Here is a 57,671-nt window from a genome sequence, read left to right as displayed (position 1 = left end):
TTAAACTAATAAGTGATTATGTTAGAAAAAACTATTCAAATATTGTATTTTTATCTATTCAAGAATTAGGGGAAAGCATGGGCGTAAGTAATTCAAGCATAACTAGATATTGCAAAGAACTTGGATATGAAGGATATGCAGAATTTCAAAAAGCAATTCAAACTTTAGTTCAAAAAGATATTACCCCTATGAGAGAAATAAAAAAATCCATTGAAGATTTAAAAGATGAAGAAAATATATTACAAAAGACAATAGAACTAAATACAATTAGCCTTCAAAATATGTATTCAGAGAGTCTGAAAATAGCTTTTCAAAGAGCAGTTGAGTTAGTAAGTGGAGGTAAAAGAATATATATAGCTGGAACTAGATCAACTTTTACAGTAGCCTATTATCTTTACTTTATGCTTGTTAGATTTATGGATAATATTATATTACTTTCTCCAGGACAGATGGATGTATACGATAGAATATATGATATAGATAAGGATGATGTTCTTATAGCTATTAGTTTTTCAAGATATACAAAGTTTACGTCTCAAGTAACGGACTTTTTCAAAAATAAAGGATGTCAAATAATTGCTGTAACAGATAGCTATAGTTCACCTATTGCTGTTAAGGGAAATTGTGTATTAATTTTACAAAATAGTTCAAGTACTTATTCATATGTAGCGGCTATGACCGCATTAAATGCACTTGTTACTGCTGTAGGAGCTAAGGATAAAGAAAGGTCACTTGTTAAGATGAAGGAAAAAGAAGAAAATTGTTTTGAAAATGATATATATATTTAAATGTAAATAAATAAAATAATGAGTTAAGTCACATATTTAGGAGAGATTATGTGGAATAAAAGTTTGCTTGTTTCAATAAGATATTTTTGTATTTTAGCAATAATAGCAATAATAGTCATGAATAAAATAAATTTAACAACTTCAATAATAATATTTATATTTATATTTTTGATAAATAATCAAATAAGATTTTTTTCACTAGATAAGAATATTTATAAAAGTCTATCTTTTATATTGGAAATTATATTTACAGTGATTGCTTATAAATGGATTGGCGGATATCTTATAATGTATTTAATTTTAGCAGCTATAGATAGCAACACATTGTTTAAGAAACCTGTAAAACATATATTTAATATAGGCATAATTTTAGAAGGAATAATACTTTTATTTAATGAAAGTTTAGAATTTAAATTTATAAATATAGTTTTATTAATGGTCTTTATTGGAATATTATATTTAATACAGGATGAAAATGATAAGAAGATTGAAGCTCAAAAACTTTATGATAGACTTAGAATATCAGAAGAAAAGCTTAAAAATGCTAATAGAGATTTGGAGCTATACGCAAGTTCAATAGAGGAATTAACTTTATTAAGGGAAAGAAATAGACTATCACGAGAAATGCATGATAGCGTTGGACATGCATTATCAACAATTGTTATACAGCTTGGTGCTATTGAAAGAATAGTAGAGAAAGATCAACAAGTTGCAAAGGAAGTAACAAAGGAGCTTAGAAAATTTACTCAAAATAGTTTAAATGAAGTTAGAATGGCTGTAAGAGAAATAAAACCTAAAGAATTTGAGGACTATGAAGGAATTTTGATAATTGAAGAACTTATAAAGAATTTTAAAAAGCTCACAGGAGTAGAGGTTAGACTTGCTTTCACAAAAGAAAAGTGGCCTTTAAATGCAGATCAATCCTTTGTAATCTATAGAATAATTCAAGAATTTCTAGCTAACAGTGTAAGACATGGAAAAGCTACAGTTATTCAAATTTTTATGGCATTTGATGATTACAAATTAGTAGTTACATTAAAAGATAATGGAACAGGAAGAGATAGCTTAATAGAAGGTATTGGACTTAAGAGTATGAGAGAAAGAGTAGTAGAAATTGGAGGAAGCTTTGACTATAAAACAAAGCTTGGAGAAGGATTTCTAGTGAGAATAGAGTTAGATAAAGTTGAAAAGCTTAAAATTTATTCCCAGGAGGAACACTATGAAAAAGATCAAGGTAATGCTAGTAGATGATGAAAAGCTTATTAGATCAGGGATGAGCATGATACTTAACACATTTGAGGATGTTGAAGTGATAAGTACTGCTTCGGATGGAGAAGAAGCTTTATCAGAATGTAGAAAAAATGAACCAGATGTTATACTTATGGATATTAGAATGCCAAAATGTGATGGAGTTTTAGGCACAAAGCTAATAAAAAAACAATTTGAAAATGTAAAGATTTTAATTTTAACTACTTTTAATGATATGGAGTATATTCATGACGCATTAAAATATGGGGCATCTGGATACCTTTTAAAAGATAGTGATTATGATTTGATTTATGAAGGAATAAAGGGCTGCTTTAAAGGGAATGTGGTTATTCACCCAGAAGTAGCGTCTAAAATTATTAATGAGAATCTAAATTACAATAAAAAAAGTAATTTAGAGGATATAAAACTTAATTATGATTTAAACGATAAGGAGATAAACATAATTAAAGAAGTAGCCAATGGACTATCTAATAAGGAAATTGCAGAAAAGTTGTTTTTATCAGAAGGAACCATTAAGAACAATATAAGTAACATACTAAATAAGCTTTCTCTTAGGGATAGAACTCAACTTACCATATTTGCATTTAAAAATAATATAGCTGAGTAAAATAAGAGCATACATGAAGGGATTGAATTAAATAAAACATAAGTGCATTAAAAGGACTAACTAAATTAGTGTAGCTTAATTTAAGTGGTAATCCAATCAGCGAGTCTGACAAAGAATTATTAAAGAATTCTTTGAACTGTAAAATAGATTGTAAAATAAATTGGTTTTAAAAAACAATTTAAACCCAATACTTTTTCATAAAGTATTGGGTTTTATTTCATTTGTGTGGATAACATTGGTTATCCTTATTTTATCTGGTATAATAAAAGTATATTTTAAGATGTCATATTAGATATTAATCCTAAAATTTGGTCAATTATAATATAGCTATAAAGAGAAGATAATTGTCATTCAATTGGTTGGACTCCTAGTTAAATGTATGGTCATGGGAGGTTTAATGATGAAAACAATAAAAATGATTTTAATATGTTTTTTTCCAATGCCTTTACTTTATTTATTAAATGTTCTTATATTTAATAAATATCCTGTATTTTTTCCATGTTTTTTGGGATCTTGCACATATATTCCTAGCATAACTAAAATAAATTCTTGTAGCAAAGTAATGGATAATTTATTGGAGAAACATAAAAAAGAATTATCTAATGAAGATTTAATGAATTTACTATTAGTTTTTATATTAACGTGTTTATTTATAATTTTAATACACATAATTGAAAGAAAGGTATTTGTGAATGCTAATAACCTTGAATTGGGATATCCTTTTTGGGGTACTGCAATTATTTTTCAAGTTATGGGATATTTAAAAATTCCTAAAAGATTTTTTTAAAAAGACAGGGGCTGCGGCACTAAGAATAAATCATACAATATATTATGTTAACTTTAAACTTACAAAACAGTATATTGTATGTAAATTCCTTAATGCAACAGCCATTTAATTTATACTACTACTCTAATTCAATATATATTCTTTTATTGATTTTTCCTTTACTTTTATAAGATGCTATTTTTATTCTTCCAACTTCCTCAGTGTTTTTTACATGAGTTCCGCCATCTGCCTGAAGATCTAGTCCTTCAATGTTTACGGTTCTTATTTCGTTGATGCCTTCTGGAAGAAGATTTATTTTTGTTCTTATTAGATCTGGAATTTTAAAAGCCTCTTCCCTTTGAAGAATATTTACACTGATGTTTCTTCTACATTCTACTTCTTTGTTAATTTTCTTTTCAATTTCATCTATTAATTCTTTATCAAAGTTTTCAAATTCAAAATCCAGTCTTCCCTTAAGACAATCCATATCTCCACCAGTTACTTGAGCTTTATAGTCTCTCCATACAACACCGCATAAAATATGCATAGCAGTATGAGTTCTCATTAATTTATATCTGTGATCCCAATCTATTTTACCTATACAAGTTTCATTAAGTTCAGGAAGTTCTCCATCAATATAATGATATACATCCTGCCCTTTTTTATTAATTTTTGTAACAACATATGTATCTGATTTTGTTTCTAATGTTCCAGTATCACAGGGTTGACCACCACCGCCTATATAAAATGCGGTTTTATCCAAGATAACGGCATGTTCCTCCTCATCTACTTTAATAACTTTACATTCAAATTCCTTTACATAGCTATCTTTTTGAAATATTAATTCAGTCATTTTTTGTCCTCCTTTAAAACTTAAATTTTTGGATGAAATTATTTTTAAATAATAAATAACTAGAATAGATAATAAATAATAAATTCTGTACTCTGAAAAGTACAGTGCATTCTTTATCAGATTGGATAAAAATTTATAACCATAGCTTTAAGAGTAGTTTTTCCGCAGCTTTTATAGGTATGGGGAGTTGCTGATGAAAAGCAAATGGAATCTTCTACACCTAAAGAATAGTTTTCATCGTTTATTGACAATATAAGTTCTCCTTCTAAAACAGTAATATATTCTTGGGATTTTTCTGAATGACCAACAGAAGTATAGGTTGAACCAGAATCCAGCTTAAGTAAAAATAATTCAAAATTTCTATTAGGGGTATTGCCATAGTAGCAATAAACACGATAGGTTCCATCTTCACTAATTTGTTCTTTAGTATCTTCCTTTTTTACAATAGAAGTGGGATTTTCATGTTTATCAATTAATACAGTGTATGGAACATTTAATCCTTTGGCAATTTTCCAGATGGTATTGATTGTTGGATTAGTGTCACCTTTTTCAATTTGAGAAATCATAACCTTACTTACTTCAGATAACTCTGCTAATTGACCTAAACTTAAATTTCTTTCTAATCTTAATCGCTTAAGATTTTCTGCAATTACTGAATTTAAATTCATATATAAAACCTCCTGTTAGTAACCAAATGATGAAATATATTTTATGTAATACGGACTTTTACTAGATTGCTTAGTTAATCTATGTATAGTGGGTATCTTGTTATCATTTGTGTAATATATAATTTACGAATGTTAAATATATTATACACAAACAATATAATAATTACAAGAGTCATTTTATTTTATATGCCTAAAGTGACTTAAGTCATTTTTGTAGTTACTCCTAGGACTTGGAAGGTACCCTTAATTTTTCTAAAATATAATTAGAGAGATTAAGGGGGATAATTTTATGAATGGCATAATTGTAAAGAATATAACTAAAAGATTTGATGATAAGTTAGTTTTAGATAATATATCCTTTGAAATAAAGGAAGGAGATGTATTTGGATTAATAGGACCTAATGGAGCAGGAAAATCTACATTAATAAGTATTATGACTGGCCTTATTAAAAGCAATAGTGGAGAAGTAACTATTGGAGGATATTCCATGTCAAAAGATCCTCTAAAAGCAAAAGGGCTTATAGGTTTAGTTCCACAGGAGTTAGCTTTAATGGAGACATTGTCTGCTTATGATAATCTTGAGTATTTTGGAGCTTTCTATGGATTAGGGGGAAAGCTTTTAAAAGAAAGAATTGAAGAGGCACTTATAATAACAGGATTAAATGAAAAGAAAAAAGTAAAAGTTAAAAAGTTTTCTGGAGGAATGAAAAGGAGATTAAATTTAGCAGTAGCAATAATGCATAGACCTAAAATCCTTATATTAGATGAGCCTACTGTAGGAGTAGATCCTCAATCTAGAAATTATATATTCGAATTTATTAAAAAGGTTAACAAAGAGGACAATACCACAGTACTATATACTTCGCATTATATGGAAGAAGTTGAACAGCTATGTAACAATATATTTATTTTAGATGAGGGAAAAGAAATTGCCTCTGGTTCAAAGGGAATGATTAAGTCTATGGCAAATATGCATGGTACTATTAAAATAGTTTTAGACCAAAATGATGAGGAATTTGTTTTGAAGATAAAAGCTTTGCCAGGAGTTAAAGACTGTTTTATTAAAGAGGATACCATTTCAATTTATATAAATGAGGAAAGTTTTAATTTAGAAGAATTACTAATGCTATCAGCTAGGGAGCATAAAAAAATAAAGAAATTTAATGTAGAAGAAGCTTCATTAGAGGAAGTATTCCTTTCCCTAACAGGAAAAAAATTAAGGGATTAGGGGGAAGAAAAATGAGAGTAAAAGCTACTATAAAGGTTATTGTTAAAGGAGTAATATCTCAATGGAAACAAGTATTATTGATGTTTGCTATTTTTCCTTTGATAATGTCTTTAATTATGAGTAATTTTCAAAAGGATGTGTTTAGACCAGAGGTAACTATAAATAAGATCAATATTAGTATCGTTGATAAAGATAATAGTAAAACTTCTTATAATTTTAAGGAACTATTCAATGAAAAAGGATTAAGAGAAATATTTAATGTTACTAGTAAGTCTGAATATGAAATAGTTATACCAAAAGGTTATGAGAGTAATTTAATTAATAGAAAAGAAAGTACTATAGAAGTTAATGAAAAGAAAAGAGTATCAAGAAATAATGAATTAATTATAAAAAGTGTTATAGAACAATATGGGAAAAGTCTTACAGAAACTATGATTATATCAAAAAAAATAAAAGATATGAGTATAGAGGATAAAGATAAATTATTTAATGAAATTATTAATAATATAAATAAAAACTTATCCAAAACCTCTATAAAAGAAAATATAATTCAGGGACAAAGAGTTCTTACAGCCTTTGAAAATCAATCTGCTACTATGATGACACTAATGGTATTTTCCATTATTTTAAGTTGTATTGCAGGATATAATATGGACAAAGAAAATGGAAGTAACAAAAGATTATTATCTACACCTATGACAAAATATAATTTTTTTAATTTAGATGTGTTATTATTTTTTATTACAAGTTTAATATATGCATTAGTATATATTTTAGCCTTCAGAATACCAGGATTAGCTTTTAAGGGAGTAAGTGTGTTAAATATGACAGCTATAGTAATATGTCAAAGCTTATTAATCGCCAGTACATCAGGAATTATCATAGCGTTTTTTGGAAAGAAGACTGCTACTACAGTAGCTATACTTCTTATGTATACTCATATTATATTTGGTGGTGGTTTTATTCCAGTAAAAGATATAGATAATAAGGTGTTTTTAACTATTTCAAAGTGTTCCCCAGGAAATATTATTTCTGAAGCCTACAGAAATTGTATACTTTTCAATTCTTTTAATACTATTAGCAGATATTTAATCATTATGATAGTGGTATCTGTAATACTATATTCATTAAGTATACTAAAAATAAAAATGGGATGGGAGGATTAATTAATGAAGTTTTTATATATGGTATTGGTTAACTGTAAAAGATATTTTAAAGATATAAAAAGTATTGCTGCAATGTTCATGCTCCCTATTATAGTAGTATTCTTAATTAATAGTATTTCAGGCCCTAATAAATCTAATCAGACAAATTTAAATTTAAAAGTTGCAGTAATTAACTTAGATAAGGGAAACTTAGGAACAAAGTTAGTGGAAAGAATAAAGACTACTAGTGTATACAGTAATAAAGAAAAGGCACTAAAAGATTTAAAAAACTATAACTTAATAGCTTTATATGAAATACCAGAAAATTTTACTGAGGAGATAAATAACAATAGAAAACCTAGTATAAATTCTTACAAGTTGGAGGAAGGAAATGCTACACAAATATTTGAAATTCAAATAGAACAGAAGATAAATGAGTTATTTAAGGGGGAAATATTAAAGAAGAATAACATTATAAAGAATGAAAGTGATCTGAAAGAAAACTTTGTAAAGGTCCAATATAATATGGAGAAAAAAGTAATGCCCGCTGGAGATTTTACGCCTATTGTATTAATAATGTTTTTCTTAATTTCATTTTCAAGCAATATAACAGCGGATTTATTAAATCTTAGAAAAGAAAGGATATTAGAAAGATTTTGTTCTACTAGTAATAAAGGTTATCAAATTATAGGAAGCATATATCTTTCTATGATAATAGCACAAATTGTGATGTATACTGCTTCATTTATCACAATGAAAGTATTATTTAAAATTCAGTTTCATAACTTTGGTATACTCATATTAAATATTGCTTTGATGAGTATGGTATCTATAAGTTTAGCTATAATGGTTAATAGAATTTTTAAAGAACAAGGAATAGGAGTTGTAGTTGTAAATTTAATATCATTAATAATGTTTTTCTTATATTGTGCAGGAGATATGGCACAAAGTTCAACTCAAATTTCTAAGGTATTTATAACTTTAAGCAAGTTTACTCCTTTTTATTGGTCACTACAAAGTATAGAAAAATCAGTGATTTATCCGAATGTTTTTGTATTAATATTGATAGCCTTAACTTTCTTTAGTGCAGGAAGTATAAAGTATTCTAATTTTGCTAAGGAGTGAAGGGGGAGTTTTAAAATGAAAAAAATATTTAGATCAAATTTTTATGGAATGATGATTATTATACTAGGAATTGTATTTTCTTTTACTATTGGTATAGTAATGGTTAGAAATAATTTTTCTGTATATTTATCTACTATAATAGGACAAATTGTATTGTTTTTAGTTCCAGCAGTTATCTATTTTGGTATGACAAAGCTTAAAGTAAAAGAAACATTAAGATTTAATAAAATTAACGTAAAAGATGTATTTTTTATTATTCTTATAGCAATAACAGTTCAACCACTTGTTATGGGGTTATCAGGATTATCAGCTTTTATAATGCCTAATACTTTTGGACAGGTTATCAGTAATCCAGTGGTAAATTCATCTTTATGGATCACAGTATTGGTTATAGGAATAGTTCCAGCCTTATTAGAAGAAATAACTTTTAGAGGTATTGTTTTATCTGGTTATAATGATGTTAGCATAAGAAAAGGGGCTGTATCTACAGCCGTATATTTTGCAATTATGCATTATGATTTACAAAGATTTTTATATACTTTTGTTTTAGGTTTTATATTTGTGTATCTTGTAAGAATAACAAACTCTATTTTTTCATCTATGTTATGTCATGGATTAGTTAATTCAATACAGATGATTTATTTAAAGGCAATTTTAAGTGTTTCAAAGAATGGTAAAGCTGCAGCAGGTGCCTCACAATCACTTAGAAATATGCCAGTGGGACAAAGAATAGGCATAATAGTAACTTTTGTTGTTTTTATAATTGTAGGTGCAGTGTTAACTTATTTATTAGTTAAAAAATTAAAGAAAAATCATATAGGAGAAATGATGAAAATAGATACAGCAGAAGAAGTTTTAGCTTGCAAAGAAGAGAAGGAAGAAAAAATAATAAATTGGCCATTCATTGTTACTATCATAATTTATATTGCTTTAATTTGTTATACATTTAAAGTTTTGAAAAACTAATGAAAGGACTTAGGTTTAAATGTTTGAAGAGGATTATATTATTAGACTTATAAAAGGTGGGGCAAAAATGGCAGTAGCTCTTTTTGCAGGAAAAGATGCTGTGAAAAGTGATATTGATATAGAGAATTATAATATGACACTTTCAGAAGATGAATTGTTAGAGTTTATGATAAAAAAATATATAAGTGAAGGAAAAATTAACGAAGCGGAAAATATTTTATTTGAAGTTATAGAATTTCGGAAAACTAAAAAAAACTTAGAAACCGCAGTATTCTTCTATAAAGAACTTAGTAAGTGGGATGAGGCTAAACTTATAAAATGTAATTTTTCAAAACTTGAGATTGAACGAGGGCTAAAAGATGTAAGAAAGTTATATGAAAAAGACTAGTTATTTATATTTAGATAGTAATATAATGTTTTAAATTCTAAAATAATCGTTTTGCAACATTTTAAAGAGTAAATCTAAAGAAGGTTTATTCTTTATTATTTTTTGCATTAAATTAAATAAATGAGACATTTCATTACAAAATCTTAACAATATTGTCACTGAGCTGTAACAATTCATTAGTAACATAAACATAGCAATTAAATTAAGGAGAGATTTCTATATAAAAGAGGTCTTATTGCATTAATAATATAATAGCCTTTTTAGGCGGAAATGAGGATAAATTTTTATGAAATTCAAAGAAAAAAGTACATGTAAAAAATCTATAAGTACAAAGGTTTTATATACTGTTGGTTCAGTGGTAGCTCTTATTGCAGTTTCATCATTAATTAATAATATTATGATGTTTAAAGAGGCTATTACTCAATATGTAGCTCAAGGATATAATTATACTGAAGTTATTAAACAATTAATATCAGTTCAATTGCTTCCAGGGGTATTTGAATCAATAGCTATGTATGGAGGAATGTCAGTTGTTTTATTTGCTGCTGGTGTAATTAATGAAAAAGTTTCTAAAAGCTTAGTAATTTTATCTGAGGCTGAAGTTGATAAAGATGTGATTGAAGAGGGTGCTCTAGATGGTGATGTTATTGATGTAGAAAATATAGATAAATTACCAGAAAATCTAGAGGAACTAAAAGAAGTAGAAACTGTTGAAAAAGTTAATGAAGTTTCAACTACTGAAATTGTAAATAATTAATATATTAAAATATTTGGTTTTTATGTTAGCAATGGCTAATATGAAAATAGATACAGGCTATCCCCTTTTAAAATAAAGTAGGGGACAGTTATGGACTTTTACGCTTCTAGGGAAGTGTTTTAATGAAAGTTCTTAACTGTCTCCTAAATTTTTTTGGAAAATGGTTGTAAATATATAGAAAAAGAGTTAATATATAATATATAGGGGACGGATTAACATATATAATTACTTTTGTAAAAAGATTTGGGAACGGTACCAATAAAATCTGGAGGAAGATTAATGGATATAAAAGATATAGCAAAATTGTCCAAAGTAAGTGTTAGCACAGTATCTAGAGTTATTAATGATCATCCTGATGTAAAAGATGAGACAAGGAAAAAAATATTAAAAATAATAAAAGAAAATAATTATATACCTAATAATAGTGCTAGAATTCTTAAAAAGAATAATTCCAAAAGTATAGGTATATTAGTAAAAGGAGTATATAATCCATTTTTTTCAGAGATGGTTAAAATTATGAGTGACAAAATAAAACAAGCTGATTATACTATGATACTTCAATATTATGATCAAAAAAGTAAAGAAGATGTAAATGCTTTAATAACATTTATAAAAGAAAAAAAACTACAGGGAGTTATATGTTTAGGTGGAGATTTTACAGATATAAGTGATGATAGTTTTAAGGGTTTGGATGTATCTGTAGTACTTACTTCAGTAACTAATATTTCAAAAACAGCTTTTAATAAATTTTCGTCTATAGGAATTCAGGATGAAAAAGCAGCTTATGAAGCTACTGAATATCTTATTAAAAATGGACATAAAAAAATATTATTAATAATAGGAAGTTATGACGATATAGGAGTTGGAAAGCTTAGGATAAGAGGTTACAGACAAGCTTTAAGCAATTATAGGATTTGTTATGATGGAGAACTTGTAACTGTTGGAGATTATGGTTTTGAGAGAGCCTATGAGACAACCATGGAAATATTAAAAGTGAGAAAAGATATTACAGCTATATTTGCAATTTCAGACATAATGGCAATAGGAGCTGCTAAGGCTGTTGTTAATAGTGGATATAAAATAGGAGAAGATATTTCAATTATGGGTTTTGATGGCATGGATATAGGAAAGTACTACAATCCATCTATTACTACTATGTATCAACCTAAAGCTAAAATGGCTCATATGAGTGTAGAATTATTGCTATCACTAATGAACAAAGATGGGAAGAATAAACACATTATATTAGATACTAAATTGGTGGAGGGAGAATCCTGTAAACCAGTTTAATATATATTTTTAATTATATTGGAAACGGTTCCAATATGTAAAATTTAAATAAATTGAAAGGTGTGATTTCATGAAAAGGAGAAAAATTTTAGCGTTAACATTAGCACTAACAAGTATGTTAACATTTACTATGACAGGTTGTGGAAAGTCTAGTGACGTTGCAAGTAGTGGAAAGGCTGACAAAACAGAAGTGAACATATTTCAATTTAAGGTTGAAGTAGCAAAAGAATTTGAAAATGCTGCTGCAGAATATATGAAGGAAAAACCAGATGTAAAAATAAACATAGAAACTGTTGGTGGAGGAGAAGATTATGGTGCAGCTTTAAAGGCTAAGTTTCAATCAGGAAAAGAACCAACTGTATTTAATGTTGGTGGACCACAGGATGTAGAGGATTGGAAAGCTAAGTTAGAAGATTTAACAAAAGAACCTTGGGTAGAAAAGGCATTTCCAGGTATGCTTGATGGAGTTACAATGGATGGAAAAGTATATGGTATGCCATACAGTGTAGAAGGATATGGACTAATATATAATAAAGAGATTTTTAAAGCTGCTGGCATAGATGGTTCAAAGATAAATAGTTATGCAAAATTAGAAGAGGCCGTTAAAAAATTAGATGCAAAAATTAAATCAGGAGAATTAAAGAAAGCCTTCCCTAAATTAGAAGCTGTATTTCAATTCCCAGCAAAGGAAAAATGGGTTACAGGACTGCATACTGCTAATGCTGCAATAGGACAAGAGTTTAAAAATTCCGTAGAGGCATATAAATCAAAAACTTTACAATTTAAATATGCTGATGGATATCAAAAACTTGTAGACCTTCAAGCTAACTACTCACCTAACGGAAAGTCAAAAGAAAAATTAAATGCTATTGATTATTCAACACAAGTAGATCAGGGAATAAGTATTGAAAAAGTTGCTATTATTCAGCAGGGTAACTGGATTTATGGAGGAGTTAAAGCCATAGAGGAAAAAGTTGCAGATAATTTAGATATATTACCAATGTCAATTAAGGGTGGTAAAGAAGATTGTATACCAGTTGGAATACCAATGCATTGGGCTATAAATAAGAATCAAAATGATAAAGCAAAAGCAGCAGCAAAAGACTTCTTAAATTGGCTATATACTTCAGATAAAGGAAAGGATTTTGTAGTTAATAAATTTTTCTTTATACCTGCATTAAAAGGATATGAAAATTACCAACCTCAAGATTCATTAGGAAAAGCAATACAAAGATATGTAGAAGCAGGAAAAACAACACCTTGGGTATTTATGGGTTATCCAACAGCTTGGGGTGAAAATACAGTAGGTGTAAATATTCAAAAATACTTATCAGGTAAAATGACTTGGGAAGACTTAGTAAAAGATTCAAAGGCACAGTGGGAAAAGAGCAGAAAAAAGTAAGTGCTCAAAGGTGGAGGTTGGGAGCCTTCACCTTTTGTTTTAAGGAGGTGTAAAAATGAATAAGGATTCGAAAAAATGGTTTGTTATATTTGTAGCACCTGTACTATTTGCTTTTACAGTTGTAGTTTTAATACCTGTTATAATGGGAATAATATATTCTTTTACTTCATGGAATGGAATAGGAAACGAAGCGCAATGGTTGGGGATTTCTAACTATGTAGATATTATAAAAAACGATAAAGTTTTCTTTACATCTTTTTTATTTACTGTCAAATTTGCCATCGTATCAGTTATAACAATAAATGTTATTGGATTTTTACTAGCCTTATTAGTAACTAGAGGATTAAAAATTTCAAACTTTTTAAGAGGAACCTTCTTTTTACCGAATCTTATTGGAGGATTAATATTAGGATTTATATGGCAATTTATATTTACTAAAGGTTTTGATTTTTTAGGTGCTACTTTGAAAATAGACTTTTTAAGAGGATGGTTAGCAGATCCTAATACAGGTTTTTGGGGACTTGTAATCCTTATGTCATGGCAAATGTCAGGATATATGATGGTAATATATATATCTGCATTACAAAACATACCAGATGATGTAATAGAAGCGGCTAAGATAGATGGGGCAAGTAGTGGACAAATATTAAGAAATATAATAATTCCTTTAGTATCTCCAGCATTTACAGTAGGAATATTTTTGACTTTGTCTAATTCATTTAAACTATATGACCAAAATCTTTCACTTACAGCAGGAGGACCATATAATTCTACAGAGATGTTAGCTATGAATATATATAATGCTGCGTTTAAGTATAATAAATTTGGAGTAGCTCAAGCTAAGGCTGTAATATTTTTAATTATAGTAGCAACTATTACGTTAACTCAAATGTATTACAGTAAGAAAAAGGAGGTTGAAATGTAATGAAAAATAAAAATAAAGTTTGGACAGCCATAGTATCCATAATATTAGGCATAATATTCATTTCTCCTTTTTACTTAGTGCTTGTAAATTCTTTTAAAACTCAAAAAGGACTATTTACAGATGTAATAGGGCTGCCAGGGGAAAGTTTTACTCTTGAAAATTATGTAAATGCTTTTAAGCAGCTAGATTTTATAAAATCATTTACCAATTCTCTTTTAATAACAGTATTTTCTGTAGTAATTATAATAATATTTACGTCTATGGCAGCTTGGATGCTTGTAAGAACCAAAAGTAAAGTAAGTACATTTATATTTTTAATGTTTTCGGCTTCTATGCTTATACCATTTCAATCTGTTATGCTGCCATTGGTTAGAATAGCTGGGAAGGCTAATCTTTTAAATCCTGTAGGATTAGTGTTTATGTATTTAGGCTTTGGTACATCATTATCTGTAATTTTATATCACGGATTTATGAAGAGTATACCAATAGAAATTGAAGAAGCAGCAGCAATAGATGGGTGTAATAAATTTCAAATCTTTTGGATTATAGTATTTCCACTGTTAAAGCCTATAACAGTAACTGTAGCTATATTAAATTCCATGTGGATTTGGAATGACTTTTTATTACCGCAGTTAGTAATTAATAGGCCTGAGTGGCAAACAATACCTTTAAAAATGTTTTATTTCTTTGGAGAATATTCAAAGAGATGGAATTTAGCTTTAGCAGGTTTAGTTATAGCTATGATACCTATTGTGATATTCTATTTGGTTATGCAAAAGCACATAATAAAAGGTATTGTACAAGGATCAGTTAAGTAGGAGGGGAAAGGGACTTATGAGAATAAAGAAGTTTTGTTTCGGGACCGTTATCAATACTGAAGCTGTAGTGTTAAATATAGAGAAAAGTAATAAAGGTGAAATGCCTTATTTACAAATACGGGATGAAAATGAACTTACCTATGAACTTGAAAAAAGTGATATTATATATGGATTAGGTGAAAATGTTAGAGGTATAAATAAAAGAGGATGGATATACGAAAGCTTTTGTAGCGATGAATTTGATCATAGTGAAGATAGAAAATCACTTTATGCAGCTCATAATTTTTTAATCATACAGGGAAGAGAAACTTTTGGAGTATTTATTGATTGCCCGGGAAAAGTAATTTTTGATTTAGGATATACAAAGAAAGATTCAATGAGCATAACGATACCAGAAAATGATTTTAATGTTTATATTATTGATGGAAACAGTTTAAAAGAAATAGCTAAAAACTTTAGAAAACTTATAGGGAAAAGTTATATTGCACCTAAATGGGCCTTTGGTTATCAGCAAAGTAGATGGGGATATAAGAGTAAAGAAGATATTTTAAATGTAGTAAAAGGTTTTAAAGACAATGATATACCAATAGATTGGGTTTGTTTGGACATTGATTATATGGAAAGATTTAAAGATTTCACTATAAATAAAGAAACATATGATGACTTTGAAAACTTTGTAAAGGATTTAAAGTCCCAGGGGGTAAGATTAATCCCTATAATTGATGCAGGAGTAAAGATAGAAAAGGGATATGAGGTTTATGAGGAAGGGGTAGAAAAGGGATATTTTTGTGTAAATGAAAATAATGAACCTTTTATAGCAGCGGTATGGCCTGGTAAAGTACACTTCCCGGATTTTTTAAATAAAGAGGCAAGAGTTTGGTTTGGCAGAAAATATAAATATTTAACCGACAAAGGAATAGAGGGTTTTTGGAATGATATGAATGAGCCTGCTATTTTTTATACTGAGAAATCTTTAAAGAAGGCTTTAGATAAGGCCTATGAATCAAAAGATAAAAATTTAGATGTATATAGCTTCTTTGATTTAAAGGATAGTTTTTTAGAAATTGGCAATAGGCTAGAGGATTATGAAAGCTTTTATCATAAGATGGATGGAAAACTTATAAGACATGATAAAGTACACAATCTATACGGTTATAATATGACCAAGTCCGCCGCAGAAGCTTTTGAGGAAATTGATTCTAATAAAAGATTTTTAATATTTTCTAGAGCATCTACTATAGGGGCACATAGATATGGAGGAATATGGACAGGAGATAACAAGTCTTGGTGGAGTCATTTGGAAATGAATATAAAGATGATGCCAAACTTAAATCTTTGTGGGTTCCTTTATTCGGGAGCGGATACAGTAGGTTTTGGATGTGATTGTACAGAGGATTTAGCAATTAGATGGAATGAATTTAGTATATTCACTCCTCTTTACAGAAATCATTCTACAAAGGGAACTAGAAATCAAGAACCTTATAATTTTAGTCAAAATACCATAGATATTTTAAGAATCATTATAGAAAATAGATATGCATTTATACCATATATATATAGCGAATATATGAAGGCTTGCAAGAATGATGAATGTTATTTTAAGCCTATTACTTTTGAATATGAGGATGAAACTTTAGTAGAGGATCAGCTTTTGGTGGGAGATTCTTTAATGATTGCTCCAGTTTATAAACAAAATGCATCAGGAAGATATGTTTATTTACCAGAGGAAATGCTCCTTTGGAATATGGTATCTTATAAAGACAGAAGTTTTAAAGTTTTATCTAAGGGGCATCACTATATAGATGTTGAATTAGAGGCTACTCCTATTTTTATAAGGAAAAATAAAATTTTAGTACTAGGAAAACACAGCAATTGTGTGGATAACTTGAATAATGAAGAGCTAGATTTAATAGCCTTTGTAGATAATAAAGCATGCTATAACTATTATGATGATGACGGAATTACAAAGAAATATGATAATCAGGATTTCCAATTTAAAATTTCTATTCAAAAGAAAGATAATAATTATGAAATAGGGGTTGATGCTTTAGAAAATTGCCCTGTTAAGAAATTAAATTTAACTATAATCGATAGTCAGGGGAATGAAGTTAAAAAGAAATATAATATATAAAGTAAGGGACGGTTATCAAATTTTAAGTTTTTACACAAAAGTTTAAGGGGAAGATTGATAACCGTCCCCTTAAATTTTTAAGTATTAATTCATTGATAAAGGATCATCATTATTTTCAGTATCATCTTTAGTTTGTACTATGTTAGAAACTTGGTCATGGTAAGCAAATTTAACACCAATTAAGTATATTAGTAATCCAAGTATTAAGAAATAAGGGATAATATATGTTAGGGTAATAAATGAAGAAGGCATAGAATTATAAAGGGTTAGAGTTCCAAAGAATATAAATACTATTCCTGCCATCCATTTTATATATTTTTCAGGGATGTGTTTACACATCCATGCTCCCCCTATAATACCTATACCATCTGCAATCATCATACCAGCAGTGGTTCCCATAAGAATATTAAGTGGCTGATTACTTTCAGCAGAAATTGTTATAGTCATAAGTTGAGTCTTGTCACCCATTTCTGCTATAAAGAAGGCTATAGCTACTGTGACAATTGGGCCGAAGGAACTCTTTTTTTCATCATCTTCATCAATTTTATCTCCTCTTAAAGTCCACAGACCAAAAATTAAGAAAGATATAGCCGCTACAATTTTAACAGTATCCATTGGTATGAAGTTACCTAAATAACTGCCTACTGCCACTGCAAGAGCATGATTTAAAACTGTTGCAATAAAAACTCCTATTAGTACCTGTTTAGCCTTATATTTACTAGCCATAGCCATAGCAAGTAATTGCGTCTTATCACCCATTTCTGCTACAACTACAAGGAATAAGGCTTTAATAAATGCTGTCATTTTTCTACCTCCTAAAATTATTTTAAAAAAATAAAGACTTTTAACACAACGACAACTCATTATGTTGAAAATCTTTTTTAGTGTTTTTTACACTAAAAAAGACCTTCAACACAATGAAAAAATCATTGTGCTAAAAGTCTCACTTGACAAAATAAGTCACGATAAAGCCAGGCACAAAGGCCAGTATGTTGACTTTATCACTCATATATATAAATATGAGCAGCTACTCCCTTTTAACGGTTTTTATGAGTAATTTACTTACTTTAAATGTTAACATATAAAGTATTAATAATCAATAAGTTTTAGATAAGGATTTTAGAGCAAATTCAATAAATGTCCTTTAAGGTTGTGGGAAAATGGGAGATGTTCTTTTAGTGAATAACCATCCCCTTTACATTTTTACAACAAGACGTGTTGCAATAGGTGAAAATTTATCCTTATTCCATTGTAAAATAGATTCTACATAGCCTAAAGTATCGGAATTGTAAATTCCTATGATTCTTTGATCTGCAAGAAGGGTAAAAATTTCAGAACCATTTAAACTCAAAGGGGATAAATATGAAAGAGAAAGCACTCCTCCAGTTTCTGGCTCTTTTAGTTTGCCATTTGAATCATAAATTTTAGATAGATATTCTTTATCTCGTATAGCTGTAAGATCTATTATACCTTCTAGCTTTTTGCCGGTGGATTTAACCCGTACCTTATAATAATCCTCATATACTGCACTATAGTCATTTTCATCATTAAATTTATCAAAATCAAAAATAAGTTTTTCTATATTGTTTTTAAAGGAATAAATATAATTGAAATAATAGTTGGCACTACCACCAGAAGCTATAGATAAGAATACTTGAGGAGTTTTATCATCAGTGAATCTTCCAATAAATAAATTTGGATCAAATCCGGAATTTTCCTTTGGTTTAACTATTATATTAGTTCCTGTTTTTTTGTTTTCCACAGTAAGAGTTAAATCATCGATAAAACCATTTTCGCCATAAGGTTTTTTACCTGTAAGTGTTAAAGTTTCATCAAGTCCATCGCCGTTTACGTCAGCAACCTTAGTTTGGAGAATATACATTTTATCTGAAGGGTTAGTTAATTCTTGTGGTATTCTAAAAAACATATAAACACCTTAAAGTATTATTATTACATTATTATATTAAAAAAATTGAAAAAAGGTACAATAATATTCTTGGCTTCAGTTTACAAAATAATTTGGGATAGTTACAAAAGTTAATAACTATCCCTTATATGTATAAAAGTATTTATAAATTTATATGTTAGCAGCTACAATAATCAGTGCAGCTTTCGCAACTAGTATTTGATGAGTTGAATATTTTTTCACCTTTTGAGTCAAGGCCCTTAATATCTTCCATAATTTCATTTAATAATTTGAATATACTAGAAGATAATTCCTCAGCTTGATTATAAAAATTATTAGCAGTTTCCAAATTATTGTCTTTAATAGAATCCATTGTTCTCTTACCAAGTTTATGAAAATCTAAATGTATTTCTCCAAGCTTTTTCCAACTTTCAGTAATCTTTGGATTATCTACACTGATTGAATAATAGAAATGTCCAAAGGCACATTTAGTTCCATCTAATTGAATAGGGTGTGCTTCCATATCATCTACAGATTTTTTTAAGTTAGCTAGCCAGTCTTTATGGGATGTTATTGCTTTTTCTAGATAAGCAAGGACCTCTTTGTTACTTAATGAGTGTGAGCTGTTTTTTAAATGAGATAACATGCCTTTAACTATTTGAGATAACTCAGCATCAATTCTAGAAATTTTTCTTGCTTCTTCTGAACTTTCAACGGAACTTTTGTATATGTCTTCCGTCATGCTATTTAGTTTTTCAGCATCTACAGTTGATATTTCCATTGCTTTATTAATTTCATTTACTGAAACATTAATGCCGCTTAGAGAGTTATTTAGTACTTTTATATCCTCAACAGTATGACCTAGTAGGTTAACATTTTTTTCTATAGTAACTTTAACAGTATCAATTTTCTCACTCATTCTATTTGTTTCTGAAATTGTTTTATCCATACTAGTCTTACCGTCGCCAGCAGCTTTATGTATATTTGACATTATAGATTTCATACCATCAAGGTTTACTTTAGTGTCATCTGCAAGTTTTCTGATTTCATCGGCAACTACTGCAAAGCCTTTACCATGTTCCCCTGCTCTAGCAGCTTCTATAGAAGCATTAAGAGCTAATAGATTTGTTTTTTCCGCTATTGAATCTACAATGCTTACAATATCATTAACTTTATTAGCCATTTCCACTAAATAATCTATATTGCTGCTCATTACATTTGCATTGTTTACAACGTTTTCTTTAATTACACCAAGTTCTTCTACTTGATTTAGTCCTTCAACGTTACTTTTCATAAGGTCTGAGGATGAATTTGAAATGGTGTTAAGAGTATTTGTTGCAACATTAATAGTTTCATTAACTCCATTCATACTAGCAGTAGTTTCTTCAACAATAGCCAAGTTAGATTGACTAACTTCAGCCATGTCTTTAGCAAAATCAGTTAGTGAGCTTGATATATGACCCATTTCAGAATCAAAGTTACTTATATCCGCACCTATTTGAATAATTTTTTTTGCAGACTGGGCTAAATTTTCTTCACTAGCAAAAAGTTTTTCAAAACAATCAGCTATTTTAATATGAATACCATATTTAATATCAGGTTTTTTTGTTAATTGACCATTTATACGGTTATTAACATAATCTATAATTTGTTCAGCCTCATAACAAGGTGTTTTTTTTGATTTAAATAGCATAAGTTTACTCCTCCTTAAATTATATGGTTTTAAAACCAATGTCATTTAGTAAATTATACCATACGTTCAGAGGGAGTTCTAGTTGAAAAAATCACTTTTATGAAGAATAACATAATATTTTAGGGTATTTAAGTAATGTTTTAGATATATATGTTGGATGGAATTAATAATTTGCAGATTTTTAGACAAGTGTTATACTGAAAGTGTGGTGGAAATTAATCCATTTACGCGATTTTTAAACAATTCAACCCATTTTATTTATATATAATATGGGTTGAAAGTATGCTCATTACATAGTAAAATCTACATTGGATTATTTAGATTATAAGGAAAGTGAGTGAAATTTTGGTGAATTTTGAACTTAGGACAAAGGGAATAATACTTGTAATTATAGGAGCAATGTTATGGGGAGTATCAGGTACTGTTGCTCAATATTTATTTCAGGAAAAAGGATTTAGCACAGAGTGGCTTGTTGTGATTCGGTTATTAGTGTCAGGAATAATATTATTAGTATATTCTTTAATGAAAGGTGATAAGAATGTATGGAAAATATGGCGAACTAAACATGACGCATTTAGCCTTATGCTTTATGGTGTTGTAGGAATGATAGGGGTGCAGTATGCATATTTTGCAGCTATTAAATATGGAAATGCAGCAACAGCAACCATACTTCAATATTTATCACCAGTGATAATTACTTGCTATTTAACTATTTTGGCTAAGAAATTACCAAATATGAAGGAGCTAACTGCAATTGTTTTAGCTATATTAGGTACATTCCTTATTATTACAAAAGGTAATATTAACAGTATATGTATTTCTAAGGAAACATTGTTTTGGGGAATTATTTCTGCTTTTGCAGCAGCTTTCTATACATTGTATCCGCGTCATCTACTTGCCAGATGGGGATCAATACTGATAGCCGGATGGGGCATGCTTATTGGTGGAATAGCTTTTAGTTTTGTCCATCAACCTTGGAATTTTACAGGTGAATGGTGTGTTGGTTCTATGGTTGCTGTTATATTTGTAGTTATATTTGGAACTTTAGTTGCTTTTTGTTGCTATCTCCAAAGCTTAAAATATATAAAACCAACAGAAGCAAGTGTACTATCTTCCATGGAACCTTTATCGGCAGCATTACTATCTGTTGTATGGTTACAAGTTCCCCTTGGAATAGCACAATGGATAGGAACAGCATGTATTATATCTACAGTTATAATTTTATCTATGGCAAAAGGAAATAATCAGGATAAGGACAAGCATTTAAAGGAGAAGTATTTAATAGATAAGGAAGCATAGATATAGTGAAAAGTAAAGGATAATCTTTTTATTACGTCGTTATGAAAAATTTCAAATTGAGTAAGTTTACAAATTACCGGTCATTTATGGCAGTAAAAGAATATGGAATGATTAATAAACAGAGAGAATTTTTCATTAGCAAAAGTCCTCTCTGTATTTTATATAGAAAATAGATATTTATTTATAGCAATATACCTTACATAATCGGTTGCCTAATCTACTTAGTATTTCATTGGTGATTGTGTTTGCATGACTAGCAATGTCATAGGCGGTTATTTCTGCGTCACCAGATTTTCCAAGAATAACTGCAATGTCATTTTGTTTAACAGAGGGTATATTTGAAACATTAATTATGGTTTGATCCATACACATACGTCCAATTATAGGTGCCATTTCTCCATTAATAAGCACGTTACCATTTCCATTAGATAAACTGCGTGGAATGCCATCTCCATAGCCAATAGATACAATAGCGATTTTCATATCTTTAGGAGCTGTAAATTCTAAGCCGTATCCTACAGCCTCCCCTTGTAAAAGTTCTTTGACGATGGAAACTCTTGCTTTGATTGAAAGAATTGGTTGTAAATCAATTGCAGACTTTGTACGGTCTTCTGCGGTACTTAATACACCATACAATATTATTCCAACTCTTGCGTAATCACAACTCAATTCAGGATAATTTAGTAAACCATAGCTGCTTTGAATATGTTTTTTTGGACATGAGTAACCAAGTGCTTCTAATTGTTCAATGGTTTCATAAAAGCATTGAATTTGATGATACGTAAAATCTACATCAGATTTATCCAAACTATCAGATACACATAAATGAGAAAAAATACCCTGGATACTTAAATTGTCACATTCAAACATCTTTGTAATGTGGGATATATTTTCAGGACGTTCGCCCAAACGGTGCATACCCGTATCAATTTTGATGTGTACCTTTATGATTTTCCCATACTCATTGAGAAGTTTAGCATACTTATAATCTACAACTGTTTGCGATAATTCATATTCTTTTAATAAGTAAAATTGAGATGGATGTGTATAGCCTAAAATTAGAATTTCACCTTTTACATTATTTTGGCGTAATGTGACACCTTCAGTTACAGAAGCTACACAAAAGGCTTTAATTCCAAGTTTATTTAATTCTTGTGATATTTTTATGGATCCATGTCCATATGCATCAGCTTTAACTGCTGGCATAAGTTCACAGCCTGTTGGTAGTAATTTTTTTAAAGCTTCAACATTGTGGCGTAAAGCATTTAAGTCAAGTTCCATCCATGCTCTACCTTTATAGAAATTAGATTTTTTATTAAGTGTCATTATAAATGCCCCCATTATAGAAAAAATAATAGAAAATATACATACAACAATGTAGTGAATAACGCTGTTGTGAATTAGTAAAAAACTTAATCCAGTTACTTTTGCTATTCCACGCACAACAATGATAAACAATGGATGAATTATGTATATGCATGCAGAAATTGTGCGTAATACTGGTAATGACCTTCCATTTTGGTTAAGAAGTATTTGGAATAGAAAAAACATACATGGAAGTAGGAAAATATACATGCTGTCATGTCTTTGGAGCCCCATATTATGTAGTACGAGCCCCTCTATGGTCATTAGAAATATAGTAATTAAAAAGCTTATAGTGGCAAATTTCTTTTGACAACAACCACTTTTTGCAATTATATAGCCCATAAAAAGAAATATTGGAGCATAAAAAATACCATTTCTTGTATAGGAGCTAAAAGTAAAAAGAAAATCATATATGGATTGTATCCAAGAAATTTGTGACACAATACCATAGTAGCTATCACCAAATAAGGCAATAATGTATAGGATACTTGAAATAATCAATACAGTTTTTAAAGAATATTTGCGGCATAACAGGCAGATGATTAAGATACCTATTATAGAAGCAGGCAAGTACCATAGGTGGTAAAAGGTTCCGTCAAATAAAAGATCTTTTATAACAATGCTAAAGAAATTTTTACCTGTAAAATGGCCTGCATAAAAATTAACAGGTAAATATAGCAAAATGGCTATACCATATAGTGTACAGGTTTTCTTGATAAATCTATGAACTGCAGACCAATCACCATTTTTTTTTGCCATGTATCTAGGAAGTAAAAAATATCCTGTTGTCATTAAAAAGAATGGTACAGCTATACGGGCAAAGATACGAACAATGATAAAATCTAATGTTTTATTAATTGAAGATAATGGAGAAGTATGTATAGCAACAATTAGCAAAGCTGCAATTATTCTAAAATGGTCTATTCCCGCATAGCAGTTTCTTTTATTCACTCTTATTTCTCCAGGTTGTTACAATAAAGCCGTCCATATTGTTGCCTGAAATCTGATAAGTAGTATTATTTGGTATATCTATTGTTGTTTCATTACAAGCTGCTGCTTTTACATAGGATATTTCTACTGTACAATTTTCAAGAGGATAAATTAGAGGTTGCTTTTTATATGGATACTGTTTAAGTAATTCTACATATTCTTCAAGTGACAGTTTTTTTTCTGTCATTATTGTAGAATGAGGAAAACCAACATAGCGAAAATGCCAAGGTTCATGGGAAATGCCAGTTATTTTTTCTTTGCTTTTTTGATATCTTTCAATAAAACCAAATAGGGGAGACTTTTCTCGGAATTTCTGGCAAATACCTTTATATGGGAAATATGGTCTTATAAAATCAATATTTGGTCTGTTTTCTGCAAGATCAATAGCAAGACCAGTTTGATGTTCACTGTGGTTAGGAAGAGCAACAAACTTTTCTGTAAATTCCTTACCGTTTTCCATCAAAGAATTTTCATAGATTTCTTTTTGCTCATGGAGCGAGCGAAAGCCACTGACAGCAACAATTTGTTTTGTGCAAAAAAGAGCATCCATACATTGCTTTAGTATAGTTTTGACCCTTGTTTCCATAAGAATAGAATTTTTTTCACCATTTATAGAAGCAAGGTTTTGTGCTGGTATATTCATGCGTATAGGATATTGCTTATTTACCAGAATAAGGCTGCCACGGTATATATCCTTATTATGAAGTTTTAAAGTTTTCATTGGATCACCGCCAACTGGATAAGTTGTTTTACAATGTCTTCAAAAGATAGTCCAATACTTTTTAGCATATTTGGATAACGGCTGTGAGAGGTAAAGCCAGGTATTGTATTTACTTCATTAAACACAATATCACCATCTGGTGTTAAGAACATATCTACTCTTGCAAATCCGCTGCACCCCAATGCTTTATAAATTGTAATAGCTGCTTTTTTAATTTCCTCTGCTTTTTCTTGAGGAATTCTAGCTGGAACATGAATACTAGAAGTTTTCAAAGTGTATTTTTCTGTATAGTCAAAGAAACCTTGTGATAATTCTATTTCATCTACATTACCAACAATGAGCTCATCCGTACCTAAAATGGCACATCCTACTTCAAAACCGTTTATAGTTTCTTCAACTATTACTCGATCATCATGCTTGAAGGCTTCTTCAATTGCTTCTGGAAGGCCACTTCTATTACAGACTTTTGTTATACCAAAAGATGAACCAGCTTTTACAGGTTTTACAAATAGAGGATAGTGAAGATTTTCTGCTTGTGTTAATGCAATGGTAGCCCCCATTTGTTTGCTAATAACAAAGGAACATGGTATCTTTATGCCAGCAGCATTGACAATTCTGTGTGCCATATCTTTGTCCATACACAGTGCGGAACATAAGGTATTGCAACCTACTACAGGAATACCCGCTAGTTCTAAAACTCCCTGAACCGTACCATCTTCCCCATTTTTTCCATGAAGCACAGGGAAAGCAGCATCTAAGGATTTGGTTTCTACTTTTTTTCCTCTAAAAATCACGATACCATGCAATTCTTTACTAGGAGAAACCATAACTGGTATACAGGTTTCTTCTGAAGACCATGTATCACTTAAGATATTGTCAATTTCTCCTTCATATAAGTACCATTCACCTTTTTTAGTAATGCCAATTAAAATAGGAGTATATAAATTTTTGTCCATGTGGGTAATTACTGCATGAGCTGATTGAAGTGATACTTCATATTCAGTAGAGCATCCTCCAAATAATACAGCCACGTTTTTTTTACGGCATGAACATTGTTGATCCATTTCGTTTTTGCTTTCCTTTTGAGCATCATATGATGTTGTAAGTTGATTTGTATTCATTTTTAATCAAATCCTTTCTATTTTAATAAATTACCTTCTGTAAGTGAAAATATTTCTTATTTTTACTATAATTATAAAGTTTCAAACTTACAGAAAGGTGATTTTTATCTTACTATTTAGTAAGGTAGATATATAAGAACTAAAATACATTTAATAGAGCAAACCTTTGATATATCTATAAGATGATTATATCGAAGACATATTAATACTTACTTAACATTTACTTATGGAAGTATTAAGGAAAAATAAAGAAATGGTAAAGAAATGATTAGAATTTTATTAACGCTAAAATTTATCTATAATAAAAGGCCATCACCGTGAAGAATAACGGCGTGGCCTGTATGGGGAGAGAAGAACTATTTATTAAACTTATTATTGATTTGTACTCTATAATTTAAAATTGTCTAGAAACTTTTTAGAAACGGTAGATAGATATCTATCTTTTACTGTGATAATTGCGTTTTGAGTATAAAGTGAAGGCTCATTGATTATTTTATATTTTAAATTTGTATCTTTTACAAGATTCAATGCAGATAAGGGAACGATAGCTATACCAAGTCCTGCTTCAGCCCATAAAAGGTTTACTGGCAAATAATCATTTAGGCAAAAGATATCAGGTTCAAAGCCTATATCTAAACAAGCAGATGTAAAAATTTTCTCAAGTCTACGAGTTATTATTATAGGTTTATCCCTCAAATCTTTTATGACAATTGAATTAGTATCATTTGAAAGGTCATAATTTAATGAGTACAAGGCAATCATAGGTTCCATATCACAATATAAAACATCTAATCCTTGAGTACTAATAGGAGTCCTAATTATGCCTACTTCTATTATTCCATTAAACAACAGTTCAAGAATATCAAAGGTGCTTCCTTCATACAATTCATATTTTATATGGGGATTTTCTTTGTTAAAACTGATTAACTTACCATTTAAAAGTGTACTATCAAATATCGGAGTTAAACCAATCTTAAGAGTTCCTGCTAGGCCATTATTATAATCAGCAATTTCCTTATGAACTGATTCAGTAAGTTCTGTTATATGTTTTGCTTTTCTATAGAGTATTTTACCTGCATCTGTAAGAGTCATTTTTCTTGAACCACGATGCATAAGCTTGGCGCCAAGTTCTTCCTCTAGCAGCTTTAAATGATTGCTAAGTGCAGGTTGTGCTATATGAAGTTTTTTTGAAGCAGCTGTAATATTTCCTTCCTCAACAATAGTTGTGAAAAAGGTAAGTCCTTTTATATCCATAATTTCACCTTCTAAACTATATAAAATTTTATATAGTATGTATCATAATTTCGTATTTTTATTATATTATCATCTATGATATAATTCAATAAATTAAAATAAATAAGGCGAATAAAGGGACGGAGGATTAAATTATGAAAGGCGACATGACCGAAGGAAATACGTCGAAAATATTAATAACTTTTGCTATTCCAATGGTATTTGGAAATATATTTCAGCAACTTTATAATACAACAGATGCTATAATAGTTGGAAGATTTATTGGGAAAAATGCTTTAGCATCAGTAGGGGTTGCTAACCCTATCATGTCAATTGCAATTTTCTTTATATTTGGTATTTGTATTGGCACATCTGTACTTATGGCTCAGCTTTTTGGAGGGGCAAAATATGAAGATTTAAAAAAGGAAATTTCCACAGCTCTAATTGCAGGAACAGTTTTTACTATAGTAGTATCTATACTTTGTATGTTCCTATCTAGATGGTTCCTTATAATAACTGGTACTCCTGAGGAAATTTTAAATGATGCAGATATATTTTTAAAGATAATATTTGGGGGACTAATCTTTTCCTTTTTATATAACTTTTATTCCTCGGTTCTTAGAGCTATAGGAGACTCAAAAACTCCTCTAATTTTTTTACTTATTTCCTGTATATTAAATGCTATTTTATGTGTTGTTTTTGTTGTAGTTTTTGGACTTGGTGTGGCTGGATCTGCTATTGCAACAGTAATTGCTCAGGGAGTATCATCTGCACTTTGTATATTATATGTTTATAATAAGATTCCTTTAATCAGGTTAACTCCAAAGGAATTAGTTATAGACAAGCCTTTATTAAGGCAAACTATACAATATAGTTGGGCCACTGCATTACAGCAAACTTGTTTGTATATTGGACGATTATTGGTTCAAGGAGTAGTTAATCCATTTGGAACTAATGCCATAGCTGCATACAATTCTGTTACAAGAGTTGATGCTTTTATGCTATCTCCTGCAGACGCTTTTGCTGCTTCCGTTGCTACTTATTCTGCTCAAAATAAGGGAGCGGGAAAGTGGAATAGAATAATTGAAGGATTCAAGAAGAGTAATATAATAATGACTGCATATAGTGTAGTTACCTCATTTATTGTTTTTTTAGGTGCAGAAGGAATTATGAAGTTGTTTGTGCCAGGTTCCGAAACAGAGGTTATATCAATAGGAATATCCTACTTAAAATTAATGTCTATTTTCTATGTGCTTTCAGGATTCTGCAACATTTTCCAAGGGTTATTCAGAGGGGTTGGCAAACTTCGTATAACACTTAATGCAACTTTCATGCAAATCGTTGTAAGGGTTGTACTTTCATATATGCTTGCACCATATGTAGGAATTTTAAGTGTATGTTATGCTATTGCTGTTGGATGGATTTTAATGATTATCTATGAAGGGCTGGCATGTAAGAAATACTTTAGCAAAAATTTAAAGTTGAATTTATCATCAGATTGCACTACAGAATAATTTTATATTTATAGGAACAGTTAATGACTTTTAAGCTTTTAGCAAAACTTCTATGGAAAAGTTCATAACTGTTCCTAAGTTTTTAGAATAGAAATTATAGTTGGTTCTAGTTGATAACTGTCTTTTCTATACTTATAATAGAGATAATAGTATGAAAAACTAAAATAACAATTGATGTGGACTAGAAAAAGATAATATATTAGGGGTGTAGTATGATTGAAATAAATGGTAAGTATAATAGGGCAATTGTTTATACAGATAATATTGAGGATGGTGCAACTAAACAGATTGAAACTTTATGTAATGAAGAATTTACAAAAGGAAGTAAAATACGAATAATGCCAGATGTACATTGTGGAGTTGGGTGTACTATAGGAACCACAATGACAATTGATGATAAGGTTGTTCCTAATCTTGTAGGTGTTGATATAGGATGTGGAATGGAAGTTATAAAAATTGAAAATAAGCGTATTGAGCCTCAAAAGCTTGATAAACTAATTTATGAAAAAATTCCATGTGGTTTTAAAATAAGAGACAAGGAACATAAATTTATTGATGAAATTGATTTAAATGAACTTAAATGTAAGGAAAAAATAAATATTTCTAGAGCTAGAAAAAGTATTGGAACTTTAGGTGGAGGAAATCATTTTATAGAAGCTAATAAGGATAATGATGGAAGTATATATATTGTTATTCACTCAGGTAGTCGTAATTTAGGACATGAAGTTGCAAGTCTTTATCAAAAAGAAGCCCATAAATCATTTAATGGTAATAACAAAGATTTAGCTTATGTATCTGGTGAACTTTTTAAAGATTATATTCATGATATGAGAATTGTACAAAGATTTGCTGACCTGAACCGTAAAGCTATGCTCCATGAAATAATTAAGGGGATGAAGCTTAAGGTTAGTGAAGAGTTTACTACTATTCATAATTACATTGATACAGAAAATATGATTTTAAGAAAAGGTGCAGTTTCAGCAAGAGAAGGGGAAAAACTTTTAATTCCTATAAACATGCGTGATGGTAGTATTATTTGTATTGGAAAAGGAAATGAGGATTGGAATTTTTCAGCCCCTCACGGTGCTGGTAGAATTATGAGTAGATCCCAAGCTAAAAATTCATTTACATTGAATCAATATAAAAAGACCATGCAGGGGATTTTTACAACATCAGTAAATAAAGAAACTCTTGACGAATGTCCGCTTGCATATAAGCCAATGGAAGAAATAATGGATAACATTAAGGATACTGTAGAGATAGTCCAAAAGATAACACCAATATATAACTTTAAGGCTGCTGAATAGAGGAAAAGGCAGATAATAATTGGAAGTTAATAGGTGGTTAACAATAAATACCCATGCACTTAAAAGAATTAAGTTCATGGGTATTTTTGTGGCAATCTTATTATTGTAAATTAGTAAATAGAGATACTGAAGTGATTCTTAGATTTAGATAGAGTTTACTTAATATGAATGCTTACTCCAGATACGTCTCTTAAAATTTTAATATTAATAAGCTTATACCAATGGTAATAGCTGCAACTAAACTTAATACTATTGAAAAATTCATGGATTTATCCTGTAGTTTCATATAAAGTCTTATACTATCTTCCTTGCCTTTTTTTGTTGAACCAATATATGAATAATATCTATCAGTAATACTATGCTTTAGATTACCCATTGCAGAAGAAGCTGTAATAATTACTAATATACCTGAAGAGTAAAAAAGTATATTGCTTAAACTTTCTAAGGATTTATTGCTTTTTGTAATCCATATTAAGAAACATATAATTATATTTATTATCAGCATTATACCCATTGTTTTTATATGATCCATAATATTTTTAAACATATAATACCTCCTCTATAATATTTCTATGCTTTATGTTCATATGTTTGCCTCTTTTTTATATTTCTTTATAAAAATCTCTATAAATACATAATACCAAATATACAGTACGATGTTAAATTATTACATTTAATTGATTAATGTTAAATATAGTAGTATAATTTACATATTATTAAACATGAAAGGGTAAGGTACTAGAGATATGAGAATGTAATCCTTTTTAGAACAAATTTCATCACAAAAATAACCAAGAAATATGCAATTTGTTAAGGTTTTTTTGTTGTGCTTTTTTACAGTTCTGGAGAGGATTAATGGTAGTGTATACCCTTATTTTTATCCGATGACTATCCGCTCTAATACTTTCATCTTTTTAAAGTGGAAGTATTAGAGCAGATAGTCCCTGGATAACGATTTCCCCTAAAGGATAACGACTTCTAAGGAGTAAAACTCCTAAGAATTCTGTTAATAAGCTTCAGTGGGAGTAAAAACTTCTTCTGAAGCTTAGAAATCTGTTTATGTTCATATATATAATAAAATACTGTATTTTTGTATAAGAAAACTATACTTGAAATTAAGGAGCGCTCTATACATAAATATGGCTATAATTATATTTTATGAATATGGTTACACAAGCTCATTATCCTCTCCAGATAAAATGGAGGGGATTTTTTATGTTGTTATTAGAAATAAATAAGGTGAAAAAATATTATGGTGATAGGTTAATTATGGACATTGATAATTTACTAGTTTATAGTGGAGACAAAATAGGTATAGTAGGTGTAAATGGTGCCGGCAAGAGTACTTTATTGAATATTATTTGCAATAAAAGTTTTTGCGATGAAGGTTCGATAAAAATGTATGAAAGTTATTCTTATATAACTCAAATAGATGAGCCTGAAAATATCTCGGAAAATGAAAAGAATACCTTGAGCGGTGGGGAAAAAACAAAGCTTAAAATCCAAAATGCATTTGATAAAAATAGCGGTATACTTTTGGCTGATGAACCTACATCAAATCTCGATATAGCAGGAATCCAAATGCTGGAAAAGAAACTGAAAAATTATAAAGGTTCTATTTTGATTGTGTCCCATGATAGAGAGCTATTAGATAATGTTTGTAATAAAATACTTGAACTAGATAATGGAAAAGTCAAATTATATAATGGAAATTATAGTGAATATATTAAGCAAAAGCAGTTAGAAAAAATAACGTTACAAGGTGAATATGATAGATATATAAAAGAAAAAAAGAAACTTGAAATATGTATAGATAAAACCAAGGGAAAATCCAATTCAATCAGAAGGACACCTAAAAGAATGGGAAATTCTGAAGCTAGGCTCCATAAAATGGGGGGACAGAAAGGGAAAATGAATCTGGATAATGCAGCTAAAGCTTTAGAATCAAGATTAAATAGACTAGAAGTAAAACAAAAACCAAAGGATTTAGAAAAAACTAAATTAGACATTAAAGCTGCCGAAGGAGTTTATAGTAAAATTTTAATAGAGGGTAAAAATATAAATAAAGCCTTTAATAAAAAACTTATATTAGAAAAGGGATTTTTTCAGATATATAACGGTAGTAAAGTAGCCTTAGTTGGACCTAATGGTTGTGGAAAAACAACTTTGATAAAAATGATTTTAAATGGTGAAGAGGGAATAGTAACTTCAAATGCATTAAAGATAGGCTATTTTAGCCAAACACTTAATATATTAGACGAAAGTAAAACCATACTCCAAAACGTTATAGATAATAGTATTTATGATGAAACCTTTGCACGCATTATATTAGGAAGGCTGCTTTTTAAAAGAGATGATGTTTACAAAAAGGTATCTGTTTTAAGTGGTGGAGAGAAAGTTAAAGTATCTTTAGCAAAAATTATTTTAAGTGATGTAAACACATTAATATTAGATGAGCCTACAAATTATCTTGATATTTATTCTGTTGAAGCTTTAGAAAAAATGTTTTCTGAATACAATGGAACAATTTTATTTGTTTCTCATGATAGAAGATTTATAAATAAAGTTGCGAATAAGACTATGGTTATGGAAAATCATAAAATTTCAATATATGATGGCAATTATGATGATTTTCTCCAAACTTTAAACAAGAAGAAGGATATAGACAAAAGTGAATTAAAAATGCAAAAAATGATTCTTCAGAATCGATTATCTGAAGTATTAGGAAGACTTTCTATGCCTTCTAAAACTGATGATATAGAAAAGCTGGATAGTGAGTATAAGGAAATTTTAAATATGCTAAAGGAATTAAAAGATGTATAGGATGGATGAAAAGAAGATTAAATTTTGCAAGGCTAATAAGAAATTGAAGATTACCATTGATAATTAAATAAATATTTTATAGAAATTAAAATCCCTCTGTGCTTAAAGGATAGAACACAGGGGGATTTGTTCACTAGTTTTTGCTATTAAAAGTTAATAGATTTACCTTTTAGTTTTCAATAAAATATTGTTAATTATCATCTGGTAATACAATGTTTTTTAAGCTTTCCTCACATAAATTATATTTTAAATTATAGCCAAAAAGATTGTTTTTAAAAGCCCAATTGCATAGCATATCAAGAATAGGAATAATTTCTTTACCGTTATCTGTAATTGAGTATTCAACCTTTGGTGGAATTTCAGCATAGACTTTTCTTTCTATTAAATTATCTTCTTCAAGTTCCCTTAATTGTTTAGTTAATATTTTGTGAGTTATGTCTGGAATTAAATGTTGAAGTTGACTAAATCTTAGAGTATGAAATTCTCCAAGAAACCATAGAATCAAAGGCTTCCACTTGCCACCAATAACCCTAAAGGCTACTTCAATTTCACAGATAGCTTCTTTTGACTTAATATCATTTTTCATAATTGTACTCCTAATTTAAATGGTTTATAGGTATCCTATAGGATACTTTCTATCAATAAAGTGCATTCTTGTGCAGTTTTATATATATTATTATACTATAGATAATGAGTTGGATAATATTAAATAATTACATTAGGGGGTATTTTTATGAATTTTAATTATTATATACCAACAAAAATATTATTTGGACCTGGAAAGTTAAATGAGCTCCAAAAAGAACCTCTTCCAGGTAAGAAAGCATTAATTGTTACAACAGCAGGTAAGTCTGTAAAAAGATATGGTTATTTAAGTCGTCTTGAAAAAATATTAACAAGTAAAGGAATTGAATATATTCTATTTGATAAAATATTGCCTAATCCAATTAAGAGTCATGTTATGGAAGGGGCAGAACTTGCCAAAAAAGAAAATTGTGATTTTGTTATAGGATTAGGTGGAGGAAGCAGCATTGATTCAGCAAAGAGTATTGCTGTAATGGCTAAAAATGAGGGGGATTATTGGGACTATATTTCTGGTGGCTCAGGAAAAGGAAAACCTGTGGAAAATGGTGCACTTCCTATTGTTGCAATAACTACTACAGCTGGAACAGGTACAGAAGCTGATCCTTGGACCGTTATAACAAAAGAAGATACTAATGAAAAAATAGGTTTTGGTAATGAACATACATTTCCGGTGCTATCTGTAGTGGACCCCGAACTTATGTTTTCAGTGCCAAAGGAACTTACTGCATATCAAGGCTTTGATGCACTTTTTCATGCAACAGAAGGTTTTATTGCCAATATAGCAACACCTATTAGTGATGCTTATGCTCTTAAAAGTATTGAACTTATAGCAAAATATTTACCTATATGTGTAAAGGACGGAATGAATATAGAAGCTCGTACAAATGTAGCATTAGCCAATACTCTTTCAGGTTTAGTTGAATCAACATCAAGTTGTACATCTGAACACTCTATGGAACATGCACTTAGTGCAAATCATCCTGAATTACCACATGGTGCAGGATTAATTATGTTATCAGAAGCTTATTATACGTTTTTTGCAAATAAAGTACCAGATAAGTTTATAGCAATGGCAAGGGCTATGGGAATTGATGTTGATTCTCTTAATGAAGAAGATCGTCCAATGGCTTTTGTAAAAGCTTTAATTAAATTACAACAGGAATGTGAAGTACAGAATTTAACAATGTCCAGTTATGGAATCAAAAAAGAAGAAATACCAAGTTTAGCCCAAAATGCACATAAGACTATGGGGGGATTGTTTACAGTAGACCCTTATAAGTTATCAATGGAAGAAACAGAGAAAATTATGTATAACGCATATAAATAATAAATTAGGGACAGCTAACAACGTTTTTGGATAAAAGTTGTTAGCTGTCCCTTAGTTTTTAAGGAGTTAATATCTACATTGTTATAAGGTAAGGCACAATATATTAAATAGGCTATAGAGCTATTTTATAATCTCTTATTATAAAGAATAACTTTGAAAATTAGCATATACATTTTTGAGTATAGTCTAAAGGATATATAGGTGCATTTTTATAGTTAGTATATTTAGTATCTATAGCAGCACCGTAAATATCTTTGGCGTTTTGAATTTGACTTAAAACTTTATAAGCTACATTCCTACCAAGTTTTAAACCCTCGCTTCCATCTATTGGATAGTGAACACCTGCATAAACCCTAGAAATAGAGCATTCTTCTGCTAATAAATTAAGCTTTTCTCTTTCGCATGGAAAGAAATAAGATAATATAACTTCCATGCAACCAGCACTAACAGAATGTCCTGCCGGATAACTAGGATGCGATGGAGTTTTTAAATAAGGAGTAAAACATGGTGCGTATTGAACAGGTCTTGGAATTTGGTATAAATATTTGAAATGCCAACAAATAACGAAAGCATCATTTAAGGCTTCAAAAAGTATTTTATAAATTCTAGTTGCTAAAACTACTGGTACAGAATAGGTGTTTAAAAGACATTGCAGGATTGGAGTAATTTGATTTTCCACTATTCCAAATCCCCAATAGTGTGCAATTTTCTTTTCATTTTCTGTTAAATTTTCGCCTATTTCAATTACAGTATCTAATTCTTTTCCACAAAAATCATCAGATACATCTGGTGTTTTGATATTAAAAGCTACTATATTTCCATTTAAATCTGTAAAATTATTATTTTCTATTTTAAAAAAAGTTAATGGCCAACTTCCAGCAGCAGGTGTTTCACCCATTTGGGTAAAGCTCCTACAATTATTACACACATTACAGTTGTTATTTGGATAAGAAATATCATCCCATCTATTTTTAACAATAGTAGAATTCTTGTTAGATGTGTTTGAATCATGATTGTTTTGTGATATATCTAAATTATCCATAAAAATCCTCCTTAATTTATAAAGGCTAATTTATTCTAGTCTATAACTATAATATGTTTTGCATAGGTTAATAGTTAATAAATTAAATAAGTTAATAAGAACTATTAATGAAAACTTTTTAGTAATAGATAAAATGATAATCTCTATAAATAACTATTTGGCATAATAACATAAATATATTTTAAACTTTAGTATCATATTTCTAAATTTTATATATTATATATTAAGAAAAACAAATTTAGTTATATATTAAAAAATACAATAATTAAAAAGGATGTTCTTATTAATACATATTGAGATTAATAGGACATTTTTTATTTATAAAATAGTATGTGAGTTATGTTAACAAAGTTAAAAATATTCAGGAAACATAATCTTATAAAGGAGGGATATATAATGGATAGAGAATTAAAAAGATATTGTCCACCTAGACCTAGACCAGAAAATGAAAATGAAAATGAATTAGAGGCTAATGCAGCTGCTATTGCTTATAATGAAAATTATAATATATTAGTTGTTCCTAATAATGGTGGCTTTGGAGCTAATGATTTAAGAAATAATGGATTAAATGGAAATAGGAATACTTTAGATGATATTATGAAAGCATTTGCAGATGATGATGGAGAAATTAGAGCAGAATCTAAAGCTGTTGGCAAAGCTAATATAAAAAACGTAAATCTAAACCTTATAATAACATTGTAAAATTAGTTTATTTAGAGATTACTATAGGAATATAATCCTATAGTAATTTCTACATAATAAAATTCAGATAGGGAGAATAAGTTTAATAAGTAAATTTCACTCGAACCTAGGAATTTCTTTATAAGTTTTTAGTATATTAATAAAAATAAAGAGGGTAATAAAATGTTAGAAAAGGATTCCATATGTGAATTTTCAAATCAAGGAAATATAAATTTTATAGTTATAAAAAATTCAAAAAGGACTTTAACTAGTGAGGAATATGTTGAAGATGCAATGAAATTATGTGATAAATTTGATGAGTATTCTAATTTAAATATGAATGTCATTTTTATTAATAATATAATTGAAAATGATGATAAAGAAAGTAATGATACAGAAGAAGATAAAAAAGAAAATTGTACAATAGAAGAATTTAAGCACAAAAACCACAATATAAATATAGTGTTTTTGAAAAACATAATTAAGATAAGGGGGGATAGTCTATGAGTGAAGGATTAACACACTATTATGAAGATGATTTAGATTCTACAGCAGTGGCTTTTGGATATAATAGAAACAAAAATATATTGATTGTACCAGATATAAATTCTGGAGGTTTTGGTTCAAATGGAGAAGGTAACAATACTACTGATAAAAAAGAAGTATCAAATTTAGATAAGTTACCAGAACTATTAAGAGAAACTATAAACAATGATGAAGAATCTCAAACAGAATCAAAAGCTATAGGCAAAGTTAAAATTAGAAATGTAAATTTAAATTTTATAATACAATTAAGATTTTAAGATACGGAAGTAAGTTTTAATCTTCCTGGGGAATGTTAGATATCCCCAGGAAAAGTTGTATTGTAAAGTCATTTACAGACTATAAATATAACTAATATACGAAAATTACTAAACTTAACACAATCTTTGACAATAATTTCATTGACAAACATAATTATTTATATTAGTATTGATTAGGAAATAAAACTTAATATTTCTTTATAAGGTTTACACATGTAATTAATAGGGAAGTTGGTTAAAACCACACAGCCCCCGCTACTGTAAAATGGACGAACCCTTATAGCCACTGATTGCTTAATCGGGAAGGCAGGGTAGTAGGATGAAATTGAAGTCAGGAGACCTGCCTTATAATGTTAATTACTCATCTCGGTGGGAGGTAGCAGTTATAAGATTTTATTTGTGTGAAATTATGACTACTGCTTTGTGTAGTCTTTTTTTATTGAATAAAAATAGTAATCTCCTTCCATAAAGCTTTACAGAAATATTACTTAGGAGGAATGTATCATGAGAAAAGGACTTTTAAAATTCATTGCAGTATTAATGTTAGTGCCTATTTTAATTTTATCTGGCTGCGGAAAAGATAAAACAGAGAAGCAAGTAGAGAAACCAAAAACAATTACATTAGTGGACAATGTAGGAAGAAAGGTAGAACTTCCACATCCAGTAAAAAAAGCTGTTGTAGCTAACAGGTATAATAGTGAACTTATTCGTGCTTGTGGAGCAATAGATGGTGTAATTGCAGTAGATATGGGAACGGCACAAGATAGAGAATATTGGAAAAAATTTGATCCTAAAAATACTATTGGAAAAGGTGCAACAGACCTTAACTATGAAAAGATAGCTCAGTTAGGTGCAGAAGTTTTAATTCTTCCTGCAAATGGATCTTATAAGGAGGCTGAAAAAAAATTAGAGCCTTTTGGAATAAAGGTATTTGTTATTTCAGGATATGATACTGGAGATTTTAAAAATCAAGTAACTAACATAGGTAAAATGTTTGATAAAGAAAAAGGAGCAGAAAAGTTTATAAAATACTTTAATGAACCAATTGAGTACATAAAAACAGCTCTAAAAGATGTTAAAAAGAAAACTGTATATTTTGAATCCACAACAGAATATAATACATCTTTTCCAGGAGATTATTATGCTAATATGATAAACTATTCAGGCGGAGTTAACATTTTTGAAGATGCCACTAAAGACATGCATGGCAAAAAAGTAGATTCAGAAGAGGTAATAAAGAGAAACCCAGACTTTATATTTAAAAATGTTACTCCAGATAAAGCTATAAAGGGAACAGGATTATATGAAGCACCTTCTAAGGAATTAATGGAAAAAACAATTGAAAATATTAAAAAACGTCCAGGTTGGGATGAAATTAAAGCTGTAAAAAATAATAATGTGTATACAATGTCACAATTTGGACATGGTGGAGCATCTAAATTAATAGGAGCTGTATATATGGCTAAATGGATGTATCCTGAACAACTCAAAGATTTAGATCCTGATGAAATATATAGACAATGGCTTGAAGATTTCCAAGGATTTAAAAATTTAAAAGGACATTTCTATCCAGAAATAAAAAAATAGAGTAAAAAATAAAATCTGCTAGCAACATTGTTAGCGGATTTTAATATGCCTTTGAAGGCTAAAAATTAGGATCGGAGAGTAGCAGAAGAAAAGCTCCGATAATTCTTTAGACTTCATTTTTAACTTTTCACTATAAAGAAGTTGAGGTGATAGTAATGAATATATCTCAAAGTGATATACGAATGAAATATGATAAAAAGGTCAGAATAAAACTTTTATTTATACCAATTAGCATTATTGTAATGTTTATGCTCATTACTGTTTTTACAGCAGTAGGATCTGTAGATGTTTCTCCAAAAGAAATAATTAATGCTATAAAAAATACTATAGATAATAATTCTGCAAATATGGAACAAAAGGTAATAGTATTTTTAAGGCTGCCAAGAATTGTTTTATCAGTTTTTGCTGGAATGGGACTTGCTGTAGCAGGAACTATAATGCAGGGAATTACCAAAAATCCAATGGCTAGCCCATTTACTATAGGAATATCCTCCGCAGCAGCTTGTGGAGCATCTATAGCTATGATTTTTGGAATAAGTTTGTTTTCAAACAGTAATTTAGGGATCATTTCAAATGCATTTATATTTGCTATGCTTTGTGCAGTATTTGTATATTCTATTTCTATGAAGCTTGGAATGAAACCAGAAGCAATAATATTATCTGGTATAGCTATAAACTATCTATTTAGTGCAATAACATCAACTATTCATTTTTATGCGGATGATCATCAGCTTGCGGCGGCAGTACAATGGACTTTTGGTAGTATGAATGGTGCTAAATGGGCTCATGTTTTAGTGGTAGGCAGTATATTAATTATAAGTTTATGTGTATTTATTAAACATTCTTGGGTTTTAAATGCTATGGTTTCAGGTGGAGATGAAATGGCCAAAGCATTAGGAATAAATCCAGATAAAAGTAGGACAATTGTTGGAGTATTTTCAGTATTATTAACAGCATCAATAGTAAGTTTTACAGGGGTAATAGGTTTTGTTGGATTGGTTGCTCCTCACATAGCAAGGCTCGTTGTAGGGGGAGATCATAGATTTTTAATACCTTATTCAGCTATATTTGGAGGAGCTTTATTATTAGTTTCAGATACACTTGGAAGAACGTTATTAGCACCTGTAAATATTCCTGTGGGGATAGTAGTTTCATATCTTGGAGTACCTTTATTTATACATTTAATAATTCAGAGTAGGAAGGAGTATTTCTAATGAAATTACAAGTTAATAAATTAGGATTTTCCTATGAAAAGACTCCAATATTAAAAAATATAAGTTTTGAAACAAATAGTGGTGAAATAACTTGCTTACTTGGACCAAATGGAACAGGAAAAACTACTTTACTTAAGTGTATAAGTAGATTAATAACACCATCTTTAGGAAATGTTTTTGTAGATGGAGTACTTATAAATAAAATGAAAACAAAAGAAATATCAAAATTATTTAGTTATGTTCCTCAAAGTACCCATTCTACATTTCCTATTAGTGTAATTGATATAGTTTTAATGGGAAGAGTTCAGAGTATAAATTTTAAAGTGAAAGAAGAAGATAAGCAAATAGTATTTAATATTTTAGAAGAAATGAATTTAAATAATATAGCTTTTAAAAATATAAATAGTCTTAGTGGAGGAGAGAGACAGAGAGTATTTATAGCAAAAGCAATAGCTCAACAATCACCTATAATTCTTTTAGATGAACCCACTAGTAGCTTAGATATGAAAAATCAGTTAGAAACCTTAGACATAATAAGTTCTTTAGCAAAAGAAAAAAATATTATGGCTATAATGTCTATTCATGATTTAAACATAGCTTCAATGTATGCAGATAAAATAATTATGCTTAAAAATTGTGGAGTGTACGCATCTGGAAATACAGAGGAAGTAATAAATGAAGAAAATATAAAACAAGTATACGGAGTTAAGGCGAAAGTAGAAAATAGAGATGAAATAAGATATACATTTTTATGTAAACAATAAACATTTTTTTAATATGTATAAAATGCCAATGTGCTTAATTAATTTGAACGCATTGGCATTTTTGTCTTTAAATAAAAAATAATAAAGGATAATTGCCTAAAGGTGGCTGGCTCAAATTCAATTTTAAATTTCTATCTGTGTTAATAAGGGGAAAGCATCTATAACCGTCAACTAATATCTGTACTTTATAAAATAAAAGTAGTTTGTTAGGTAGCAAGAATTTGTGACTTTTTATAAATAAGCCATACAAATTGGATCATAATTTAATAATATACATAAAAAACATATATTGACTCATAAAGGAATATGTGATATCTTATTAATGAAAATGATAATCGTTATCAAATAAGAAGCTGTTGTAACACATTTTACATATATAATGTGCAAATATTGCTATGTTCATATTAACAAAAATAAGGAGGAGGAGAGTAAAGTGAATTTCAAAAAAATAATGACCTTAACAGTTTTAGGAGTAATTATTTCTAGCACAACCCAAGTTTTTGCAGTATCTAGCAGTAAGTTAAATACTAAAAGAATTTATGGAAGTGATAGATATGAAACTTCTATAAAGATTAGTAAAGAAGGATGGGACAAGTCGTCTTGTGCTGTGATTTGCAGGGGAGATAATTTTGCAGATGCTATTTGTTCGGTTCCTTTAGCTAAAAAATATAATGCGCCTATTTTACTAATTAAAGAAAATAAAATTAGTAAAGAAACAAAGGATGAATTAGAAAGGTTAAATGCAGAAAAGGTGTTTATCATAGGTGGAGAAGGGGTAATTAGTAAATCCACTGAAGGAGAAGTAAAAAGTATAAAAAGTGTAAAAGAAATAAGTAGATTTGGTGGAAGAGATAGATATGAAACTTCTAGAATTGTTGCTAAAGATGTTGGTTGCAAAGGAGAAATAGTTTTAACATCAGGGGCAGCTCCAGCAGATGCATTATCCATAAGTCCTATAGCAGCTAACAAAAATATGCCAATAATATTAACTTCCAAAGATAAAAAACCAGTACAGCAATATCTAAAAGATAATAAGGTTAACAAGTCCTTTATTATAGGTGGGGAAGCTTGTGTTTCTAAGGAAATAGAGAGTGTAGCTCCAAACGTCGAAAGAATATATGGAAAAGATCGTTTTGAAACTAATCAAAAAATAATAGAAAGATTTTCAGATACATTAAATTTCAAAAAGGTGTATATGGCATTAGGACAAAGTGATAGAGGAACAGAATTTGCAGATGCTTTAACAGCTTCTACACTAGCATCAAAAGATAACAGTCCTATGATATTAATATATAAAGATATTTATGGAGAAACAGAAAAGTTAATAAAGTCCAAATTATCTAAAGATAGTACTATAGTAGTTTTTGGGGGAGAAAAGCTTATACCTGAAAATATAGTTGATAAGTTGGCAAACTTAAAAACATCAAATCAAGAAAATACTAATAAAAATAATGATAAAAAAGGTAGTAGCAGTTCTGGAGGTAGTTCTGGAGGTGGTTCATCAAAATCAGATGAAATTAAATACACAGTATCTATGCAGCCGTCTTTCCCAGGATCATTTACATATGATTTAAAAGTTACTAAAGATAAGGATTCAAAGAATATTACAGGTTATAAATTAGTATATGATGAAAAAGTAATAGCAGAAGATACCGACAATAATGGAGTAGTAAGACCACTTACTATATTCTTTGGAGATGATGTAGATAAATCAAAGTTTAAAATATTAAAAGACGGAAAAGAAATTAAATTTAATGGATTGAATAAATAGGAGGTATACCAAATGAATAATAATAAAAATAATATGGGAAAGAAAATATGTTCACTTACATTATCCTCAGTGATGATTTTAGGAACATGCGGGTCAGCTTTTGCAGCACCTCTTGCAAAGTTACCAAGCATATCAGACAACTCTTTAGTTGTAGGAAGACATTTATTTGAGTTAGATAATGTAAATAGTTCACAGTATAATTTAAATACTTTTGTAGGTGCTTCAAAATCAGTTGATGAAAATAATGGAGTTTACTATAAATATAATGGGAAGTGGTATACAGGAAAGGATATTGAAAACTTTAATAACTTAAAAAATGCAAAAGGATTAGATACTATACCTAATGATATAGTTAAATTTAATGGACAAGATCCAACAGTTAAAGGTGATTTTGTTTTAGACTGGTATCAAGATGGAAACTATAGTCATGATGAAGATGGTAAGGATGAATCTGTGGAACAATTTGTGGTATATCTTAATAAACCAGTTAAACAAAATAAAGGAAAACTTAAAGTCATAGTTCCTAACAATAAAGGAAAAGATCCTTATGGTAAAGACAAACTTGGAACAATAGAATGCTCTTTAGATGGAACTTTAAAAAGTAAGTCTCTTGAAGATGTGGAAGGTGGAGCACCAGTAGGATTTTTTATAGTAAAAGATAAGGGGAAAAATGAATCTATAAAAGAAGGATATACAGATAGATTTGTAATTGAACTAACAGAAGATTGGACAAGAATATTAAATACAGAAAAGACAGGTATAAATTATTATGATGATATAGTTAAAGGGTTAAGACTTGAAGCGGAAGATCTTGAAGATGAAAATGGAAATAAGGTAGGGGATATTTTAGGTGGAAATAGGATCACAGCTAAAAGAGATATTAAATTAGCAAAAGATGATCAGAAGCCATATATTGTAGCTCATGAGCCTATATATACACAAATTGGTGAAAATGGTATTCAAATAGCAGGAAAAACAAGAATACTATTCAATGAACCAGTACAGTTATTAACTGAAAAAAATGTAGAGGATATGAAAAAATTAAATGTCAAGCAGCCTTATGTAGTAGGAAGCTTTGCAAAAGAAAAATATATTCAGTATAATCCAATAACACCAAGTCAGGAACAGTTAAAATCTAAAGATCAAGGAGTACCTGTTTTTAAAGCTGAATATGTAAAAATTAATGATAAAGGTGAAGAAGTATTAGACAAAGATGGAAAACCAATAGTTGTTAAAGGAATTTATGCTAACCGTGGAGATGTGTTTGAAAATGATGAAGCTGTAGAAGAAAATGGAGATAAGATTAAATTAAGATTAAATAAGTTAAAATTTAAATATGATTTTGATGCTAATAATAAGGGAATTACTAGATTTAGAGATTATGGCACTATGTTAATAAGTCCAGAAGAATGCTTATCAGAAGGAAAATGGCAGCTAGTAGTTAAAAATGTATCAGATGATGCTGGAAACAAAATGGATGATTATGTATCTGAACCAATAGAAATAACTAAGTATTTTGAAGTAGCAGAACTTACACCAAATAAAGTGAAAATTAAATTTACAAAGCCTTTCAAAAAGAGTTCATTATGGGGGAATAAAATACCTGTAGTAATTACTAATGATAGAGGGAAATCTTATGGATTTACTTGGATTGAGAATATCAAAGATGGACAAGTAGAAGCAGAAGGAACTTTTGCAAAACCAATAAATAACTTAAAGGGCATTGTTTATGTAAATACAATGGAATACAATGTGGATAATGTTGAAAAACCAGAAGAGAAGCCTGAACAAAAGCCTGAAGAAAAACCACAAGAAAAAATCTATAAAGATGGAGTATATGAAGGTGAAGGTGAAGGACATAAATCCACAATAAAAGTTAAAGTTACTATTAAAGATGGCAAAATGAATAATGTAGATATAATTGAAGCAAAGGATACAAAGTCTTTCTTTGATAAAGCAAAAGCTATACTAGGAAAGATATTAAATAAGCAAACTCCAGAAGTAGATAATGTAACAGGAGCTACATATAGTTCAATAGGTATTAAGGATGCTGTAAGAAATGCCCTAGAAAAGGCTAAAGTACCTGGAAATGATAATGATAAAGATGAAAATAATAATGGAGATACAAATAATGGTGAAAGCCAAAAGCTTAACATAGATTGGTATCAAGACGGAGATTATAAACATGATAAGGATGGAAAAGATGAATCTGTAGAGCAATTTGTAATAACATTTGATAAACCTATAAAATCAGACAAAGGTACTTTTAAAATTATAGTACCAGATAAAACAAAAAAAGATCCTTATGGAGCGGATAAGCTTGGAGAAATAGAATTTACAATGGATGGAACAAATAATCCTAAAGCTTTAGCTAATATTGATGGTGGAAAAGAAGTAACTTGCTTTACTATAAAGAACAGAGGAATAATAGATAGAGTAGTTATTGAATTAACAGAAGATTGGACAAGAATATTTAATACAGAAAGCACAGGAATTAACTACTATGATGATAGAGTTAAAGGCTTAAGATTAGTTGGGGAAGGACTAGAAGATGAAAAGGGAAATATACTTGAGGATAGTAAAGGTTCAAAAGAAATAACAGCAGCAAGGGATATTGAACTTGTAAAAGATACTGAAAAACCTTATATAGTTACAAATAAAATAATATACAATAAAATTGGTGAAAATGGATTCCAAAATGCTGGAAACACAAGAATAGTATTTAATGAACCAGTACAAATTCTTACTGAAGAAATGGTAAAAGAATTTAAAGATGCTAATGAGAAGTTACCAGCTGTATATCAGGGATATAATCCATTAACACCAAGCCAAGAGCAGTTAAAGAAAGAAGCTAATGGACTTCCATTATTTAATGTTTACTATGAAAAAGTAGATGAAAATAATAATGTTCAGAAAGATGAAAGCGGAAATCCTATAAGAATAAAAGGAAAGTATGGTTTAATGGGAGATATTTTTAAAACTGGTGAAGAAGGAGATTCAAAAGGTGATAAGATCGCTTTGAGAATGAATGATGTAGATTTTAAATTTGATTTTGATGCTAAAAATGAAGGAATAAGTAGATTTAGAGATTTTGGAAGCTACTTAATTAATCCAGAAGAATGCTTAACAGAAGGTAAGTGGAGATTAGTAGTTAAAGGATTTTCTGATGATGCAGGAAACGAAATGGATGAGTATGTATCAGAAGTATTTAATATAACTCCTTATTTTAGTATAACAGAATTAACTAAGGAAGGTATTAAAGTAAAGTTTACAGAGCCATTTAAAGGGGACAAGATTTATGGAGACAAGGTTATAATTGTAGTAGCAAAAGACAAAAAAATGAGTTTTGCATGGCTTGAAAACTTAAAAGAAGGACAAACTGAAGCAGAAGGAAAGTTTAATGCACCACTAGAAAACCTTGAAGGAACATTCCTTATAAATACTATGGAATACACTGTAAAAAATGCACCAAGTACTGGAAATGGTGAAAGTAGTAATGAAAATAACAACCCAAATGGTAAAGAGAATAGTGATGTAAACAATAATGATGGTAAAGAGAACGGTAATGTAAATAACGGTGAAAATAATAACGAAAACAACAATGGAAATACAGATGATAAAAAAAAACAGATTATAGAGTAGATTGGTATCAGGACGGAGATTATAGTCATGATAAAGATGGGAAAAATGAATCTGTAGAACAATTTATAGTAACTTTTAACAAAGATATAAATCCTAATAAAGGTAGTTTTAAAATTATAGTACCAGATAAAACGAAGAAAGATCCTTATGGAGTGGATAAACTTGGAGAAATAGAAGTTAAAATGAATGGTACTAGTCAAGAGAAAGCTTTAGCCAATGTTAAAGGTGGAGAAAAAGTAACTTGCTTTATAAGACCTGATGATGCAATTGAGTCTAAGAATAGATTTGTATTAGAACTTACTCAAGATTGGGATTTAATTTTAAATACAGAAAAAACAGATATACATTATTATGATGATAAAGTTAAAGGGTTAAGACTTATAGGTGAAGGCTTAGAGGATGAAAAGGGAAATATTATTGAGGATAATGAGGGAACTGGAAAAATAACAGCAGATAGAGACATAGAGTTATATAAAGATGACAGTAAGCCTTATGTAGTAGGACAAAAATTAATCTATGATAAAATAGGATCTAATGGAGTCCAAAAGGCTGGAAGTTTAGGGGTTGTTTTTAATGAACCTATTCAATTATACACAAAGGAAATGGCTGATGATGGTGTTATACCACCAGTTATATATAAAGATCACAACCCTTTAACCCCAAGTCCATCACAGATTGGAACATATGACAATTTCCTTCCAGAACTTAAAGCTCAGTTTCAAAAGGTGGACGAAAAGGGAAATATATTAAAAGATGAGGATGGTAATGACATAGTAGTAGATGGAAGCTATGATTTAATGACAGATATTTTACCAGCTGATACAAAAGCCAATGAACTTCAGAAGGCTCTATCAATCAAGATGGATGAAATTTCATTTGATTTTGATTTAGATAAGAATACTTCAGGAATAAATAGATTTAGAGATTATGGACTATTTTATATAACTCCTGAGACTAGTTTAACAGAAGGTAACTGGAGGGTATTATTAGGTGGAATTTCAGATGATGCTGGAAATGAAATGGATGAATATATATCAAGGCCATTTCAAATAAAGCCTTTATTCTCTATAGAATCTTTAACTAAAGAAGAAATTAAAATTAAATTTACAGAACCTTTTACTAAAAATGATATAACAGGAGATGGAATAACTTTAGTAGTTACTAAATATGGAGAAATAGTAAACTCAGTATATTTACCAAGTTTAAAAGAAGGACAAACTGAGGCAGAAGGTAAGTTCCTGCAACCTATGGAAGAGTTAGAAGGAGAATATTTTATAAATAATATAAGATATACAGTAAGTAAATAAATGTATTAATTAGCCCCAAATAATTTAATAACAGATAGATAATAAATCCTGTAAATAGTGAATATAAATAACTATTTACAGGGTTTATTAATTTGCAGAAATTACTTAATGATATAACAAAAAAATATTAAAATTTAGGAAGGAATTTTTATTTTATTATAGAATATTCCTTTTATTTCAAAATATTTTAAAAATAGGGAGATGGAATTGTGAAAAATAAAAGAACAAATTTTATAGTATCAGCAGCTGTAGGCGTTTCATTGATATTTTCATCCACAATGGTTTTTGCAGCAGAGAAGTATACTGTTAAGAAAGGAGATAATTTATACACAATAGGAGCTAAGACAAAGGTTGATTGGAAGTATATAGCTAAGATTAACAATATAAAGAGTCCTTATGTAATTCGAAGTGGACAAGTATTGAAGTTAAAAGTAGATGGAACAAAGAAATTAGCAAAAACAAATGTAAAAATACAATCTAAAGCAAATACTAATTTAAAATCTAAAACTAAAGCAAAGGCTAAAACTGGAACTAAACCTCAAACAAAGTCTCAAGTTAAGCTACAAACCAATTCTAAATCTAAGTGATAGTTTAAGATGAAGTAATAAAAAGTAAACAAATATTTCAGAATAAGTCGGGATTAAAAAACTATCCTGGCTTATTTTTTGTACATTATGATACAATTATAGCGTGTAGGTGTAAGATAATAAGAATATAGAATTATATTAAAAAATATATAGACGAGATATGGATATTTCTGTGTAAAGGAAAATGTACATAAAACTAACTAAAGGAGTGCTGTTTATGGATAGACCAAATATTCTTTTAGTTGAAGACGATTTGAAAGTTAATGAATTAATTAAGGAAGCTTTAACTAAAGAAAATTATAATATAGATTCTGCATTTAATGGAGAAGAGGCATTGGTAAAATTCTCACAAAATAATTATGAACTAATAATATTAGACTTAATGCTTCCTATTATTAATGGAGAAGAAGTACTAAGGCAAGTTAGAGAAAAAAGCAAAATTCCTGTACTTATTTTATCAGCTAAAAGTGATCCTATTGATAAAATATTAGGACTTGGAATAGGCGCAGATGATTATATGACAAAACCATTTATAGTTGCAGAACTGGTGGCAAGAGTAAAGTCACAGCTTAGAAGATATTTGATTTTTAGTAAGCCGGATATCTGTGAAGATAATTTATTACAGCGGGGAAGTCTTCAATTAAACATGGATAATTATCAAGTAACAAAAAAAGGAAAAGTTATTAATCTTACATTAAAGGAATTTGAAATATTAAAACTCTTAATGTTTAATCCAAACAAAGTTTTTACAAAATCCCAAATTTACAGATCAGTATGGGAAGATAGTTATTTATCTGATGAAAGCACAATAATAGTTCATATAAGAAGGCTTAGAGAAAAAATAGAGGACAGCCCCTCATCTCCTATATATGTGAAAACCATATGGGGAATTGGATATAAGTTTGGGGGAGAAGAATAAATGAATCAGGTACTTGTGTTAGTTCTATCTCTAGCAGTTATTATTGTATTATCCCTTTACATAAATATGTGTACTAATCTTAAGAAAATACATAATACTTTAGATGGTATCAAAAATAATAATTTAAATGGAAGAATTCGTATACAAACAACTAATAAACATTTAAAAAATGTATCAAATGATTTTAATCATGTTTTAGATAATTTTCAGGATATACAAGAAAAAAACTACTATCTCCAAATGTCTAGAAAAAAGCTAATTTCAAATATTTCTCATGATTTAAGAACTCCGTTAACAGCTATATTAGGATTTACTGAGCTACTTCAAACTAATAAGAATTTAACTGAAGAAAAGAAGCAAAGCTATATAGATACAATATCATTAAAGAGTAATTATTTATATTCTTTATTAGAAGATTTTTTTGAACTTTCCAAGATGGACTCGGAGGACATGTTTTTGAATCTCCAAAAAATTGATATAAATGAAAATGTAACAGAAGTATTGGCAAATTTCTATAATGATTTTATGGAGAGAAATATTACCCCGGAAATAAGATTAGATGAGGGTTCACTGTTTGTAATGGGAGATAATATTAAAGTAAACAGAATAGTATCTAACTTACTCTCAAATACATTAAGATATGCAAAAGATTTTGTAGCTGTTAGGACTAAAAAAGATGAGGATAAGGTATGGGTGATTATTGAAAATACAGGTAAAACTATTTCTAAAGAAGATATTCCTTATATATTTGACAGACTGTACACATCAGAACCATCTCGTAATTTAAAATATAGTGGAAGTGGATTAGGATTGTGTATTGCTAAAACTTTAGTAGAAAAGCATAATGGTGAAATTTATGTAAGTAGTGAAAATAATAAAACTATAGTTTCATTTTATTTACATGTATATAATACATCTGATAAAAATATAGAAAAAGAGTGCTGAAATGATATGCTCCTGTCGTGGTAAACAGTTTAAATAATAGAACTGTTTACTTCAAGGAGGCAGTTTGAATTTTTAGCGCTCTTTTTCTTTTGTGAGAAATTATTATATTTAATAATTTTGTAATAATTGAGTAAGGGTTATGTTATTTTAAGTTGATATAATCTTAGGTGTTCCAGGGGAACAGTTAAGATTTTTAAGTGGTCTGAAAAATTAATACAGGGAGGTAAAGCAAATGAGACCTATGATTACTTTTGAAAATGTATCTAAAATATATAATAAGAATTTTTATGCATTAAAAAATATCAATTTAGAAATTGGTGAGGGGATGTTTGGTCTTTTAGGGCCTAATGGTGCAGGAAAAAGCACCCTTATGAAAAGTCTTATCACATTAATTAATCCTGACAAAGGAAAAATTACAGTAGAAGGATATGACACTAAAACCCATTCATTAGAAGTTAGAAATATAGTAGGATATCTTCCACAGGAATTTTCTATATATCCTAATTTAACTGCTGTTGAATTTTTAGATTATATGGCTCAGTTAAATAAGTTAGGTGATAAAAATATAAGAAGAAAAAAGATAGAGGAAGTATTAGAAAAAGTTAATCTTTTGGAGTGGAAAAACAAAAAAGTTGGAGGATTTTCAGGAGGAATGAAAAGAAGGCTGGGTATTGCTCATGCCATAATGAAAGATCCTAAAATTTTAATTGTAGATGAGCCAACAGCAGGGCTTGATCCAGAAGAGAGAATTCATTTTAGAATGATTCTTGTGGAATTAAGCAGACAAAAATGTGTCATATTATCTACTCATATTGTAGAGGACATATCTAGTTCTTGTGAAAATATAGGACTTTTAAATAGAGGAAGTATACAGTATATTGGTTCACCTTTAGAGTTTATATCAAAGGCTAAAGATAAAGTTAGAGAATTTCAGGTTTTCAGTCAAGAGGATATATTGGATTTAAAAGATAAGTATGAAATTATTTCTATAAGAAGAACATCAAAAGGAACTTTTTTAAGAGTAGTAGGAGAAAATTTTTTGAGAGAAAAGGGAGGAATAGATGTAGAGCCTAGTCTTGAAGATGCCTATATGTACTTTATGAAATATGGGGAAGGGGAAAAGAAATATGTTTAAAACTATTTTTGCAGTGGCAAAACAGGAATTCAAAAGCCTTCTGAAAAATTGGATTACAATTATTGCTGTTATTTCATTTATAATAGCACCAATTTTAGTATACAGCCCTATTACTGATGGGAGGGTATGGAATAAAGTATATGCTGCCTATTATTGTAATAATGGATTGGTATCAATTGCAATAATGATAATGTCTTTTATAACTATAAGTATTTATTATAAGGATGAAGTAACAGAAATGCCTATATTAATATTTTCCCAACCTATTAAAGGAAAAACATATGCTATAGGTAAGTTTTTAGGTGGATATGTGTATTGTTTATTATTTGCATTGTTAGGAAATATAGCTTGGATGTTTAGTCCTATATATTTTAAAGAAATCCCCTATCCATTACTTCCATTTTTAAAATATTTTATGATTTATTCTGTACCCTCTTTCTTTGCAATACTTTCATTAAATTATTTTTTTCAAGTTTTATTTAACTTAAAACCATTAACTATATTTTTGCCTATGTTTATGTTTATGTTCACATCTGGGCCCCCAATCCCAATTAGCTATTTTGGAATAATGATAGATTCTAGATATACTACTAATTTATATTCAGGTATGCCATTACCGCCAGAAGCCATAAAATATATTATGATTAATAGAACGATTATAGTAGCTTTGGCAGTATTACTTCTTATAATATCTATATTAAAATTTTCTCCTAAAAAATTAATGGATAGAAGGTGAGCTTATGTTTTTTAAATATCATTTAAAACAACAATCAAAAGTTATGAAAGGAATTGCAGCTACCTTTGTAGTATTAGTTATAATTTTTAATTTGTTAAATCACAGTAGAGAGTGGTACATGTTAAGTATTATGATAACTTTACTGCCGTTATTTTTTACTTCTAATATTTTTTCAAGTGAAGTTGAAAAGAAAACGGATTTTTTAATTTTTACATCTAGAATACCTAGATATAAAGTATTAATACAAAAGTATTTATCAGCATGGATTATTAGTGAAGGGATAATTTTTATTGCATATCTTTCCGCAGTAGTTAGTGGATTTGAAAAGTCTTTATTTCCATTTATGATTATAGTAATATATTCTACAGTGCTTAGTTTGATAGGACTTTTGGTTAGCAATATTAGCAATAATACATTATTAGGATATGGTGTATCTTTAGGTGTATGGATATCGGAAATGATGTTAGGAGCTAGATGGCATGAAAGACACACCTTTTTATCTACTAATGTAAATTTAATTAATAGATCAGTGAAAGTATGGTCAAATATATTGTTTATGATTATTTTAATTACTATATTAATTCTTTTAAATTTATTTATAGTAAGTAGAGGAGAGCATTTAAGAAGAAAGCTTACTTATAAAGGTACAACGGCGGTAATTGCAGTTTTTCTAATCTGTTTATTTTTATATAATTCCTTCTTTCTAAAGTTAGAATTTTGGAAAGACAATAAATGGACTTTACTAAAGGGAGAAAATATAAATTTACAATATAAAAATTTAGACTATGATCGTGCAAAAGAAATATTTAAAATATGTAATGAGCAGAGTAAGGTTTTACAAGAGTTGTTTGGAGAAAGTATAGGGTACAATAAAGTTTATGTATGGCATGGGGTAGAAAGTGATTTTGCAGAAGATGAAATCAATGCATATTTAATACCTTTTAGAAGTTTAATGAAACTTAATCCTACAGAATATGGTGGCAAGTATTGGTATGATGATATAAATACAGTGTTAATGGAGCCAATATTTAAGCAACTAGAAGAAAATAATGAAAATGAAATATTAAAAGGAGCATGGAAAAACTATATATATTATTCATATATATCTCCTAATACAAGAAATAAACTTAGAGAAAATAAAATACTTAAAATGCCAGAGTATTATAATAATAGTAAAGAGGAATATATGGACAATTTGGAGAGTAACATAAAAAGTAATAAACCTGAAAAGAATAGTATACATGCTCTTGGATCTATATCAAACACTCTTTTGTATAAATTAGACCAGAGTAATCACGAAAATACTATAAAGCTTTTAAAATATATAAATAATAGTGAAAAAAGCATTTCATATAGGGATATAGAAGAATTTATAAAAAAGAATTATAAAGATAAGACATTAGAAGAAACTCTTAATTTATATAATGAAATAAGAGAATACCATGAAAAACATTATAGTGATAGAGGGCTTGTAACAGAGGATTAAGTTAGTTAATTATTAAAATGGTTAGGGGGAGCTAATATGGAATACATACTTAAGACCATAAATCTAACTAAGCAGTATGGAGATGTTAGAGTTGTTGATAATGTAAATATAAATATTGAAAAAGGGGACATATACGGATTTATTGGACAAAATGGAGCAGGGAAGACAACTACACTTAGAATGATAACAAATCTGATAAAGCCTTCAAGTGGTTTTGTGGAGCTGTTTGGAGAAACTTTAACTCCTAAAAGTCATAACTTGTATGAAAGAATAGGTTCAATAATAGAGTTTCCAACATTTTATCCAAATCTTACAGCAGCAGAAAATCTTGAAATACATAGAAGAATGATGGGGATAAATGATAGAAAAAGAATAGAGGAAAGTTTAGATTTAGTAGATCTTTTAGATGTTCGTAATAAAAAAGCTAAAGACCTTTCTTTAGGAATGAAGCAAAGACTGGGAATAGCTCAAGCACTTTTGCATTATCCCGAATTACTTATTTTAGATGAACCTACTAATGGACTTGACCCTATAGGTATAAAAAAGATAAGGGAACTACTTATTAATTTATCACAAAGTAAAAAAGTAACCATATTAATATCTAGCCACATTTTAAATGAAATTCAGCATATGGCTACTAAAATAGGGATAATTGCTAAAGGGAAGCTTATAGAAGAGGTAGACTATGAAACCATTAGAGAAAGAAATAGAAATCATTTGAGAATAGTTGTGGATAATGATAAAAAAGTATGTACATTACTAGAAGAAAAGCTAGATATTACAGATTATATTGTAGCTGATAAGAATACAATTAAAATTTACGATTGTTTAGATAAGAGTGACCTAATCAATAAAGTTTTAGTGGAGAACAATATAAGGGTTAAGGAATTAACCTTTTCAAGGGAAAATCTTGAGGATTACTTTATTAAAATGACAGGAGCGGATATAAATGCTTAATGCGGTATATTGTGAATTCTTGAAATTAAAGGGATTAAAGCTTCCACTAATGATTTTAATATGTACTACTATCCCTATTATAATTGGACATAGCATTAGTTATTATGATAATTTAATTGTGTTAAACACTTATTTTCAGACAATAGTTTGGACTAATTGGGTAGTTTTTATTGTATTATTTTCTTTGATTATAGATATGATATTTGCTAATGAATATAAGAATAATACCATAAAAAATATGTTTTCTTACCCAATGTCAAGGAGAAAGTTATTTGGAGCTAAAATAATTACTTCCATGTGTATTATAGCTATAGTATATATGTTATCCTTAGTGGTATCATTGATTTCAGTGATAATAGTGAAACATAGGCCTTTTTCAGTGGAATTCCTATTTTATGTTTTAGGGGCTTATATAACCTCTGTAATTGGATTTATTTGCTTTGTATCTTTAATTGTTGCAGTATGTATTTTAACAAAAAAAGTTATAGAACCTTTAATTTTTAGCATGTTTAGTGTTATTTGTATAATATATTTTTATGTTTTTTCCTCAGAATCAGGAAATTTTAAATGGATATATTTTTGGCCAGCAACTATCCCCTTGCAATTAAGTTTAAAGATATTAGGAGAAGAAAAAATTCCTATGGAAATGATATATTTAGCATGTACTGTATTAGCAATTAGTTTAATTGCAGGATGTGCGTTTAGTATATATATATTTAATAAAAGAGAAGTAAAGTAAAATTATATATAAAATAACCCTATACTTAAAATAATTAGGTATGGGGTTATTTTTGTTAATTGAAATATATTACTTTTAAATGTCACTTACAAGCAGAACTTGACTGAAACGGTAGAATAATGTAAAATTTCATATAAGATTATGGAATAAATGGGAGATGGTTATTATATATGACATAAATATGGCAGCAAAAAAAAGCTCCTTAAAGACAAAAATAACTTTAAGTGCCTTATTGGTACTATTGATATCAATAGTATTACTGGTCACAGTTGCTTATAATGTAGTAAGCAAAAAAATGGCAGAACAACTTAAACATCAAGGAATAAATTTAGTAGAACAAATGGAATCTGAAATACAGAATCAAGATAAAATTATGAAAGCATTGAATTCTTTATTAGATGATAAAATTTCTAACATAGCTTATTTAGTTGGGCAAAATCCTAGTATATCAAACGATTATTTAAAGAAAGTTGCAAAAGAAATCGGAGTTCAAGAAATAAATATAGCTGATAAGTCTGGTAAAATTATTTACTCTAATTTACCTGGAAATATAAATTATCAATATAAAAAAGATCATTTAGTACAATCAATTTTTCAAAATAAAAGCAAAAATGTAATGGAGAAAATAAGAAAAAGCTCAAATAGCGTTGATAAAAATTATTATAAATATGGAGCAATTGCTTTAGAAAATGGTGGATTAGTCCAAGCTGGAATAATAGCTAATGAAGTTGAAAAATTAAATGCTGCTGCAAGTCATCAACATATTATAGATAGGATTGGTAAAGCAGATAATATTGTATATGCATTGACAATAGGACAAGACTCAAAAGTTATAGCTCATAGTGATAAAAGCAGAATAGGCTTAGATCTTAAAGATGATATTGGAAGTAATACTGTTATAAAAGAAGGAAAGATGTATTCCAATATATATAAATATACAAAAAATAATACCAATGTATATGATGTAGTGCTTCCCATAAAGGATGGAGAAGCAATTACAGGAGCTATAAATGTTGGGCTTTCGCTTAAAAATTTAGAAGACACATCAAAACAAATTATATATAGCTTTATACTAGTAGCAATTTTGGCATTTATATTAGGAGGAATTTTATTAAGAAAAATAATAGCCTCAAATTTATCTCCTTTAAATAATTTAGAAAAAATAGCAATGGATGTATCAAAAGGAGATCTTACAAAGAATATAGATGTAAAAAGGGAAGATGAAATAGGAAAGGTTTCTATGAGTTTCAATAGCATGATAAGTAATTTAAAGGATATTACTTTAAATATAAATGAAATAAGTAGTAATTTAAGAGTTTCATCAGAAAATTTATTACATTCAGCAAAAGAATCATCATCAGCTTCAGAGGAAATAGCAGGTTCTACTGGAGAAATAGCTTCTGGGGCTGAAAATCAATTACAAGTGGCAGAAGCTATAGCATCAGATATGAAGAATATTGTAGATAGTATTGGAGAAACAAATAATGCAATTAAAAAAGTAGTAAATCTTTCAGAAAAAACGAGCACTCTAGCAGCCAGTGGTAGAGAAAAGATGATAAATATGGTAGAGCAAATGGAAAATATAAAGAAAAGTGTGGGATCATCTGCAAGTATAATATCAGAACTCCAAGATACGTCACAAGAAATAGGAAATATAGTAAATATAATAAATTCAATAGCGGATCAAACTAATTTATTAGCATTAAATGCTTCCATTGAAGCATCTAGAGCTGGAGTAGCAGGAAAAGGCTTTGCAGTAGTGGCAGAAGAAGTAAGAAAATTAGCAGAGGAATCTTTGGATTCATCAAATAGCATTAGAAAATTAATAACACTTATCCAAGATAAGACTGATAAAGCTTTAAAATCTATTGAGGATGGTAATATGCAGTCAGATAAAGGACAAGTTATTGTAAAAGAAGTTAGTGAAGCCTTACATGAAATTTTAAAATCTTTTGATTGTACAAAAGGAGATTTAGAAAGTGTAAATTCAAATATTTCAAATTCAAAAGATAAAATAGATACTGTAATGAAACAAGTATATGATATTAAGGATATATCAGCCAATGCTTCTACAAATACTGAAGAAGTTGTAGCATTAACAGAAGAACAATCATCTTTATTAGCTCAAATTACACAGAATGTAGAAGATCTTACAGACATGGCAATAAGACTTGAAGAAACTGTAAAAATATTTAAAACAAAGTAAATGGATTTAATTCATAACGACTCACTCTAATACTCCTAACTTTTTCAAAGTAGGAGTAAAGAGCAGCTATGTTCCTGGATAAGGATTTTTAAGTTTTAGTGATAGTAAAAACTCACTTTTAAGCTAGGAACTATGTTTAT

50 protein-coding genes and 2 riboswitches (1 of these 52 only partly in view) are annotated in these 57,671 nt (G+C 29.0%); of the genes, 38 read left to right on the top strand and 12 right to left on the bottom strand.

Translation table 11 applies throughout. The features are described from left to right. The 4 genes from T514_RS0106525 to T514_RS0106510 all read left to right on the top strand — a co-directional run. Positions 1-788, top strand: partial view of a MurR/RpiR family transcriptional regulator gene (locus T514_RS0106525; RefSeq protein WP_027624045.1) — the 3' portion only. 58 nt of this gene lie to the left of the window's left edge; 788 of the gene's 846 nt are visible here — the last part of the coding sequence; the start codon falls outside the window, past its left edge; it ends in the stop codon at positions 786-788. A 48-nt stretch (positions 789-836) separates the two neighbouring features. Then, positions 837-2,039 carry a sensor histidine kinase gene (locus tag T514_RS0106520; RefSeq protein WP_027624044.1) on the top strand — a complete coding sequence of 401 codons (1,203 nt, stop codon included), beginning with the start codon at positions 837-839 and terminating at the stop codon, positions 2,037-2,039. After that, positions 2,008-2,664 (top strand): response regulator transcription factor, encoded by a 657-nt coding sequence (locus T514_RS0106515; RefSeq protein ID WP_027624043.1) that lies wholly within the window; start codon positions 2,008-2,010, stop codon positions 2,662-2,664. Before T514_RS0106520 ends, T514_RS0106515 begins: the two co-directional genes overlap by 32 nt. A gap of 400 nt (positions 2,665-3,064) precedes the next feature. Then, positions 3,065-3,451, top strand: a complete 387-nt coding sequence (locus T514_RS0106510; RefSeq protein ID WP_027624042.1) for a hypothetical protein — start codon at positions 3,065-3,067, stop codon at positions 3,449-3,451. Between the two features lie 118 nt (positions 3,452-3,569). Here the strand turns inward: T514_RS0106510 and T514_RS0106505 are convergent, their stop codons facing one another. Together T514_RS0106505 and T514_RS0106500 are read right to left on the bottom strand one after the other, a co-directional pair. Further along, positions 3,570-4,283, bottom strand: a complete 714-nt coding sequence (locus T514_RS0106505) for an alanyl-tRNA editing protein (RefSeq protein ID WP_027624041.1) — start codon at positions 4,281-4,283, stop codon at positions 3,570-3,572. Between the two features lie 116 nt (positions 4,284-4,399). Beyond that, a complete protein-coding gene (locus T514_RS0106500; protein ID WP_027624040.1) occupies positions 4,400-4,951 on the bottom strand; it encodes a helix-turn-helix domain-containing protein in 552 nt (183 codons plus the stop codon). A 289-nt stretch (positions 4,952-5,240) separates the two neighbouring features. Between T514_RS0106500 and T514_RS0106495 the strand changes: the two genes are divergently transcribed. From T514_RS0106495 to T514_RS0106445, 11 genes are all read left to right on the top strand, one after another. After that, positions 5,241-6,179, top strand: a complete 939-nt coding sequence (locus T514_RS0106495) for an ABC transporter ATP-binding protein (RefSeq protein WP_027624039.1) — start codon at positions 5,241-5,243, stop codon at positions 6,177-6,179. 11 nt (positions 6,180-6,190) lie between these two features. Further along, complete coding sequence (locus T514_RS0106490; protein ID WP_027624038.1) at positions 6,191-7,345, top strand: ABC transporter permease; 1,155 nt, start codon at positions 6,191-6,193, stop codon at positions 7,343-7,345. A gap of 3 nt (positions 7,346-7,348) precedes the next feature. Then, positions 7,349-8,449: an ABC transporter permease gene (locus tag T514_RS0106485; RefSeq protein WP_027624037.1), complete on the top strand. Its 1,101-nt coding sequence runs from the start codon at positions 7,349-7,351 to the stop codon at positions 8,447-8,449. Positions 8,450-8,464: 15 nt separating this feature from the next. Beyond that, entirely contained in the window at positions 8,465-9,415 is a 951-nt protein-coding gene (locus tag T514_RS0106480) for a CPBP family intramembrane glutamic endopeptidase (protein ID WP_027624036.1), read from the top strand. 19 nt (positions 9,416-9,434) lie between these two features. Next, complete coding sequence (locus T514_RS0106475) at positions 9,435-9,803, top strand: DUF6483 family protein (RefSeq protein ID WP_027624035.1); 369 nt, start codon at positions 9,435-9,437, stop codon at positions 9,801-9,803. Positions 9,804-10,089: 286 nt separating this feature from the next. Next, on the top strand, positions 10,090-10,560 hold the full coding sequence (locus T514_RS24025) for a hypothetical protein (protein WP_051541857.1): 471 nt from the start codon (positions 10,090-10,092) through the stop codon (positions 10,558-10,560). Positions 10,561-10,839: 279 nt separating this feature from the next. Then, a complete protein-coding gene (locus tag T514_RS0106465; RefSeq protein ID WP_027624034.1) occupies positions 10,840-11,850 on the top strand; it encodes a LacI family DNA-binding transcriptional regulator in 1,011 nt (336 codons plus the stop codon). Positions 11,851-11,920: 70 nt separating this feature from the next. Continuing rightward, positions 11,921-13,252, top strand: a complete 1,332-nt coding sequence (locus T514_RS0106460; protein ID WP_027624033.1) for an ABC transporter substrate-binding protein — start codon at positions 11,921-11,923, stop codon at positions 13,250-13,252. A 55-nt stretch (positions 13,253-13,307) separates the two neighbouring features. After that, positions 13,308-14,177: a carbohydrate ABC transporter permease gene (locus T514_RS0106455; protein ID WP_027624032.1), complete on the top strand. Its 870-nt coding sequence runs from the start codon at positions 13,308-13,310 to the stop codon at positions 14,175-14,177. Beyond that, positions 14,177-14,995, top strand: coding sequence for a carbohydrate ABC transporter permease (locus T514_RS0106450; protein WP_027624031.1), 819 nt, complete (start codon positions 14,177-14,179; stop codon positions 14,993-14,995). The genes T514_RS0106455 and T514_RS0106450 overlap by 1 nt, the downstream gene beginning before the upstream one ends. Positions 14,996-15,011: 16 nt before the next feature. Beyond that, positions 15,012-17,126, top strand: coding sequence for a TIM-barrel domain-containing protein (locus T514_RS0106445; RefSeq protein ID WP_027624030.1), 2,115 nt, complete (start codon positions 15,012-15,014; stop codon positions 17,124-17,126). Positions 17,127-17,210: 84 nt separating this feature from the next. Here T514_RS0106445 and T514_RS0106440 read toward each other — a convergent pair whose 3' ends face one another. The 3 genes from T514_RS0106440 to T514_RS0106430 form a co-directional block, all read right to left on the bottom strand. Beyond that, the gene (locus T514_RS0106440) at positions 17,211-17,930 is read right to left on the bottom strand and encodes a TMEM165/GDT1 family protein (RefSeq protein ID WP_027624029.1); all 720 of its coding nucleotides are present in this window, start codon (positions 17,928-17,930) and stop codon (positions 17,211-17,213) included. 97 nt (positions 17,931-18,027) lie between these two features. Beyond that, positions 18,028-18,174: riboswitch (yybP-ykoY riboswitch) on the bottom strand. Between the two features lie 147 nt (positions 18,175-18,321). Further along, entirely contained in the window at positions 18,322-19,053 is a 732-nt protein-coding gene (locus T514_RS0106435) for a hypothetical protein (protein WP_027624028.1), read from the bottom strand. A 157-nt stretch (positions 19,054-19,210) separates the two neighbouring features. After that, positions 19,211-20,725 (bottom strand): methyl-accepting chemotaxis protein, encoded by a 1,515-nt coding sequence (locus T514_RS0106430; RefSeq protein WP_027624027.1) that lies wholly within the window; start codon positions 20,723-20,725, stop codon positions 19,211-19,213. A gap of 348 nt (positions 20,726-21,073) precedes the next feature. Here T514_RS0106430 and T514_RS0106425 point away from each other — a divergent pair, with 348 nt between their 5' ends. Beyond that, positions 21,074-22,024 carry a DMT family transporter gene (locus T514_RS0106425; protein WP_027624026.1) on the top strand — a complete coding sequence of 317 codons (951 nt, stop codon included), beginning with the start codon at positions 21,074-21,076 and terminating at the stop codon, positions 22,022-22,024. Positions 22,025-22,201: 177 nt separating this feature from the next. Here T514_RS0106425 and vanT read toward each other — a convergent pair whose 3' ends face one another. The 4 genes from vanT to T514_RS0106405 form a co-directional block, all read right to left on the bottom strand. Then, positions 22,202-24,340, bottom strand: a complete 2,139-nt coding sequence (vanT, locus tag T514_RS0106420) for a serine racemase VanT catalytic subunit (RefSeq protein WP_027624025.1) — start codon at positions 24,338-24,340, stop codon at positions 22,202-22,204. Then, on the bottom strand, positions 24,333-25,100 hold the full coding sequence (locus T514_RS0106415; protein WP_027624024.1) for a M15 family metallopeptidase: 768 nt from the start codon (positions 25,098-25,100) through the stop codon (positions 24,333-24,335). Before T514_RS0106415 ends, vanT begins: the two co-directional genes overlap by 8 nt. Further along, on the bottom strand, positions 25,097-26,164 hold the full coding sequence (vanG, locus tag T514_RS0106410) for a D-alanine--D-serine ligase VanG (protein WP_027624023.1): 1,068 nt from the start codon (positions 26,162-26,164) through the stop codon (positions 25,097-25,099). Before vanG ends, T514_RS0106415 begins: the two co-directional genes overlap by 4 nt. A 444-nt stretch (positions 26,165-26,608) precedes the next feature. Next, a complete protein-coding gene (locus T514_RS0106405; RefSeq protein WP_027624022.1) occupies positions 26,609-27,475 on the bottom strand; it encodes a LysR family transcriptional regulator in 867 nt (288 codons plus the stop codon). Between the two features lie 134 nt (positions 27,476-27,609). Between T514_RS0106405 and T514_RS0106400 the strand changes: the two genes are divergently transcribed. Next, a complete protein-coding gene (locus T514_RS0106400; RefSeq protein ID WP_027624021.1) occupies positions 27,610-28,968 on the top strand; it encodes an MATE family efflux transporter in 1,359 nt (452 codons plus the stop codon). Positions 28,969-29,180: 212 nt separating this feature from the next. Continuing rightward, complete coding sequence (locus T514_RS0106395; RefSeq protein ID WP_027624020.1) at positions 29,181-30,275, top strand: RtcB family protein; 1,095 nt, start codon at positions 29,181-29,183, stop codon at positions 30,273-30,275. A gap of 190 nt (positions 30,276-30,465) precedes the next feature. Here T514_RS0106395 and T514_RS0106390 read toward each other — a convergent pair whose 3' ends face one another. Further along, positions 30,466-30,822: a hypothetical protein gene (locus tag T514_RS0106390; RefSeq protein ID WP_027624019.1), complete on the bottom strand. Its 357-nt coding sequence runs from the start codon at positions 30,820-30,822 to the stop codon at positions 30,466-30,468. A gap of 668 nt (positions 30,823-31,490) precedes the next feature. Here T514_RS0106390 and abc-f point away from each other — a divergent pair. Then, positions 31,491-33,098, top strand: coding sequence for a ribosomal protection-like ABC-F family protein (gene abc-f / locus T514_RS0106380; RefSeq protein ID WP_027624018.1), 1,608 nt, complete (start codon positions 31,491-31,493; stop codon positions 33,096-33,098). A 190-nt stretch (positions 33,099-33,288) separates the two neighbouring features. On the opposite strand, the gene T514_RS0106375 is transcribed toward abc-f, so the two are convergent. Continuing rightward, the gene (locus T514_RS0106375; RefSeq protein ID WP_027624017.1) at positions 33,289-33,684 is read right to left on the bottom strand and encodes a winged helix-turn-helix transcriptional regulator; all 396 of its coding nucleotides are present in this window, start codon (positions 33,682-33,684) and stop codon (positions 33,289-33,291) included. 147 nt (positions 33,685-33,831) lie between these two features. Between T514_RS0106375 and T514_RS0106370 the strand changes: the two genes are divergently transcribed. Next, entirely contained in the window at positions 33,832-35,010 is a 1,179-nt protein-coding gene (locus T514_RS0106370; protein ID WP_027624016.1) for an iron-containing alcohol dehydrogenase, read from the top strand. A 160-nt stretch (positions 35,011-35,170) separates the two neighbouring features. Here the strand turns inward: T514_RS0106370 and T514_RS24020 are convergent, their stop codons facing one another. After that, complete coding sequence (locus tag T514_RS24020) at positions 35,171-36,052, bottom strand: vanadium-dependent haloperoxidase (protein WP_051541856.1); 882 nt, start codon at positions 36,050-36,052, stop codon at positions 35,171-35,173. A gap of 396 nt (positions 36,053-36,448) precedes the next feature. On the opposite strand from T514_RS24020, the gene T514_RS0106360 reads away from it, so the two are divergent. The 18 genes from T514_RS0106360 to T514_RS0106275 all read left to right on the top strand — a co-directional run bounded on the left by T514_RS0106360 (position 36,449) and on the right by T514_RS0106275 (position 57,531). Then, a complete protein-coding gene (locus T514_RS0106360; protein WP_027624015.1) occupies positions 36,449-36,754 on the top strand; it encodes a hypothetical protein in 306 nt (101 codons plus the stop codon). A gap of 162 nt (positions 36,755-36,916) precedes the next feature. After that, positions 36,917-37,240 carry a hypothetical protein gene (locus tag T514_RS0106355; RefSeq protein ID WP_027624014.1) on the top strand — a complete coding sequence of 108 codons (324 nt, stop codon included), beginning with the start codon at positions 36,917-36,919 and terminating at the stop codon, positions 37,238-37,240. Beyond that, positions 37,237-37,536 carry a hypothetical protein gene (locus T514_RS24015; RefSeq protein WP_051541853.1) on the top strand — a complete coding sequence of 100 codons (300 nt, stop codon included), beginning with the start codon at positions 37,237-37,239 and terminating at the stop codon, positions 37,534-37,536. Before T514_RS0106355 ends, T514_RS24015 begins: the two co-directional genes overlap by 4 nt. Positions 37,537-37,722: 186 nt before the next feature. Beyond that, positions 37,723-37,898, top strand: a riboswitch (cobalamin riboswitch). Between the two features lie 142 nt (positions 37,899-38,040). Further along, positions 38,041-39,123 carry an ABC transporter substrate-binding protein gene (locus T514_RS0106345; protein WP_027624013.1) on the top strand — a complete coding sequence of 361 codons (1,083 nt, stop codon included), beginning with the start codon at positions 38,041-38,043 and terminating at the stop codon, positions 39,121-39,123. Between the two features lie 155 nt (positions 39,124-39,278). Continuing rightward, on the top strand, positions 39,279-40,337 hold the full coding sequence (locus T514_RS0106340) for a FecCD family ABC transporter permease (RefSeq protein WP_027624012.1): 1,059 nt from the start codon (positions 39,279-39,281) through the stop codon (positions 40,335-40,337). Continuing rightward, positions 40,337-41,101, top strand: coding sequence for an ABC transporter ATP-binding protein (locus T514_RS0106335; protein WP_027624011.1), 765 nt, complete (start codon positions 40,337-40,339; stop codon positions 41,099-41,101). The genes T514_RS0106340 and T514_RS0106335 overlap by 1 nt, the downstream gene beginning before the upstream one ends. Positions 41,102-41,534: 433 nt before the next feature. Continuing rightward, entirely contained in the window at positions 41,535-42,872 is a 1,338-nt protein-coding gene (locus T514_RS24010; protein ID WP_051541851.1) for a cell wall-binding repeat-containing protein, read from the top strand. Between the two features lie 12 nt (positions 42,873-42,884). Beyond that, positions 42,885-46,514 carry an FMN-binding protein gene (locus T514_RS25605; RefSeq protein ID WP_051541849.1) on the top strand — a complete coding sequence of 1,210 codons (3,630 nt, stop codon included), beginning with the start codon at positions 42,885-42,887 and terminating at the stop codon, positions 46,512-46,514. 152 nt (positions 46,515-46,666) lie between these two features. Continuing rightward, positions 46,667-47,821 (top strand): hypothetical protein, encoded by a 1,155-nt coding sequence (locus T514_RS0106320; RefSeq protein ID WP_027624010.1) that lies wholly within the window; start codon positions 46,667-46,669, stop codon positions 47,819-47,821. A 209-nt stretch (positions 47,822-48,030) separates the two neighbouring features. Then, positions 48,031-48,408, top strand: a complete 378-nt coding sequence (locus tag T514_RS24000; protein WP_027624009.1) for a LysM peptidoglycan-binding domain-containing protein — start codon at positions 48,031-48,033, stop codon at positions 48,406-48,408. Positions 48,409-48,625: 217 nt separating this feature from the next. Beyond that, positions 48,626-49,327 carry a response regulator transcription factor gene (locus T514_RS0106310; RefSeq protein WP_027624008.1) on the top strand — a complete coding sequence of 234 codons (702 nt, stop codon included), beginning with the start codon at positions 48,626-48,628 and terminating at the stop codon, positions 49,325-49,327. Then, positions 49,328-50,272 carry a sensor histidine kinase gene (locus T514_RS0106305; protein WP_027624007.1) on the top strand — a complete coding sequence of 315 codons (945 nt, stop codon included), beginning with the start codon at positions 49,328-49,330 and terminating at the stop codon, positions 50,270-50,272. A 232-nt stretch (positions 50,273-50,504) separates the two neighbouring features. Continuing rightward, positions 50,505-51,407 (top strand): ABC transporter ATP-binding protein, encoded by a 903-nt coding sequence (locus tag T514_RS0106300; RefSeq protein WP_027624006.1) that lies wholly within the window; start codon positions 50,505-50,507, stop codon positions 51,405-51,407. Continuing rightward, positions 51,400-52,143 (top strand): membrane protein, encoded by a 744-nt coding sequence (locus T514_RS0106295; RefSeq protein ID WP_027624005.1) that lies wholly within the window; start codon positions 51,400-51,402, stop codon positions 52,141-52,143. The genes T514_RS0106300 and T514_RS0106295 overlap by 8 nt, the downstream gene beginning before the upstream one ends. Positions 52,144-52,147: 4 nt before the next feature. Next, positions 52,148-53,629 carry an ABC transporter permease gene (locus T514_RS0106290; RefSeq protein WP_027624004.1) on the top strand — a complete coding sequence of 494 codons (1,482 nt, stop codon included), beginning with the start codon at positions 52,148-52,150 and terminating at the stop codon, positions 53,627-53,629. A 36-nt stretch (positions 53,630-53,665) separates the two neighbouring features. Next, complete coding sequence (locus T514_RS0106285) at positions 53,666-54,586, top strand: ABC transporter ATP-binding protein (RefSeq protein ID WP_027624003.1); 921 nt, start codon at positions 53,666-53,668, stop codon at positions 54,584-54,586. Next, a complete protein-coding gene (locus tag T514_RS0106280) occupies positions 54,579-55,325 on the top strand; it encodes an ABC transporter permease (protein ID WP_027624002.1) in 747 nt (248 codons plus the stop codon). Before T514_RS0106285 ends, T514_RS0106280 begins: the two co-directional genes overlap by 8 nt. Positions 55,326-55,506: 181 nt before the next feature. Further along, positions 55,507-57,531 carry a methyl-accepting chemotaxis protein gene (locus T514_RS0106275; protein ID WP_027624001.1) on the top strand — a complete coding sequence of 675 codons (2,025 nt, stop codon included), beginning with the start codon at positions 55,507-55,509 and terminating at the stop codon, positions 57,529-57,531. Positions 57,532-57,671: the final 140 nt, after the last annotated feature.

The sequence above is a fragment of the Clostridium lundense DSM 17049 genome (genome assembly GCF_000619945.1).
In the GTDB taxonomy this organism is placed as follows: Bacteria; Bacillota; Clostridia; order Clostridiales; family Clostridiaceae; genus Clostridium_AO; species Clostridium_AO lundense.
This window is presented reverse-complemented; position numbering and strand designations above follow the sequence as displayed.

What these genes read in the sequence shown, in the direction of transcription:
- T514_RS0106340 (WP_027624012.1), top strand. Translation starts at nt 39,279, where the DNA reads ATGAATATATCTCAAAGTGATATACGAATGAAATATGATAAAAAGGTC.
- T514_RS0106515 (WP_027624043.1), top strand. Translation starts at nt 2,008, where the DNA reads ATGAAAAAGATCAAGGTAATGCTAGTAGATGATGAAAAGCTTATTAGA.
- T514_RS0106335 (WP_027624011.1), top strand. Translation starts at nt 40,337, where the DNA reads ATGAAATTACAAGTTAATAAATTAGGATTTTCCTATGAAAAGACTCCA.
- abc-f (WP_027624018.1), top strand. Translation starts at nt 31,491, where the DNA reads ATGTTGTTATTAGAAATAAATAAGGTGAAAAAATATTATGGTGATAGG.
- T514_RS0106465 (WP_027624034.1), top strand. Translation starts at nt 10,840, where the DNA reads ATGGATATAAAAGATATAGCAAAATTGTCCAAAGTAAGTGTTAGCACA.
- T514_RS0106415 (WP_027624024.1), bottom strand. Translation starts at nt 25,100, where the DNA reads ATGAAAACTTTAAAACTTCATAATAAGGATATATACCGTGGCAGCCTT.
- T514_RS0106285 (WP_027624003.1), top strand. Translation starts at nt 53,666, where the DNA reads ATGGAATACATACTTAAGACCATAAATCTAACTAAGCAGTATGGAGAT.
- T514_RS0106460 (WP_027624033.1), top strand. Translation starts at nt 11,921, where the DNA reads ATGAAAAGGAGAAAAATTTTAGCGTTAACATTAGCACTAACAAGTATG.
- T514_RS0106375 (WP_027624017.1), bottom strand. Translation starts at nt 33,684, where the DNA reads ATGAAAAATGATATTAAGTCAAAAGAAGCTATCTGTGAAATTGAAGTA.
- T514_RS24015 (WP_051541853.1), top strand. Translation starts at nt 37,237, where the DNA reads ATGAGTGAAGGATTAACACACTATTATGAAGATGATTTAGATTCTACA.
- T514_RS0106355 (WP_027624014.1), top strand. Translation starts at nt 36,917, where the DNA reads ATGTTAGAAAAGGATTCCATATGTGAATTTTCAAATCAAGGAAATATA.
- T514_RS0106480 (WP_027624036.1), top strand. Translation starts at nt 8,465, where the DNA reads ATGAAAAAAATATTTAGATCAAATTTTTATGGAATGATGATTATTATA.
- T514_RS0106305 (WP_027624007.1), top strand. Translation starts at nt 49,328, where the DNA reads ATGAATCAGGTACTTGTGTTAGTTCTATCTCTAGCAGTTATTATTGTA.
- T514_RS0106345 (WP_027624013.1), top strand. Translation starts at nt 38,041, where the DNA reads ATGAGAAAAGGACTTTTAAAATTCATTGCAGTATTAATGTTAGTGCCT.
- T514_RS0106405 (WP_027624022.1), bottom strand. Translation starts at nt 27,475, where the DNA reads ATGGATATAAAAGGACTTACCTTTTTCACAACTATTGTTGAGGAAGGA.
- T514_RS0106310 (WP_027624008.1), top strand. Translation starts at nt 48,626, where the DNA reads ATGGATAGACCAAATATTCTTTTAGTTGAAGACGATTTGAAAGTTAAT.
- T514_RS0106520 (WP_027624044.1), top strand. Translation starts at nt 837, where the DNA reads ATGTGGAATAAAAGTTTGCTTGTTTCAATAAGATATTTTTGTATTTTA.
- T514_RS0106400 (WP_027624021.1), top strand. Translation starts at nt 27,610, where the DNA reads ATGAAAGGCGACATGACCGAAGGAAATACGTCGAAAATATTAATAACT.
- T514_RS0106450 (WP_027624031.1), top strand. Translation starts at nt 14,177, where the DNA reads ATGAAAAATAAAAATAAAGTTTGGACAGCCATAGTATCCATAATATTA.
- vanG (WP_027624023.1), bottom strand. Translation starts at nt 26,164, where the DNA reads ATGGATCAACAATGTTCATGCCGTAAAAAAAACGTGGCTGTATTATTT.
- T514_RS0106485 (WP_027624037.1), top strand. Translation starts at nt 7,349, where the DNA reads ATGAAGTTTTTATATATGGTATTGGTTAACTGTAAAAGATATTTTAAA.
- T514_RS0106435 (WP_027624028.1), bottom strand. Translation starts at nt 19,053, where the DNA reads ATGTTTTTTAGAATACCACAAGAATTAACTAACCCTTCAGATAAAATG.
- T514_RS0106360 (WP_027624015.1), top strand. Translation starts at nt 36,449, where the DNA reads ATGGATAGAGAATTAAAAAGATATTGTCCACCTAGACCTAGACCAGAA.
- T514_RS0106280 (WP_027624002.1), top strand. Translation starts at nt 54,579, where the DNA reads ATGCTTAATGCGGTATATTGTGAATTCTTGAAATTAAAGGGATTAAAG.
- T514_RS0106495 (WP_027624039.1), top strand. Translation starts at nt 5,241, where the DNA reads ATGAATGGCATAATTGTAAAGAATATAACTAAAAGATTTGATGATAAG.
- T514_RS0106430 (WP_027624027.1), bottom strand. Translation starts at nt 20,725, where the DNA reads ATGCTATTTAAATCAAAAAAAACACCTTGTTATGAGGCTGAACAAATT.
- T514_RS0106440 (WP_027624029.1), bottom strand. Translation starts at nt 17,930, where the DNA reads ATGACAGCATTTATTAAAGCCTTATTCCTTGTAGTTGTAGCAGAAATG.
- T514_RS0106370 (WP_027624016.1), top strand. Translation starts at nt 33,832, where the DNA reads ATGAATTTTAATTATTATATACCAACAAAAATATTATTTGGACCTGGA.
- T514_RS0106455 (WP_027624032.1), top strand. Translation starts at nt 13,308, where the DNA reads ATGAATAAGGATTCGAAAAAATGGTTTGTTATATTTGTAGCACCTGTA.
- T514_RS24025 (WP_051541857.1), top strand. Translation starts at nt 10,090, where the DNA reads ATGAAATTCAAAGAAAAAAGTACATGTAAAAAATCTATAAGTACAAAG.
- T514_RS0106490 (WP_027624038.1), top strand. Translation starts at nt 6,191, where the DNA reads ATGAGAGTAAAAGCTACTATAAAGGTTATTGTTAAAGGAGTAATATCT.
- T514_RS24020 (WP_051541856.1), bottom strand. Translation starts at nt 36,052, where the DNA reads ATGGATAATTTAGATATATCACAAAACAATCATGATTCAAACACATCT.
- T514_RS0106390 (WP_027624019.1), bottom strand. Translation starts at nt 30,822, where the DNA reads ATGTTTAAAAATATTATGGATCATATAAAAACAATGGGTATAATGCTG.
- T514_RS0106290 (WP_027624004.1), top strand. Translation starts at nt 52,148, where the DNA reads ATGTTTTTTAAATATCATTTAAAACAACAATCAAAAGTTATGAAAGGA.
- T514_RS0106500 (WP_027624040.1), bottom strand. Translation starts at nt 4,951, where the DNA reads ATGAATTTAAATTCAGTAATTGCAGAAAATCTTAAGCGATTAAGATTA.
- T514_RS0106510 (WP_027624042.1), top strand. Translation starts at nt 3,065, where the DNA reads ATGAAAACAATAAAAATGATTTTAATATGTTTTTTTCCAATGCCTTTA.
- T514_RS0106475 (WP_027624035.1), top strand. Translation starts at nt 9,435, where the DNA reads ATGTTTGAAGAGGATTATATTATTAGACTTATAAAAGGTGGGGCAAAA.
- T514_RS0106505 (WP_027624041.1), bottom strand. Translation starts at nt 4,283, where the DNA reads ATGACTGAATTAATATTTCAAAAAGATAGCTATGTAAAGGAATTTGAA.
- T514_RS0106295 (WP_027624005.1), top strand. Translation starts at nt 51,400, where the DNA reads ATGTTTAAAACTATTTTTGCAGTGGCAAAACAGGAATTCAAAAGCCTT.
- T514_RS0106395 (WP_027624020.1), top strand. Translation starts at nt 29,181, where the DNA reads ATGATTGAAATAAATGGTAAGTATAATAGGGCAATTGTTTATACAGAT.
- T514_RS0106445 (WP_027624030.1), top strand. Translation starts at nt 15,012, where the DNA reads ATGAGAATAAAGAAGTTTTGTTTCGGGACCGTTATCAATACTGAAGCT.
- T514_RS0106275 (WP_027624001.1), top strand. Translation starts at nt 55,507, where the DNA reads ATGGCAGCAAAAAAAAGCTCCTTAAAGACAAAAATAACTTTAAGTGCC.
- T514_RS25605 (WP_051541849.1), top strand. Translation starts at nt 42,885, where the DNA reads ATGAATAATAATAAAAATAATATGGGAAAGAAAATATGTTCACTTACA.
- T514_RS0106300 (WP_027624006.1), top strand. Translation starts at nt 50,505, where the DNA reads ATGAGACCTATGATTACTTTTGAAAATGTATCTAAAATATATAATAAG.